Source organism: Streptomyces sp. NPDC054813 (assembly GCF_053611365.1).
This window is the reverse complement of the sequence record NZ_JBSHAF010000003.1, coordinates 449549-505200: the sequence shown is the minus strand read 5'-3', so window position 1 is coordinate 505200 and position 55652 is coordinate 449549. Positions and strand designations below refer to the sequence as shown.

Annotated in this window: 53 protein-coding genes, 4 pseudogenes and 1 riboswitch (2 of these 58 running past the window's edge); of the genes and pseudogenes, 29 read left to right on the top strand and 28 right to left on the bottom strand. The window is 70.8% G+C overall.

The genetic code is table 11. The features are described 5' to 3' along the window. Positions 1-20, top strand: partial view of a polysialyltransferase family glycosyltransferase gene (locus ACWGJB_RS08485; RefSeq protein ID WP_453379432.1) — the final stretch only. The gene continues 1315 nt to the left of window position 1, outside the view; only the last 20 of its 1335 coding nucleotides appear in the window; its start codon lies off the left edge, out of view; its stop codon occupies positions 18-20. A 149-nt stretch (positions 21-169) separates the two neighbouring features. Here the strand turns inward: ACWGJB_RS08485 and ACWGJB_RS08480 are convergent, their stop codons facing one another. Continuing rightward, on the bottom strand, positions 170-2488 hold the full coding sequence (locus tag ACWGJB_RS08480; protein WP_453379431.1) for a glycosyltransferase: 2319 nt from the start codon (positions 2486-2488) through the stop codon (positions 170-172). Continuing rightward, positions 2485-3945, bottom strand: a complete 1461-nt coding sequence (locus ACWGJB_RS08475; protein WP_453379430.1) for a glycosyltransferase family 29 protein — start codon at positions 3943-3945, stop codon at positions 2485-2487. The genes ACWGJB_RS08480 and ACWGJB_RS08475 overlap by 4 nt, the downstream gene beginning before the upstream one ends. A 261-nt stretch (positions 3946-4206) precedes the next feature. On the opposite strand from ACWGJB_RS08475, the gene ACWGJB_RS08470 reads away from it, so the two are divergent. Continuing rightward, positions 4207-5337 (top strand): acyltransferase family protein, encoded by a 1131-nt coding sequence (locus tag ACWGJB_RS08470; protein WP_453379429.1) that lies wholly within the window; start codon positions 4207-4209, stop codon positions 5335-5337. 431 nt (positions 5338-5768) lie between these two features. Next, the gene (locus tag ACWGJB_RS08465) at positions 5769-6176 is read left to right on the top strand and encodes a hypothetical protein (RefSeq protein ID WP_453379428.1); all 408 of its coding nucleotides are present in this window, start codon (positions 5769-5771) and stop codon (positions 6174-6176) included. Positions 6177-6312: 136 nt separating this feature from the next. On the opposite strand, the gene ACWGJB_RS08460 is transcribed toward ACWGJB_RS08465, so the two are convergent. Beyond that, on the bottom strand, positions 6313-6957 hold the full coding sequence (locus ACWGJB_RS08460; RefSeq protein ID WP_453379427.1) for a TetR/AcrR family transcriptional regulator C-terminal domain-containing protein: 645 nt from the start codon (positions 6955-6957) through the stop codon (positions 6313-6315). Positions 6958-7028: 71 nt separating this feature from the next. Between ACWGJB_RS08460 and ACWGJB_RS08455 the strand changes: the two genes are divergently transcribed. After that, positions 7029-8408, top strand: coding sequence for an FAD-dependent monooxygenase (locus tag ACWGJB_RS08455; RefSeq protein WP_453379426.1), 1380 nt, complete (start codon positions 7029-7031; stop codon positions 8406-8408). Positions 8409-8439: 31 nt separating this feature from the next. On the opposite strand, the gene leuE is transcribed toward ACWGJB_RS08455, so the two are convergent. Beyond that, positions 8440-9096, bottom strand: coding sequence for a leucine efflux protein LeuE (gene leuE / locus ACWGJB_RS08450; protein ID WP_453379425.1), 657 nt, complete (start codon positions 9094-9096; stop codon positions 8440-8442). A gap of 68 nt (positions 9097-9164) precedes the next feature. Then, positions 9165-10745: an acyl-CoA mutase large subunit family protein gene (locus ACWGJB_RS08445; protein ID WP_453379424.1), complete on the bottom strand. Its 1581-nt coding sequence runs from the start codon at positions 10743-10745 to the stop codon at positions 9165-9167. Positions 10746-10842: 97 nt separating this feature from the next. On the opposite strand from ACWGJB_RS08445, the gene ACWGJB_RS08440 reads away from it, so the two are divergent. Beyond that, positions 10843-11742 carry a L,D-transpeptidase family protein gene (locus ACWGJB_RS08440; RefSeq protein WP_453379423.1) on the top strand — a complete coding sequence of 300 codons (900 nt, stop codon included), beginning with the start codon at positions 10843-10845 and terminating at the stop codon, positions 11740-11742. Between the two features lie 217 nt (positions 11743-11959). Here the strand turns inward: ACWGJB_RS08440 and ACWGJB_RS08435 are convergent, their stop codons facing one another. Then, positions 11960-12985, bottom strand: a complete 1026-nt coding sequence (locus tag ACWGJB_RS08435) for a hypothetical protein (RefSeq protein ID WP_453379422.1) — start codon at positions 12983-12985, stop codon at positions 11960-11962. Next, the gene (locus ACWGJB_RS08430; RefSeq protein WP_453379421.1) at positions 12985-13650 is read right to left on the bottom strand and encodes an RNA polymerase sigma factor; all 666 of its coding nucleotides are present in this window, start codon (positions 13648-13650) and stop codon (positions 12985-12987) included. Before ACWGJB_RS08430 ends, ACWGJB_RS08435 begins: the two co-directional genes overlap by 1 nt. Before the next feature lie 718 nt (positions 13651-14368). Here ACWGJB_RS08430 and ACWGJB_RS08425 point away from each other — a divergent pair. Continuing rightward, complete coding sequence (locus tag ACWGJB_RS08425) at positions 14369-16639, top strand: peptidoglycan recognition protein family protein (RefSeq protein ID WP_453379420.1); 2271 nt, start codon at positions 14369-14371, stop codon at positions 16637-16639. A gap of 127 nt (positions 16640-16766) precedes the next feature. On the opposite strand, the pseudogene ACWGJB_RS08420 reads toward ACWGJB_RS08425, so the two are convergent. From ACWGJB_RS08420 to ACWGJB_RS08400, 5 genes and pseudogenes are all read right to left on the bottom strand, one after another. Beyond that, positions 16767-17037: pseudogene (locus ACWGJB_RS08420) on the bottom strand (MFS transporter); the annotation flags it as partial. Between the two features lie 99 nt (positions 17038-17136). Beyond that, positions 17137-17517: a hypothetical protein gene (locus tag ACWGJB_RS08415; protein WP_453379419.1), complete on the bottom strand. Its 381-nt coding sequence runs from the start codon at positions 17515-17517 to the stop codon at positions 17137-17139. 156 nt (positions 17518-17673) lie between these two features. Next, positions 17674-18213: a hypothetical protein gene (locus ACWGJB_RS08410; RefSeq protein WP_453379418.1), complete on the bottom strand. Its 540-nt coding sequence runs from the start codon at positions 18211-18213 to the stop codon at positions 17674-17676. A 388-nt stretch (positions 18214-18601) separates the two neighbouring features. Further along, positions 18602-19390: a DUF4328 domain-containing protein gene (locus ACWGJB_RS08405; protein WP_453379417.1), complete on the bottom strand. Its 789-nt coding sequence runs from the start codon at positions 19388-19390 to the stop codon at positions 18602-18604. Positions 19391-19466: 76 nt separating this feature from the next. Next, a complete protein-coding gene (locus ACWGJB_RS08400) occupies positions 19467-21131 on the bottom strand; it encodes a beta-N-acetylhexosaminidase (protein ID WP_453379416.1) in 1665 nt (554 codons plus the stop codon). 155 nt (positions 21132-21286) lie between these two features. Between ACWGJB_RS08400 and ACWGJB_RS08395 the strand changes: the two genes are divergently transcribed. The 5 genes from ACWGJB_RS08395 (at position 21287) to ACWGJB_RS08375 (ending at position 25468) form a co-directional block, all read left to right on the top strand. After that, on the top strand, positions 21287-21859 hold the full coding sequence (locus ACWGJB_RS08395; protein ID WP_453379415.1) for a 2-oxo-4-hydroxy-4-carboxy-5-ureidoimidazoline decarboxylase: 573 nt from the start codon (positions 21287-21289) through the stop codon (positions 21857-21859). Between the two features lie 187 nt (positions 21860-22046). After that, positions 22047-22427 (top strand): succinate dehydrogenase, cytochrome b556 subunit, encoded by a 381-nt coding sequence (gene sdhC / locus ACWGJB_RS08390; protein WP_043406142.1) that lies wholly within the window; start codon positions 22047-22049, stop codon positions 22425-22427. 5 nt (positions 22428-22432) lie between these two features. After that, entirely contained in the window at positions 22433-22915 is a 483-nt protein-coding gene (locus ACWGJB_RS08385) for a succinate dehydrogenase hydrophobic membrane anchor subunit (protein ID WP_453379414.1), read from the top strand. A 19-nt stretch (positions 22916-22934) separates the two neighbouring features. Beyond that, positions 22935-24689, top strand: coding sequence for a succinate dehydrogenase flavoprotein subunit (gene sdhA / locus ACWGJB_RS08380; protein WP_453379413.1), 1755 nt, complete (start codon positions 22935-22937; stop codon positions 24687-24689). Continuing rightward, on the top strand, positions 24689-25468 hold the full coding sequence (locus ACWGJB_RS08375; protein WP_453379412.1) for a succinate dehydrogenase iron-sulfur subunit: 780 nt from the start codon (positions 24689-24691) through the stop codon (positions 25466-25468). Before sdhA ends, ACWGJB_RS08375 begins: the two co-directional genes overlap by 1 nt. 16 nt (positions 25469-25484) lie before the next feature. Here the strand turns inward: ACWGJB_RS08375 and ACWGJB_RS08370 are convergent, their stop codons facing one another. Continuing rightward, the gene (locus ACWGJB_RS08370; RefSeq protein ID WP_453379411.1) at positions 25485-25961 is read right to left on the bottom strand and encodes a hypothetical protein; all 477 of its coding nucleotides are present in this window, start codon (positions 25959-25961) and stop codon (positions 25485-25487) included. Between the two features lie 136 nt (positions 25962-26097). Here ACWGJB_RS08370 and ACWGJB_RS08365 point away from each other — a divergent pair, with 136 nt between their 5' ends. The 5 genes from ACWGJB_RS08365 (at position 26098) to ACWGJB_RS08345 (ending at position 28971) form a co-directional block, all read left to right on the top strand. Continuing rightward, a complete protein-coding gene (locus ACWGJB_RS08365; RefSeq protein ID WP_453379410.1) occupies positions 26098-26508 on the top strand; it encodes a VOC family protein in 411 nt (136 codons plus the stop codon). Between the two features lie 94 nt (positions 26509-26602). After that, positions 26603-27010 carry a hypothetical protein gene (locus tag ACWGJB_RS08360; RefSeq protein ID WP_453379409.1) on the top strand — a complete coding sequence of 136 codons (408 nt, stop codon included), beginning with the start codon at positions 26603-26605 and terminating at the stop codon, positions 27008-27010. Next, entirely contained in the window at positions 27007-27501 is a 495-nt protein-coding gene (locus ACWGJB_RS08355; RefSeq protein WP_453379408.1) for a thiol-disulfide oxidoreductase DCC family protein, read from the top strand. The genes ACWGJB_RS08360 and ACWGJB_RS08355 overlap by 4 nt, the downstream gene beginning before the upstream one ends. A gap of 9 nt (positions 27502-27510) precedes the next feature. Then, on the top strand, positions 27511-28254 hold the full coding sequence (locus ACWGJB_RS08350; RefSeq protein WP_453379407.1) for a TetR family transcriptional regulator: 744 nt from the start codon (positions 27511-27513) through the stop codon (positions 28252-28254). A 90-nt stretch (positions 28255-28344) separates the two neighbouring features. Continuing rightward, the gene (locus ACWGJB_RS08345; protein WP_453379406.1) at positions 28345-28971 is read left to right on the top strand and encodes a Uma2 family endonuclease; all 627 of its coding nucleotides are present in this window, start codon (positions 28345-28347) and stop codon (positions 28969-28971) included. Here the strand turns inward: ACWGJB_RS08345 and ACWGJB_RS08340 are convergent. Beyond that, entirely contained in the window at positions 28964-31372 is a 2409-nt protein-coding gene (locus ACWGJB_RS08340) for an MMPL family transporter (RefSeq protein WP_453379472.1), read from the bottom strand. The genes ACWGJB_RS08345 and ACWGJB_RS08340 overlap by 8 nt on opposite strands. 175 nt (positions 31373-31547) lie before the next feature. Here ACWGJB_RS08340 and ACWGJB_RS08335 point away from each other — a divergent pair, with 175 nt between their 5' ends. Next, positions 31548-32237: a response regulator transcription factor gene (locus tag ACWGJB_RS08335; protein WP_453379405.1), complete on the top strand. Its 690-nt coding sequence runs from the start codon at positions 31548-31550 to the stop codon at positions 32235-32237. Then, positions 32234-33667: a sensor histidine kinase gene (locus tag ACWGJB_RS08330; RefSeq protein ID WP_453379404.1), complete on the top strand. Its 1434-nt coding sequence runs from the start codon at positions 32234-32236 to the stop codon at positions 33665-33667. The genes ACWGJB_RS08335 and ACWGJB_RS08330 overlap by 4 nt, the downstream gene beginning before the upstream one ends. Before the next feature lie 14 nt (positions 33668-33681). On the opposite strand, the gene ACWGJB_RS08325 is transcribed toward ACWGJB_RS08330, so the two are convergent. After that, entirely contained in the window at positions 33682-34104 is a 423-nt protein-coding gene (locus ACWGJB_RS08325; protein ID WP_453379403.1) for an ATP-binding protein, read from the bottom strand. A 61-nt stretch (positions 34105-34165) separates the two neighbouring features. Continuing rightward, on the bottom strand, positions 34166-35722 hold the full coding sequence (locus ACWGJB_RS08320) for an ABC transporter substrate-binding protein (protein ID WP_453379402.1): 1557 nt from the start codon (positions 35720-35722) through the stop codon (positions 34166-34168). A 344-nt stretch (positions 35723-36066) separates the two neighbouring features. Between ACWGJB_RS08320 and ACWGJB_RS08315 the strand changes: the two genes are divergently transcribed. After that, a complete protein-coding gene (locus ACWGJB_RS08315; RefSeq protein WP_453379401.1) occupies positions 36067-36558 on the top strand; it encodes an SDR family NAD(P)-dependent oxidoreductase in 492 nt (163 codons plus the stop codon). Between the two features lie 71 nt (positions 36559-36629). After that, positions 36630-37021, top strand: a pseudogene (locus tag ACWGJB_RS08310) (NAD(P)H-dependent oxidoreductase); the annotation flags it as partial. A 248-nt stretch (positions 37022-37269) separates the two neighbouring features. On the opposite strand, the pseudogene ACWGJB_RS08305 reads toward ACWGJB_RS08310, so the two are convergent. Beyond that, positions 37270-37451, bottom strand: a pseudogene (locus ACWGJB_RS08305) (metallophosphoesterase); the annotation flags it as partial. Positions 37452-37599: 148 nt separating this feature from the next. Continuing rightward, on the bottom strand, positions 37600-37839 hold the full coding sequence (locus ACWGJB_RS08300) for an SCO4848 family membrane protein (RefSeq protein ID WP_360487833.1): 240 nt from the start codon (positions 37837-37839) through the stop codon (positions 37600-37602). A gap of 91 nt (positions 37840-37930) precedes the next feature. Between ACWGJB_RS08300 and ACWGJB_RS08295 the strand changes: the two genes are divergently transcribed. Continuing rightward, a complete protein-coding gene (locus ACWGJB_RS08295; RefSeq protein WP_453379400.1) occupies positions 37931-39223 on the top strand; it encodes a D-alanyl-D-alanine carboxypeptidase family protein in 1293 nt (430 codons plus the stop codon). Here the strand turns inward: ACWGJB_RS08295 and ACWGJB_RS08290 are convergent. The 4 genes from ACWGJB_RS08290 to ACWGJB_RS08275 all read right to left on the bottom strand — a co-directional run bounded on the left by ACWGJB_RS08290 (position 39171) and on the right by ACWGJB_RS08275 (position 42077). Next, positions 39171-40076, bottom strand: a complete 906-nt coding sequence (locus tag ACWGJB_RS08290; protein ID WP_453379399.1) for a YihY/virulence factor BrkB family protein — start codon at positions 40074-40076, stop codon at positions 39171-39173. The genes ACWGJB_RS08295 and ACWGJB_RS08290 overlap by 53 nt on opposite strands. After that, positions 40064-40489 carry a GtrA family protein gene (locus ACWGJB_RS08285; RefSeq protein ID WP_453379398.1) on the bottom strand — a complete coding sequence of 142 codons (426 nt, stop codon included), beginning with the start codon at positions 40487-40489 and terminating at the stop codon, positions 40064-40066. Before ACWGJB_RS08285 ends, ACWGJB_RS08290 begins: the two co-directional genes overlap by 13 nt. Beyond that, positions 40486-41454, bottom strand: coding sequence for a decaprenyl-phosphate phosphoribosyltransferase (locus ACWGJB_RS08280; RefSeq protein WP_453379471.1), 969 nt, complete (start codon positions 41452-41454; stop codon positions 40486-40488). Before ACWGJB_RS08280 ends, ACWGJB_RS08285 begins: the two co-directional genes overlap by 4 nt. 98 nt (positions 41455-41552) lie before the next feature. After that, a complete protein-coding gene (locus ACWGJB_RS08275) occupies positions 41553-42077 on the bottom strand; it encodes a phosphatase PAP2 family protein (RefSeq protein ID WP_453379397.1) in 525 nt (174 codons plus the stop codon). A gap of 150 nt (positions 42078-42227) precedes the next feature. Here ACWGJB_RS08275 and ACWGJB_RS08270 point away from each other — a divergent pair, with 150 nt between their 5' ends. Further along, complete coding sequence (locus tag ACWGJB_RS08270; protein ID WP_453379396.1) at positions 42228-43628, top strand: FAD-binding protein; 1401 nt, start codon at positions 42228-42230, stop codon at positions 43626-43628. A 15-nt stretch (positions 43629-43643) separates the two neighbouring features. Next, the gene (locus tag ACWGJB_RS08265) at positions 43644-44399 is read left to right on the top strand and encodes a decaprenylphospho-beta-D-erythro-pentofuranosid-2-ulose 2-reductase (protein ID WP_453379395.1); all 756 of its coding nucleotides are present in this window, start codon (positions 43644-43646) and stop codon (positions 44397-44399) included. Between the two features lie 52 nt (positions 44400-44451). On the opposite strand, the gene ACWGJB_RS08260 is transcribed toward ACWGJB_RS08265, so the two are convergent. The 3 genes from ACWGJB_RS08260 to ACWGJB_RS08250 all read right to left on the bottom strand — a co-directional run bounded on the left by ACWGJB_RS08260 (position 44452) and on the right by ACWGJB_RS08250 (position 47839). After that, on the bottom strand, positions 44452-45030 hold the full coding sequence (locus tag ACWGJB_RS08260; protein WP_453379394.1) for a 2'-5' RNA ligase family protein: 579 nt from the start codon (positions 45028-45030) through the stop codon (positions 44452-44454). A 200-nt stretch (positions 45031-45230) separates the two neighbouring features. Next, on the bottom strand, positions 45231-46244 hold the full coding sequence (trpS, locus tag ACWGJB_RS08255; protein ID WP_453379393.1) for a tryptophan--tRNA ligase: 1014 nt from the start codon (positions 46242-46244) through the stop codon (positions 45231-45233). Between the two features lie 140 nt (positions 46245-46384). Continuing rightward, positions 46385-47839: a glycine hydroxymethyltransferase gene (locus ACWGJB_RS08250; RefSeq protein WP_453379392.1), complete on the bottom strand. Its 1455-nt coding sequence runs from the start codon at positions 47837-47839 to the stop codon at positions 46385-46387. Positions 47840-47871: 32 nt separating this feature from the next. Further along, positions 47872-47961: riboswitch (ZMP/ZTP riboswitch) on the bottom strand. 103 nt (positions 47962-48064) lie between these two features. On the opposite strand from ACWGJB_RS08250, the gene rocD reads away from it, so the two are divergent. Further along, entirely contained in the window at positions 48065-49270 is a 1206-nt protein-coding gene (gene rocD, locus ACWGJB_RS08245; RefSeq protein ID WP_453379391.1) for an ornithine--oxo-acid transaminase, read from the top strand. 121 nt (positions 49271-49391) lie between these two features. On the opposite strand, the gene ACWGJB_RS08240 is transcribed toward rocD, so the two are convergent. Together ACWGJB_RS08240 and ACWGJB_RS08235 are read right to left on the bottom strand one after the other, a co-directional pair. Further along, complete coding sequence (locus ACWGJB_RS08240) at positions 49392-50600, bottom strand: glutathionylspermidine synthase family protein (RefSeq protein ID WP_453379390.1); 1209 nt, start codon at positions 50598-50600, stop codon at positions 49392-49394. Between the two features lie 7 nt (positions 50601-50607). Then, a complete protein-coding gene (locus ACWGJB_RS08235) occupies positions 50608-50958 on the bottom strand; it encodes a hypothetical protein (RefSeq protein WP_453379389.1) in 351 nt (116 codons plus the stop codon). A 336-nt stretch (positions 50959-51294) separates the two neighbouring features. On the opposite strand from ACWGJB_RS08235, the pseudogene ACWGJB_RS08230 reads away from it, so the two are divergent. From ACWGJB_RS08230 to ACWGJB_RS08215, 4 genes and pseudogenes are all read left to right on the top strand, one after another. Next, a pseudogene (locus ACWGJB_RS08230) lies at positions 51295-52221 on the top strand (hydrolase); the annotation flags it as partial. A gap of 114 nt (positions 52222-52335) precedes the next feature. Next, on the top strand, positions 52336-53163 hold the full coding sequence (locus tag ACWGJB_RS08225) for a DMT family transporter (RefSeq protein ID WP_453379470.1): 828 nt from the start codon (positions 52336-52338) through the stop codon (positions 53161-53163). Between the two features lie 67 nt (positions 53164-53230). Then, positions 53231-53722 (top strand): DUF2975 domain-containing protein, encoded by a 492-nt coding sequence (locus ACWGJB_RS08220; RefSeq protein ID WP_453379388.1) that lies wholly within the window; start codon positions 53231-53233, stop codon positions 53720-53722. Then, positions 53722-53943: a helix-turn-helix domain-containing protein gene (locus ACWGJB_RS08215; RefSeq protein ID WP_453379387.1), complete on the top strand. Its 222-nt coding sequence runs from the start codon at positions 53722-53724 to the stop codon at positions 53941-53943. Before ACWGJB_RS08220 ends, ACWGJB_RS08215 begins: the two co-directional genes overlap by 1 nt. 132 nt (positions 53944-54075) lie before the next feature. On the opposite strand, the gene pdxR is transcribed toward ACWGJB_RS08215, so the two are convergent. Beyond that, positions 54076-55506 (bottom strand): MocR-like pyridoxine biosynthesis transcription factor PdxR, encoded by a 1431-nt coding sequence (gene pdxR / locus ACWGJB_RS08210; protein WP_453379386.1) that lies wholly within the window; start codon positions 55504-55506, stop codon positions 54076-54078. A gap of 46 nt (positions 55507-55552) precedes the next feature. Here pdxR and ACWGJB_RS08205 point away from each other — a divergent pair, with 46 nt between their 5' ends. Then, positions 55553-55652 carry the 5' end (the start) of a carboxymuconolactone decarboxylase family protein gene (locus tag ACWGJB_RS08205; RefSeq protein ID WP_453379385.1) on the top strand. The gene runs 398 nt beyond the window's last position, so 100 of the gene's 498 nt are visible here — the first part of the coding sequence; the start codon lies at positions 55553-55555; the stop codon falls past the right edge of the window.

The window sequence follows — 55652 nt, the reverse complement described above, 5'->3', positions numbered from 1 at the left end:
GGCGGGTCGTGCGCCGGTAGCTCCGCTGGTAGCGCCGAGTCACTTCGTCTGCGGCGCCGTCTTGGCTGGTCGCGCCCGCGCGGCGGTAGCCGCATATTCAACGCAGTCTCGCGCCCCTACGGGGCGCTCCCGAAGGGGCGGGTCCGAAATCGGGCCCGCCCCTTCGGTGTTACCTGCCCAGGATCTTCTTGATCGTGGCGCGGTTCTCCTCGGTGACCTTCCACAGCTGCTGCTGCCGGTCGTGCACGTCGGCGACCGTACGGCTGTGGTTGTCGAGGATGCCGATCGCGCGCTCGGTGAGGATGTCGCCGAGGTCGCGCTCGTGCACCGAGACACCCCACTCGGGCCGCTCGATGTCGTTCAGGAAGTACGCCATCTTCGGGTGCGAGATGAGCGAGATGATGGGCGTGCCGACCCCGAACGGGATCATGCCGGCGTGCCCGCGCATGCCGATGACCAGGCGGGTCTTGGCGTACGTCTCACGGATCTCGTCGTTGGAGAAGTCGTACATCGGGATCACCGGCAGCGAGATGCCGTGTTCACGGCGCAGGTCGAAGGCGATCTTCTCGTCGTCCAGCGAGTGCGCCACACACTTGACCTCGGTGTGCTCGCCGATCTTGCGGACGGCCTTGGCCATCTCGCCCAGGAAGTGCCCGTAGTCGTGGCCGAAGCGCAGCCCCGCGCGGTCGTAGGCCGCGTTGAGCATGACCGTGTCCTCGCGGTACGCCGGGTCGCTCCAGCCGGTCACCAGCTGGCGCATGACCGTGGTGGGGCAGGGCTGGAAGACGACCTTGTCCTGGAGCTCCGGCGGGAGCATGCCGCGGACCTTGGCGATGGAGCCGTGGTTGCGCAGGCCGAAGAAGGACGACTTCTCGACCAGCAGCCGCAGGCTCTCGTTGAACCGGGTGGCCCGGTAGGACTGGCCGTCGAAGGCGTTGAAGCCGACCGCGTAGACCATGATCGGGACGTCGATGGCGCGCAGGTGCTCGTCCGGGACGTTCCACTGCCAGGCGCTGTTGCCGTTGGGCATGGTGTCCGGGATGAACAGACCGCCGCCGCCGATGACCAGACCCCGGCGGGCGTTGACCCGCTCCAGGGCGGCCTGGTCGAAGTAGCGGTGGGCGTGCACCGAGTGCCAGCGCCGGGAGGTCGTGTCCGGGCCGAAGCCGAGCCGGACGGTCTCCGGGAGCAGCTTGTCGCCCGCGTTGCCCTGCCGGTCCATGTAGAACGCGACGTGCGCCAGCTGGTCCTCGGCGCTGCCCTGCTCCTGGGAGGGGACGGCGGCCGCGCGCTGCGCCCACAGGCGGCTGGGGCGGTGTGTGGGGTCTACGGTGAGGCCGGCGGTGGCGTACCGGAGGGCCTCGGTGTTGTCGCCGTGCACCCAGGCCATCTGGGCGAGCCGGGAGAAGGCGGTCGCGGCCCGGTTGGGGGCGGCGCTGGCGAGCAGCAGCTGGGTCTTGGCCTCGTCGTAGCGGGAGACGCTCATCAGGGCGTGGCCGAGCACCTCGTGCGGCCATGCCTCGTCCAGCGGGATGCGGACGCCGCTGAGGGTGTCGACGGCGTCCTGGTAGTCGCCGGCCGCGATGTGCGCGGCGGCCACCTTGCGGGCGATCTCCACGTCACCGGTGCGCTTGACGTGCGGGGTGCCGAAGTGCACGACCAGGTCGTGGTGGAGGCCGCCGGAGGAGGCGAAGTAGGCGGCGTGGAACTCGGCGTCGGTCATCTCGAACTCGCGCCAGCGGTCCTCGGCCTGCGCGTAGCCGGACTCGCCGCCCTGCCAGGGCTTGTGGCGGCCGGTGAAGTGCAGGATCTTCGTCTCCTCCGGGACCGGGAGGTCGCCGGAGAGCCGCCGCTTGACGAAGTTGTACTTGGCGTCGAGGCGGACGAAGTCGCCGTCCAGGACGGCGTTCAGGATGCCCTGGTCGTGCTTGTCCAGCTCGTAGTCGCCGCTGCGGCCGGTCTTGTCGATCTTCGCGCAGAACTCGTCGGACAGGTACTCCTTCTGGATCACCAGAAGACCGGAGTTCAGCTTGTGCTGCCCGTAGAAGAACTGCGGGACGGCGGCGAGTCCCTCGCGGAGCTCCAGCAGCTCGCCGAGACCGCCGAGGACGACCATGTCGGTGTCCAGGGTGATGACGGTGTCGTAGTCGCGCAGCCGGAAGATGTCGAGGATGAAGTACGCCTTGCGGACCAGGTAGTTGTCCTGGTCGCCCTTGACGTACGAGTCGTAGTGCGTGTCGTTGACCCGCTGCAGCACGATGCGCGGGTGCAGGGCGCGGATCTTCGCGATGGAGGCCGGGCGCAGGTCGTCGTAGAGCACGACGAAGTCCTCGCAGACGCCCGGGTTGGACAGGGCGAGGCTGCGCAGCAGGACCAGGAAGCCGGGCAGGTAGTTCTCGTCCACGTAGGACGCGAAGGCGATCCGGCGCTTCTTGGTGAGGGCGCTCGCGTTGGTGTTCGGTATCGCCGGGGTGAAGGTCGTCGTCATCGCAGGGAGATCCTCATGTCGCTCACGCTCTGGGCCCGCTGCATGACCCAATCCTTCTCGCTGGTGTATTCGTGCACGGAGGTGATGGCCAGCTTCATGGCCTCCTGCACGCGGTAGGCGCCGCTCTCGTAGAAGTCGAACCCGATCAGGTCCAGGGTCGGGCTGACGTCCAGGAAGTCCAGCAGCCAGAGCATGTTGAAGCCGGAGGTCGGGATGCCCGACCAGGCGTCGGCGCCGATCTGCCCGATGTTGCGCATCGGCCAGCGCAGCGACTCGTCGGCGAGGTACTTCTGGGCGCCGGGCACCAGCTTGTTGCGCAGCGAGTGCTTCCAGTCACCGGAGACGCCGCCGAAGATCAGCCGGGTGGTCACCGGCTTCTCCCAGTTGAAGGCGTGCTTGTGGATGCTGACGTGGATGTCGGTGCGCTCGCCGGTGTGCTTCGGGTCGATCTTGTACGAGTTGAAGCGCACGACCAGGTCGTAGTCGTCGATCTCCTTGCCCATGCCGCTGGCGCCCACCCGGCCCGAGTTGGCGATCAGGCAGATCGACTTGCCGGCGATCTGGTTGCGGAACTCCCCGAGGGTGATCCACTGCACGCCGTCGAAGGTCGGGTTGCCGACCGGGCCGCGCATCCGGATCCGGCGCTGCTCGGCGTAGAGCGCGACGGCGTCGGTGAGACCGGCGTCACCGCCCTCGGCGAGGCGCAGGTCGAGGTACTGGCTGAGCAGCTCCTGCCGGTCGTTCACCGGCGCCTCGTCCGCGGCCAGGGCGAGCAGGGCGCCCACCAGGCGGGGCTCGGCGGCCTTCCAGTCGCCGATGGCCTGCAGGGCGAGACCCTCGGCCCAGGTGGCCGTGGAGGGCTCGCGGACGTGGTCCGTGGCGGTGGGGACCTGGCGCCCCAGGAGGTCCAGGAGTTCGCGTTCGCGTTCGGCGGCGCGGCGCAGGCCGGAGATCCGGTTGGCGACGCCGAAGCCGTCCTCCTTGGTGAGTTCGAGGTAGCGCTCGTAGGCCTCGACGGCCTCGCTCTCCTCGCCGAGTCCCTCCAGGATGCGGGCGCGCAGCCGCCAGCCGGCGCGGGAGTTCTTGCGCTGGGCGAGCACGGTGTCGCTGATCACCAGGGCGAGGTTCAGCTCGTCGTTGTAGCCGCACTCCAGGGCCTTGTTGGCGACCGCGAGCAGGGCGTCCAGCAGGTCGTTGTTGATACCACCGGAGGGGCTCGCCGCGCCCTTGACCGCGCGCTTGATGAGCGCCGTCGCGCCGCCGGCCGGGGCGGGCGCGGGCGTGGTGGTGCCTTCTGTGGCGACGACCACCAGCAGCTTGCGCAGCTGCTCCGCCAACTCCGCGCGACGGCGGTCGAGGCTGCCGACCACTTTGCCGCTGTGCACAGCGCAGGCGTGCAGGCAGTCGTCCAGCTCCCCTCCGCGCGCAGGTGCCCGCCTGTTCTGGACCCTCGTCATAGCTCTCCTGATTTTGCCAAGCAAAGCTTGTGCAACTGCTGTGTGTGGTGGGGTGCCCCGCACGAGGGGGATGGATGGAGAAACTAGGAAGCCAAAACGACTATATGGTTAACGAATCCCGACGGGTAAGAGAATGGTTAGCAGGTTCACCGCACACTTCCTATGGTTCCCCCAGGTGACGGTATTGGACTTCCACGTCCCGGGGACTCCGTGAACAGATCGGATGATTAACCGCCCGGAACCGGGTAGACGTCTCGGACCATGTCTCTCGCGACCCCCACAAAGGCGCTCCCGCCTGCGAAGATTGCCGTCACCCCGGCCCCACCCGGACGACCGCGCACCCGACTTCTGGCCCTCGACGGACTGCGGCTCCTGGCCGCGCTGATGGTCTGCCTCTACCACTACACAGGGCGCGGCGGAGTCGTCTCCGCGTCCTGGCACCAGAACCCCGCCCACGTCTTCCCGACCCTGTCCCGGGCGGCCGTCTACGGCTGTCTCGGCGTCGAGTTCTTCTTCGTCATCAGCGGCTTCGTGATCTGCATGAGCAGTTGGGGCCGCTCCCTCGGCGACTTCTTCCGCTCCCGCGTCGCCCGCCTCTACCCCGCCTACTGGGTCGCGCTGGTGCTGATCACCGGCGCGTCCCTGGTCCTGCCGGCCGTGGTCCACGCGGTCCGGCTCGACGAGTTCCTGGTCAACCTGACGATGCTGCAACAGCCGATGGGCGCGCCCCGCGTCCTCGGCGTCTGCTGGACGCTCTGGGTGGAGGTGCGCTTCTACGCGCTGTTCGCGCTGCTCGTCGTGCTGCCCGGCGTCACCTACCGCAGGGTGGTGCTGTTCTGCTCGGTGTGGACCCTGGCCGCCGTGCTCAGCACCTCGGCCGGCGGCCCCTGGACCGAGCTGGTCGTCATGCCGCAGTACGCCCCGTACTTCATCGCGGGCCTGGCCCTCTACCTCGTCCACCGCTTCGGCGGCGGGGTGCTGCCCTGGGGCATCGTGGCGCTCTCCTGGATCCTCGGACTGCGCATGGCCACGGAGGGGCTGTGGCACGCCGGCTCACCCCGGAACCCGTACGTGGTGATGCTCGTCGTCACGCTGGCCTACGCCGCGGTGGCGGCGGTGGCGGCGGGCTGGACGCGATGGGCGGCCTGGCCCTGGCTGACCACGGCCGGGGCACTGACGTACCCGTTCTACCTGGTGCACGAGCACCTGGGCTGGTTCGTGATCCGGGTGCTGCACCGGGGCTGGGGGCTGCCGCCGTGGCCCACGCTGGCGGTGACGGTGCTGGTCATGCTGGGCCTGGCCTGGCTGATCCACCGCTATGTGGAACGGCCGTTCGGGCTCCGGCTGAAAACGGCGCTGAAGGGCGATGCCCGCACCCGGCGTCCGGTCTAGCCGACCCGGCCGGCATCGCCGGAGACAGCGAATTCAGCACCTTGCCGGCAAGCCGGCACTCGTCGGCAAGGTGCCGTGCCGGAAAATGATTTGACTTGACGCCCCCCTTGCCTTCCTGCGCCTTCTCGGCCACGCCGAATGCCTCCTTTGCCCGGCATTTCTGGACTCGGCGAACAAACAGGCCGACGCTGTTCGCGGGCGTGCCCCTATCCCGGTTCACTACCCTTTCCTCGCATTGGTCTGCAATGCGCTCCGCGAGCCGGGCACGAGGGACTAATTCGAGCTGAACTCCAATGCCTCTTTCCCTACCTGGAGGCCCTCCGTCCAATTAACGCGAGCGGCCGATAACCATGCTTGTGAGATCGACTCGTGCACTCCTAGCGTGAGCCCGGAACAAGCCCGGCAAGATCGAACCGAACAGAGGAGAGCTCGTGAAGTCTCGTTTCCGCCTGTCGGCCGCTGCCGCTGTGGTGTCCCTGGCGGCGTTCGGCGCGGTGGGGGTCTCCACCTCGCCGGCGTCCGCCGCGACCGCCACCTGTTTCGGGTACACCGGAAACCTCAACGAATACGGCGCGGACTTCGTGGACTGGCAGTACGGGCCGGACGAATGCTTCGGCGTCGCCCCGTCCGGCACCATCTGGCACACCTGGTCGGGCGCGGGCAGCTGGAAGGAAATGCCGGGCGACGGAAAGGCCGCGGCCACCGTCGGCTACTTCGAGTCCTCCGCCGGGAAGGCCATCAAGGTCGTGACGGCGGCCGGCAACTACTACTGCAACTACGACGACTACGCGACCAATACGTGGGGCGGCTGGTACCGGACGAACACCGACCACTGCTGAGCCAGGAAAACCCGTTCCCGGGCGGTTGCACAACCGCCCGGGAACGGGTTTTTTTCTGACTGGGACCGTGTACCACGGCGTCGAGTTCCTGTCATTTTCTTTTTTCAGGGTGCCGCAGACGACACAGATTTCCTCGTTACACGCCGTACCGGGCCTCGACACCCGCGATGATGATCTCCAGGCCGGTTTCGAACTGGCTGTCGTAGTCGGTGAAGATCTCCCGGCCCGCCGCCGCCGACAGGGGGAAGTCGGCCAGCAGGCGGGCCCGTTCCTCCACGTCGTAGCCCTCTCGGCGTTCGCCGGGGAGGGGCTGGACGCCCTGTTCCTCCGTGACGAAGCCGATGGTGTAGGCGTTGACCGTCGCGCCGATCACGGCCGCCTGGGCGACGGTGAAGCCGGCCTCCGCCATGACGTGCAGGTACGCCTCCTGTTCAGGAGCGTGGTCGATGCCCGTGAAGCGTGAGCCGCTGTAGACCTTGGCGCCGTCGCGGTAGCCGAGCAAGGCCGCGCGCAGCCCGCCGCTCATGGTGCGCAGCACGTTCTGCCAGGTGCCGGAGTCGAGTTGCGTGCCCGCGACCATCCGGCGGTACATCTCCGTCGCCATCTCGTCGAGCAGCGCCTGCTTGTCCTTGAAGTGCCAGTACAGAGCAGGCGCCTTGACGTCCAGCTCCTTGGCGATGGCCCGCAGGGTCAGCCCGTCCAGGCCGACCTCGTTCAGCAGGCGCAGGGCCGTGTCGGCGACCCGGCGGCGGTCGAGGGGTGCGCGTCGTTCCGTACTCACGCTTGACAGCTTAACAGCGTTAAGGGCAGCCTTGTCGCCGACGGCACTTAACGACGTTAAGGAGATAGGTGATGGACGTCCTGATCGTGGGCGCGGGCCCCACCGGACTCACCCTCGGTATCGACCTCGCCCGGCGCGGGGTGGACGCGCTGGTCGTGGAGGCGGGCGAGAAGCTGTTCGCCGGCTCGCGCGGCAAGGGGATACAGCCCCGCACCCAGGAGGTCTTCGACGACCTCGGGGTGCGCGAGGCGCTCCGCGCGGCCGGCGGTCCCTACCCGCCCCAGCTGTTCTGGAAGAACGGCGAGCGGCTGGAGACGCAGCCGATCTTCGACGAGGTGGCGTCGGACGAGGGCGCGCCGTACACCGATCCGCTGATGGTCGCGCAGTGGCGGACGCAGGAGGTGCTGTACGCACGGCTGCTGGAGCTGGGCGGCCGGGTCGGATTCGGGCAGACGCTGACGGGTCTGGAGCAGGACGCGGAGGGGGTGACCGCCCACTTCGCCGACGGTACGACCGCCCGGGCGCGCTACGTGGTGGCGGCGGACGGGGGCCGGTCGGCCGTACGGCGTGCGGTGGGCGTCGGGATGACCGGCGAGTCGGTCGACCCGAACCCCTTCCTGGTGGCCGACCTGCGGGTGCGTGACCTCGACCGCGACCACTGGCACGTCTTCGTCGGCGCCGACGGCAACGGCGTGGCACTGTGCCCGCTGGCCGGCACGGACGACTTCCAGCTGAGCGCGAAGCTGCCCGAGGGCACGGAGGCCGACCTGTCCCTGGCGGGCGTACGGCGCCTGGTGTCGGCGTACAGCCACCTCGACGCGGCGGACGTCACCGAGCTGCGCTGGGCCTCCGACTTCCGCCCGCGCGCCGCCCTGGCCGACCGCTTCCGCGTGGGCCGGGTCTTCCTGGCCGGAGACGCCGCCCATGTCCACTCCCCGGCCGGCGGCCAGGGCCTGAACACCAGCGTCCAGGACGCCTACAACCTGGGCTGGAAGCTGACCGCGGTGCTCGCCGGCGACGCCCCGGACGCGCTCCTGGACACCTACGAGGAGGAGCGCCGCGCGAACGCCGCCGCCATGCTGAACCTCTCGACGGGCGTCCACCGCGGCGAGGTACGGCGCGGCGAAGCGACGGTCCAGCTGGGGATCGGCTACCGGGAGTCCTCGCTGACCGCGGAGACCCGGGCGAACCCGGGGCCGGTGCGAGCGGGCGACCGCGCGCCCGACGGACGGAACGCGGACGGGGTGCGGATGTTCGACGCTTTCCGGGGGCCGCACTGGACCCTGCTGACCCCGGAGCCGGTGGACGGCATCGGCGGCCTGCCGGCCCCGGAGTCGTACGGCCCGGGTGTGTTCCTGGTCCGCCCGGACGGCTACGTGGGCTGGGCGGGTGCGACGGCCGAGGGGCTGCGGGAGTACGCGGCGCGCACAGGGGCCTTCGGGGTCGCTTAGGGCGAGGCGCCGAAGGCCCGTGGGGCACGGCTCAGGCGCTCGCCAGCGTCAGCGTCACCGCGAAGCCCAGGAACAGCGCCCCCGCCGCCGAGGTCGCCGTCGCCGCCAGACGCTTGCGGCGTCGGAAGGCGGCGGCCAGCCTGGTGCCGCTGAATATCAGGGCGGTCAGGTACAGGAAGCTGGCCAGCTGGGCGAAGGCGCCGAGCACGACGAAGGACAGCGCCGGGTAGGCGTAACCCGGGTCCACGAACTGCACGAAGAAGGCGACGAAGAACAGGATCGCCTTCGGGTTGAAGAGGCTGATCACCAGGGCGCGGCGGTAGGGCCGCTCCTGCGTGACGGCGGCCGGTGCCGGACCGCTCTCCTCGGCCGCGCGCTCCCGCCGGGTCCGCCACATCGACCGGGCCGACCGCAGCATGCCGACCGCCAGCCAGGTCAGGTAGCCGGCGCCCGCGTACTTCACGATCCCGAACAGCACGGCGTTGGCCTGGAGCAGCGAGGCGACCCCGGCCGCGGACAGCGTCATCAGCACGGTGTCTCCGCACCACACCCCGGCGGCGGCCGTATAGCCCGCCCGAATCCCCTGCCGGGCGGCGACCGAGAGTACGTACAGCGAGTTGGGGCCGGGCAGCAGGACGATCAGGACGAGGCCTGCCAGATAGGTGGGGAGATCGATGACACCGAACATGCGAAGAAGTCTCGCACGGGGGTCTGACACCGCACCCGCCCGTGCGGGCCGCAAGGCATCCGCCGGAATCAGAAGGTGTCCACCGGGGTGTAGCTGCCCCACACCTCCCGCAGCGCGTCGCACACCTCGCCGACCGTCGCGCGGGCCCGCAGGGCCGCCTTCATCGGGTGGAGGACGTTGTCGTCGCCCTCGGCGGCCCTCTTCAGGGCGGTCAGGGCCGAGTCGACGGCCTGCCGGTCCCGTTCGGCGCGCAGGCGTGCGAGCCGTTCCGCCTGCCGGACCTCGATGGCCGGGTCCACGCGCAGCGGCTCGTACGGTTCCTCCGCGTCGAGCCGGAAGCGGTTGACGCCGACCACCACCCGCTCCCCCGCGTCCGTCTCCCGCGCGATGCGGTAGGCGTTGCGTTCGATCTCGCCCTTCTGGAAGCCGGCCTCGATGGCCGCCACCGCGCCGCCCAGTTCCTCGACCCGGCGCATCAGACCGACGGCCGCGCCCTCCACGTCGTCGGTCATCCGCTCCACCGCGTAGGAACCGGCGAAGGGGTCCACCGTCGCCGTGACGTCGGTCTCGTGGGCCAGCACCTGCTGGGTGCGCAGGGCGAGCCGGGCGCTCCTGTCCGTCGGCAGGGCGATCGCCTCGTCGAAGGAGTTGGTGTGCAGCGACTGGGTGCCGCCGAGGACCGCGGCCAGGGCCTGGACGGCCACCCGGACCAGGTTCACCTCCGGCTGCTGGGCGGTCAGCTGGACGCCCGCCGTCTGGGTGTGGAAGCGGAGCATCAGCGACCTGGGGTTCCGTGCCCCGAACTCCTCCCGCATCACCCGCGCCCAGATCCGCCGCGCCGCACGGAACTTGGCGACTTCCTCCAGGAGCGTCGTACGGGCCACGAAGAAGAAGGACAGGCGGGGTGCGAAGTCGTCGACGTCCATGCCGGCCGCGACCGCGGTCCGCACGTAGGCGATGCCGTCGGCGAGGGTGAAGGCGATCTCCTGCGCGGGCGAGGCCCCGGCCTCGGCCATGTGGTAGCCGGAGATCGAGATCGTGTTCCACTTCGGGATCTCGGTACGGCAGTACCGGAAGATGTCCGCGGTGAGCCGCAGGGACGGTGCGGGCGGGTAGATGTACGTGCCACGCGCGATGTACTCCTTGAGGACGTCGTTCTGGATCGTCCCGGTCAGCCGGTCGGCGCTCACCCCCTGTTCCTCGGCCACCAGCTGGTACAGCAGCAACAGCACGGCCGCCGGGGCGTTGATCGTCATCGACGTCGACACCTGGTCCAGGGGGATCCCGCCGAACAGCACCCGCATGTCGTCGACCGAGTCGATCGCCACGCCCACCTTGCCGACCTCGCCGTGCGCCAGGTGGGCGTCGGAGTCGTGGCCCATCTGGGTGGGCAGGTCGAAGGCGACGGACAGGCCCGTGGTGCCGTGGGCGATCAGCCGCCGGTAGCGGGCGTTGGACTCGGCCGCCGTACCGAAGCCGGCGTACTGGCGCATGGTCCAGGGGCGGCCGGTGTACATCGTCGGGTAGACGCCCCTGGTGAAGGGGTACGACCCCGGGTCGCCGAGTTCCTCGGCCGGGTCCCAGCCCGCGAGGGCCGACGGGCCGTAGACCGGCTCGACGGGCAGTCCGGACTCCGACTCACGGACCATGGTGGCTGACCTCCGCGGTGCGCCGGTGCGGCGATGCGTCTCACTTCCCACCATGCTCCCTTGTTCGGCGGCGGTCACGCGGGGAAGCATCCTCGGCATGAAGGTCTCGGGGTACTCAGGGATCGTGGGGCGGCCCGCCGGCACGCTCGCCTCGGCCGCCGTACTCGCGGCACTCACCGCGCTCTGCGCCTGCACCGTGCAGCCGCCGGACGGCACGGACGGCAAGGGGAACTCGCCCGTCCATATCGAGCTCCCGCACAGCCGGACACCCGGCGGAACAGCCGGCCCGGCACCCGGCGGGGCATCGAGCCGGCCGCCCGGTGCGACCCCCGCCCCGACGCCGTCCGTCGTCGAGACCACCCCGCCGCACATCGTCTTCACCCACGGCGACACCGGTACCGGCGTGCGTGAGCTGCAGGCCCGGCTGCGCCAGGTCGCCTGGCTGTTCGACGGGCCGACCGGGACGTACGACGACCTCACCGCCGAGGCCGTCAAAGGCTTCCAGGGCCGGCGCGGGCTGCCGCAGACCGGCGAGACCGACGCCGTGACCTGGCAGCGGCTGCGGCGGATGACGCACACGCCGGGGAAGTGGGAGCTGTACCTGATGGGCGGTCAGCCGGCCGCCGCGCCCGATCCGCGGTGCCTGACCGGACGGGTGCTGTGCATCAGCAAGACCAGCCGGACGCTGCGCTGGATGATCGACGGACGCACGGTGTCGACGATGTCGGTGCGGTTCGGAGCCCAGTACACCCCGACCCGTGAGGGCGTGTTCCACATCTACTGGAAGTCACTCCACCATGTGTCGACGCTCTACCATTCGCCGATGCCGTACGCGATGTTCTTCAGCGGCGGCCAGGCGGTGCACTACTCGTACGACTTCGCGGCCCGGGGTTACGCGGGCGGCTCGCACGGCTGCGTCAACGTCCGGGACGAGGCGGCCGTCTCGGCTCTCTTCGATCAGGTGCGCAACGGCGACAAGGTCGTCGTCTACTGGTGAGTGACGGAGTGTGTTTGGGGCGCGGGCGGGACCGGGGGAACGTGTCCCGCCCGCGCCGATGCACGAGCCACGGGTACGGGGGGAACCCCGGCTCTGTGCGACGGCCGATGACCAGTCGGCTCACTCTGTACTGCGCCACCACCGCTGAAAACGTCACACCCTGCCGGAAAAAAGTTCAGCAGGTTTCAAAATCGCAGGTCACAGCGGTACCTAAAGGTCAAAGCGCTCTGTATGTGGGGTCGGGCGAGGGGTCGGCCCGGTTCGGCGGCAGGGGTGCGAAGGCCGACGGGGCGGGCGCGACCACACCGTTCTGACGGTGGTCGTGGCCCCGGCCGTCGCCGCCGCGTCGGCCGGGACGGCCGTCGTCGTCACCGCCCTGTCCGTTGCCGTTGCCGCCCGAGCCCGTTTTCTGATCGCCCTGGCCGTTGCCGTCGCCCTTGCCGTCGTCGGAGACGCCGTTCTGGCCGGCCGCGCCGATGAGGACCTTGCAGAACCTGTCGACCCGTCGGGAGCCGCCCGCCATCCCCTCCAGGGCACGCCTGCGGTCGGTGCCCAGGGACTTGCCGGCCTGGATGTCACGGCAGAACCTCAGGGCACGGTGCCACCGGTTCCCGGGGGTGCCGGCCGAAGCGGTGCCCTGGTCCTTCGGCTTGCCGGACGCGTCGGGCGAGGGCCGGACGGAGCCGCGGGGGGTGGCCTCCGCGGAGGGCGCGCCGGTCTCGCCGCCGAGCAGGGACTCGGTGGACGGCGAGTCCTGCGGGCGGGCGGGGGTGCCGGCCGCCGAGACGGAGGCTCCCGGCGCAGGGCGGTGACCGTCGAACGGCGACGGCAGCACCCCGGTGCCCGCGGCCACCGCGACCCCGCCGAGCATGCCGACGGTCAGTACGGCGGCCAGGGCGAGCCGCGCGGGGCGGGCCCAGCCCGGGACACGGAGCGGCCGGGGACCTGCGCCGATACGGATGAGACCGGCGTCGGGGCCCCGCCCCGGCCTGCGCGGCTGCCGCGCCACGGACGTCCATTCGTCCTCGGCGGATTCGCGCGCTTTGCGGAAGGCAGCCAGCGCGGCTTCCTCGCCGGGGAGTTCGGCGGTGGCCGGCGCGCTTGGCACGGAGAGCGTGCCGAGCGTCCTGGCGAGGCGTTCTGCCTGGTCACGGACGGAGTCGTCGACGGCTTCCAGCGACTCACCGCGCAGCAGACGTTCCGCCGTCACCCGGTTCAGCCACTTGTCCTGCTCGTCGGCCATCACATGTCCTTCTGCGTCCGCGAACGCGTATGCGTCACAGTGGCGGACGTCACCGCACGATCCTTCGGTTCTCGCTGCGGCGGCAGCGCGTCGAGGACGACGCCCGCCTGCTCCGGGTCGGCGCCGAGCAGTTCCGCGAGTTTCTTCAGACCCCGGTGGGCGGCCGTACGTACCGCGCCGGCGCGTTTGCCGAGCGTCTCGGCCGCCGTCTTGGCGTCGAGGCCCATGACGACCCTGAGGACGACCGCCTCGGCCTGGTCCTGGGGCAGCCGGGCGATGAGGGAGAGGGTGGAGCCGGTGGTCAGCGCCTCGAGGGCCTCCCCCGCGGTGTCCGACTCGGCGGCCCGGCCGGTCAGTTCCGTCTCGTCGCCGCCGATCGCGGGGCGGCGGCCGCGCATCCGTATATGGTCGAGGGCGCGGTTGCGGGCGATCCGGGCGGCCCAGCCGCGGAACCGGTCCGCGTCGCCCTCGAACCGGTCGAGGTCGCGGGCTATCTGCAGCCAGGCCTCGGAAGCGACGTCCTCCGCGTCCGGATCACCGACCAGCGTGCGGACGTATCCGAGCAGGCGAGGCTGCACCGCGCGATAGACGATGCGGAAGGCGGTTTCGTCCCCGTCCTGTGCCGCACGTACCGCGGCGGTCAACTCCGCGTCGTCCCCCAGCACCCGATCCCTCTTTGCGCCTAATCCGGCGCCGCTCTCGCGGACGTGGTCCTCGCCGTCGTGGTTCCTCAATTGATGGTTGCGGTAATCGGGACGCAGATGGTTGCGGTGGTCATGCGTCCTCCGCGGCCCGGCGCGAAAGGCACGTTACGACCTGAAACCGCTCGCCGTCCACGTCCGTACAAAGTGCAACTAACTCGTGACGCCCCGGGGTGTGACAGAAAACGCACTCATGGCGCTGAAGAGAGTACGGGCCGCCGCGCGGTCCGTGCCGCGCGACGACCGGGGCCTCTCCTGTGGGGGGTGGCGGCCCCGGTCGTTGCTTCGGTGCCTCGTGGATGCGCCAACGCCGAGTGACTCAGGGCCGGTTGGCCACCTCGGTTCCCGATACGCGGGATCGGTGGCCCTATTCGAATCACCCGTAGTGTCGGGCTGGTTCGTATTGCCGGACTTGCCCTTCTTCTTTCTATTCATGATCGTCTGCGGCAGCACCTGGGCGCAGTACACGGTTACGTTCGTCTCACCCCGCCCCGGCCCGCATCGACCGCTGCCAGGCTGTGTTCACATCGGCGGCCATCGGCGAGTGACGTTTGGTCAGGACCGGACGCTGTCTCTAAGGGTCACCTGTGCGACAGGTGTGCCAGGTGCGACAGCCGTGGTCTTTTTCTAGGGGTGGGGACGAGTGAGTTCACGCGGAAAGCGTGCGTACAGACCGTTGAGCATGAAGCGACGGGCGTGGCTGACGCTCGGCGCGGTGGTCCTGGGCGGCGGGGGTGTGGTGACGTACGCCGTCGCCAGCCCGTCCGCCGGGCACGGCGCCCAGGGGCGGGCCAAGCGGCCGGTGAAGGTCTACGAACTGGCCCTGAAGGGCAGCGCGAGCGGCGAGCGGGAGCTGCCGCGTACGAACACCGAGCAGTTCTCGATGCTCGGCGTGTCCTGGACGGGGGCGACGAAGCGGCTGCACGGCACGGCCCAGGTACGCACCCGGAGCGTCGCCACCGGGGAGTGGACCGCCTGGCAGGACCTGGAGGCGGCCGACCCGCTGGAGGACCCGAAGGCCGAGCCCGACGCGCGCGGCGCGTCCGAGCCGCTGTGGGTCGGTCCCTCCGACGGTGTCCAGGCCCAGGTCGTCCACCAGGACGGCTCCACCAGCTCCGGTCTGCCCAAGGGGCTCCAGGTGAACCTGGTCGACCCCGGGGTGGCGACCACCGCGGAGACGAAGGCCGAACCGGCCGCGTACGTGGCGGAGGGCACCCCGAGCGACAGCGCGTCGCCCGCCGACACCGACAGCGCCTCGCCCGCCGACTCCGTCTCGCCCAGCGAGTCCGTGACGGCCTCCGACCCGGCTTCCCCGAGCGACAGCGCGTCGGCGTCACCGAGCCACTCGGCCTCCGCGTCGGCGTCCCCCTCGGCGTCGGCTTCGCAGAGCGCGTCCGCGAGCCCGTCGGCCACCACGCCCCCCGCACCGCCGTCCACCGTCCCCGAGCCGCCGATCGTCTCGCGCGCCGGCTGGGGCGCCGACGAGTCGCTGAGCCCCGACCCGTCCGAGTACAACGCCGACGTGAAGGCCGTCTTCGTCCACCACACCGACGGGGCGAACGACTACTCCTGCTCCGACTCCGCGGCGATCGTGCGGGGCATCTACGCGTACCACACACAGACCGAGCTCTGGAACGACATCGGCTACAACTTCCTCGTCGACAAGTGCGGCACGATCTTCGAGGGCCGCAAGGGCGGTGTCGACCGGCCCGTGCTCGGCGCGCACACCTACGGCTGGAACCGGGAGTCGGCCGGTATCGCGGTGCTCGGTGACTACACCTCCACCGGCGCCACCGACGCGGCCCTCACGTCGGTCGCCCGTATCGCGGCCTGGAAGCTCGGCCAGTACGGCGCCGACCCCGCCGGCACCGTCAAGCTCACGGCAGGCGCGACCCAGACGAACTTCTTCGGCACCAGCTTCACCGCGGGTACCTCGTACACCTTCAACCGGATCTCCGGTCACCGCGACGGCTACAACACCGAGTGCCCCGGCAACTCCCTCTACCCCCAGCTGCCGACGATCCGCGCCTGGGCGGCCGGCCCGGTGCAGGGCCTGAAGCTCACCTCGCTGTCCGGCGCGAGCCTGTCCGGCTCGACGTACTACAGCAAGGGCGCGATCACGGCGAAGTGGTCGACCACCACCCCCGGTTCGCTGATCTCGAAGTTCGAGCTGCTGGTGGACGGCAAGGTCGCCGCCACCGCCTCCGGCACGGCCACCTCGGTGGGCGCCACGCTCGGCGCGGGCAGCCACGCCGTCGCCGTACGGGCCGTGCACCAGTCGGGCAAGACCACGACCACGGCCGCGGTGACCGTCGTCACCGACACCACCGCGCCGACGTTCACCACCGCGCCGAAGCTCTCCCTGCGCACCGGCACCGTCAGCACCACGGCGGTCCCGGTCACCCTCGGCTGGAAGGCCACCGACAACGCCGCGCTGAAGTCGGTGAGCCTGCTGACCCCGACGACGGCCACCTTCGGACCGACCACGACCGGTTCCAGCCGCACGGCCAAGTCCGGTACCGCGAGCACCTGGTCGATGAAGGCGTACGACTACGCGGGCAACACCCGGACCTCGTCGCCGTCCTTCACCCCGGTGATCCTGCAGGAGACCTCGGCCACCAAGTCCGGTACCTGGACGGCCCGTTCGTCCACCAACTACCTGGGCGGCAAGTCGTACTCCAGCGGTTCCAAGGGCGCGAGCCTGACCTGGACCTTCACCGGACGGTCCGCGTCCTGGGTGGTCTCGCGGGCGTCCACCTCGGGCCAGGCGTACGTCTACGTCGACGGCACCAAGGTCGCGACCGTCGACCTGAAGTCCTCGACGACCTCCTACCGCCAGGCGATCTGGACGAAGACCTGGTCGTCCAGCGCCAAGCACACCGTGAAGATCGTCGTGGTCGGCACCAGCGGCCGTCCGACGATCACGACGGACGGCCTGGTCTACCTCAAGTAGCCGGGCTCAAGTAGCCGAGTCGACCGGTTCGGGCGTCCGCTCCCGCGCAGTCTGCGGGGTGGGCGCCCGGTCCGCGTTCACGACCACTCCGGCGACGAGCGCGGCCAGCAGCAGCGCGCCCGTCGCCCAGGCGGGCGTCGGGGTCGCGCTCCCCCGGCGCGAGCAGGGCCAGCGCGCCGAAGAAGGCGATGAAGAAGGCGATGAGGGCGATGGGCACGTTGACGTAAAGGCACCAGCGCCAGCTCAGGTACTGGGTGAGGAAGCCGCCGGCGAGCAGCCCGACCGCGGCGCCCGCGCCGATGATCGCGCAGAGCGGCCTGGGCGGAGGGGAGTGCGATATCGACGACGGTCATGTCCTGCACGACCATCAGCTGGGCCGGCGCGATGACGACAAGGGCCTCCAGCGTCGGTTGTCGGCCCTGGCCCAGTCGTGCTCCCGCCCCGACCAGTTGGGAACGGCTGCGTCTCTTGTTGCGGTGTTTTTGCCAAGCCCTTCGCTATCCCATGGCGTCCCGGCACAGCAGCCGCAACGAACCATGGCCGCCGTAACACCGCCGGGCCTCGTCGACGGGGTCCCAGAGCCGGCCGTCGGGGGTGCGGACCCAGTGGTCGCCGCCGGACGACCACCACTCGGCGCCGGTGTGACGGGCGATCACCTCGCCCGCGTAGCACCCGAGACCGCGCAGCATCTCCCGTACCGCGTCGTACGGCGGGCCCTCCCGGCGTATCTCCTCGATCATCCGGTCGACCCGCCACAGACTCTGTGCGGAGTAGTCGAGCCGGACCCGCGCGCCCTCGCGCATCATGGCCACCGCGTCCGCCGCCCAGCGGGCAGGTTTCGTGGCGGCGTGCGGCCTGGTCTGCTGCTGTGCTGTCACGTAGTGAACTGTCACATAGGGAAAAGCGAGGTCAGCAACGGTTTCGTCACTCCGGTTCGGGGTGTTCCGGCAACCGGTGCAGGACCCCCGCAAGTCCGCCGCAGCTCCGTCGCAGGGCGCTCACAGGAACCTCTCAGGCGGGCCTTCGTGGCCGGTTCAGCCGCGCCCGCGGGCCCGGCGTGACACCACCGCGCGCAGCACCCGGCGCCCCTCGGTGGAGATGTCCAGAGCGCGGCGCAGCCCGGCCGCGCCGTGGCCGGCGAGCAGTTCGAGGACGGTGACCTGGCGGCGCAGTTCGGCGGCCACCAACGGGGACATGTCCTCGGTGCCGCCCTCGCGGCGGGTGTCGACGGAGGGTGCCGGGTCCTCGGCGGGGTCGAGGAGCCGGTGGATGCGCAGCGAGGCGACGGAACAGGCGTCGGCCCATAGCCGCACCTCGTCGGGGGCGCGGTGCACGGGCGCGGCGTCGAGCATGCGACGGGCGAGCAGCTCGGCCTCGGCCTCGCCGGTGTCGAGCGCGTCCCGGGCCTGCTCCAGGCCCGCACCCCATCCGGAGCCGTCGGCGAGGCTCGTCCACAGCGGTCGCAGCACCAGGTCGTCCCCGCCGAGCAGCGGCACACACCGATCCAAACAAGCCAGTCCGCTGGCAGCCAGCCCGTGTTCATCGGCCTGTGCGATCAGCTCCACCAGGCTCATCCCACGCCCCCAATCGGTATGTACCAAGGCGCCGACCTGTACGGAGCCCGCACTTCCCCTTACTGCGTGCAAGGGCCCCGGAGTGTCACAGCGGTACGACACCCAGCCGATCGAGCAGCCGGAAGAAAGGGTTTCCGGCCAACGGCGCCGACGGATCGGGGTCGGCGGTCAGTACGGCGAGGAGCGCGTCGGGGTCCGCGGGGTGCCCGGCCTCCGCCGCCCGGGCGACCGCGTGGCCGGCGGCGTCTTGGGGTTGCCGGCTGTCGTCGGCAGGCGTACATGCGGGCGGTTGACTCGACCGTGTGATGGTCGGCTTCCGGGATTTCGGCGTCCCGGGCCGAATCCAGCACAGGGGCAAGAGGGTTCGCCAGACGCGTGCGGCCGTGAATCAGAGCGCGGCCGGGGCGGCGCCCGCCAGCGCCTTCTCGTGCTGCATCCGGGTCAGCCGTACCACGACGAGGATCGCGAGGACGGCGGCGGCGATGTCGAGGGCGTCCGAGACCAGCATCCCCAGCGCGTCGTCACGGGCCTGGGCCGCGCCCTCGCTGTCACCGTTGCCGCCGGTCACGGCACGACCGGCGAACAGCGAGGCCAGCCAGAGCGTCCACCAGGCGTTGACCAGCGCGTGCGAACGGGTTGTCCCCCACGGGCTGCTGGCGTCCCAGATGTCGAGGGTGATCCGGTGCGGGAACCAGAGGTTCGCGACCGGCACGAACCAGCCGCCGATCGCCCAGCCCGGCGATTTGCGGTGCCCGAACGGGTTGAAGACCTGGGCGTTGGCCCGCACCCGCTGGAACCAGCACAGGTACACCACCGCGCAGCTGACCAGCGACACGGCCTGGGCACCGGCGGCGAGCCCGGAGAGCGCGTCGGCGCGGTCGGCCCGGCGAAACGCGGCGGCGCCGGTCTCCCCGTCGGCCAGGGCGCCCGTGGCGTCGTACTGGAGCAGGTCCGCCCAGACGGCGAACAGGTCGGCGGCGACGACCGCGCCGAGCAGTACGGCGGCGGCCCAGCCGAGGCCCACGGGCGAGCGCAGCCACAGCCCCGGCGTGCTGCCGAAGACCGGGACGGGCTCGGGCGTGGCACCCAGACACCGTTGGCACAGGGCGGCGCCGGGCGCGGCGGCGAAGTGGTGGCAGCGGGCGCAGATCAAGACGGTTCCCCCGGGGTAGGGCACGGGACCCTCCCCTGGTCCGCGCGCGGAAGCGGAACATACGGCCCGTCACGGCCGTACGTCCACCTCTCGTCGCGTATCAGCCCAGCTTGCCCGCCAGGGTCTTGAAGTCGGTCCAGGACATGGCCGGGGTGCCCGGGTCCCAGAGCTTCTGGATGGTCGCCCGCAGCGGCATCCGGATGCCGGCGGCGACCTGGTCCTGCGTCTGGGAGTTGGCCAGGTCGCACCAGACGGCGAAGGAGCCGCCGAGGATCTGGGGGTCGTACCGCGTGGCCACGGCGCCGGTGCCGCGCAGCACGCGCGGGGTCCACTGCTGGTAGATCCGCTGCCCGGTCGGATAGACGAAGGTGTTGGGCTCCCCGAGGACGTAGTAGAGGAACTCGTCGTTGTAGTTGAGGACCTTCCGGCCCGCGCGAAGGTACTCCACCGGCTGCCGGGCGCCGATCTCCTTTCCGGTCCAGTAGGCGACCTGGAGGTCCTTGGCGGGCTGCACGGAGGTGCCCCGGAAGAAGCCGTCGTTCCAGACCCGCATGGTGCGGTCGTGGGCGCGGACGGTGTCGGCGCGGTCGTTGAGCCAGCCGGTGGTGAGGTCGGCGACGGTGCCCGAGGCGCCGTACGCCTGCTGGGCGGCGTCCGCCAGCTGCGGGTAGGAGGCCTGCGGGTCGGCGACGGTGAGCGCCTGGTACTCGTCGCCGCCGAGGTTCCAGTAGGAGCCCGGGAACAGGTCGGCGTACTCGTCGAGCAGGTCGTCGACGATCTTCGCCGAGTCGTCCTGGGAGATGTCGATGGCGCCCTTGGTGGCGACGCCCTGCGCGTTGCGCAGCTGCAGATCCGGGTGGGCGGCGAGGACGGCACCGAGGTGACCGGGCGAGTCGATCTCGGGCACCACCTGGATGTGCCGGCTGGCGGCGAGGGCGACGATCTCCTTGACCTGCGCCTTGGTCAGATGGTCCGAAGAGACGATCTCGGGGTGCGTGCTGGACTCGATCCGGAACCCCTGGTCGTCGGAGAAGTGCAGCCCGAACTGGTTGAACTTCAGATCGCCCAGTTCCTTTATCCGGCTTTCGATCCAGCCCGCCGTGAACGGCTTGCGCGCGATGTCCAGCATGAACCCGCGCTGCGGCTTGGCCGGCTGGTCCTTCACGACCCCCTCCGGGGCGCTGCCGCCGCCCTGCACCTCCTGCTTGAGCGTCCGGGTGCCGTAGAAGACACCCGCGTCACCGGGCCCGCTGATCCGCACCGATCCGCCGCGCACGGTCATCGTGTACGACTCCGGGTCCCCCGTCCCGCCGAGGTCGAGCCGCAGGTCGCCCGCCTTGACGTCCTCGTTCGCCGCCTTCTGCCCGGCGTACGACAGCCCCAGCTCACCCGCTGTCAGCCGCCCCTCGTCGACCAGTGCCGCGTCGCTCACCACGACTCGCTCGCCCTTCCGGGGGCGCCAGCCGGGTCCGCGGGCGGCCGTGTGGGAGCGCACGGCGGGGATGGTGCGCGGGGCCTGGGACAGGGGGTAGTTGCGGGTCGGCGTGGGGGTCGGGGTCACGGCCCGATCGGCGGACGAGGCGGCCGTCCCGCTGCCGGACGGTTGCCGGGCGGCCGATCCGGGCGGGGTCCCGCCGTCGCCCGAGGTGGCGGCCCACACACCGATGCCGGTGCCGAGCGCGACGGTCCCCACGAAGGCCGCGGCGATCACCGCCCGTCTCCGTGTCACCTGCCGTGCCGAGGGCCTGCGCTTGTGCTGGCTCACCGGTCCAACCTATGACGCATCCACCGCTCAGGCGTCATCCAACCGCTCCGAAACTCTCCCCTTCGGGTGAAATTGAGGCAACCAACCGACACACCGTGAACGTCCTCGATAACGTCGACGACACATCTCTCACAGCATCCCCTGCCACACCGCACGTGACGCGAGGACCCACGCTGCCCGCCCACCGCCCGCCCCACCTCCCCACTCCGCTGGACGCGTTCAACGCCGCCCCGGACGACGAGGTCGGCGCCCTGCTCCTGCACTGCCTGCGCAGCCTGCGCTGGTCCCGACGACTCGCCGACCACCGCCCCTACCCGGACGTGGAGTCCCTGCTGGCGGCGGCGGACGAGGCGGCCTACGACCTGTCCCCGGCAGACCTCGCCGAGGCCCTGACGAGCGAGTGCCTGCCCGAGCTGCCCGAGGACACCTACTCGGCGGCCCACACGGCCCTGACCGCGGCCCACGCGGCCTACGAGGCCAAGTTCGGACACGTGTTCGTGATCTACCTGGGCGACACGCCCCCGGGCGAGTCCCTGGACCGCGTCCTGGAAGGCATCCGATCACGTTTGGCAAACGATCCGGAGGAAGAACGGGTACTGGCCGCGGAGGAACTGCGGCGACTGGCAAGCGAGCGGCTCGCGCAACTCCTCAGGGGCGCGGGGCAGTGCTCGTCAGCGGCTCCACCGCGGGGCGCGACCAGCCACAGAGAACCCGCACCCGGCGCATGACAGCACCCCCCACCCCGGATGCCCCCGGCTAACCCATACGCGTGCCACTTTGATCACACCGGTAGGCCCGGCGTAAGCCCAGCGGCAGCGCATCGCTACGATGCTGGGGGCCGGTGGACCGTACCCGGCCGGGCCCGACCGACACCAAGCCGGCGCGGCCCCAATCCCCGCTCCCGGAGGGACTTCCGTGCCGGCTGGAACGCTGTACCGCGGCCGGGAAGGAATGTGGTCCTGGGTGGCTCACCGAGTCACCGGCGTCCTCATTTTCTTCTTCCTGTTCGTTCACGTGCTGGACACCGCTCTCGTCCGTGTCTCCCCCGAGGACTACGACAAGGTCGTAGCCACGTACAAGACGCCGATCGTCGCGCTGCTGGAGTACGGCCTCGTGGCCGCCATCCTCTTCCACGCGCTCAACGGCCTGCGCGTCATCGCCGTCGACTTCTGGTCGAAGGGCCCGCGCTACCAGAAGCAGATGCTCTGGACGGTCGTCGGTGTCTGGGTCGTCCTGATGGCCGGGGCCATTTACCCCGTTCTCGGCCACGCCGCTCGTGTCCTGTTCGGGAGCTGACGCAGATGTCGACCACTGAATCCACCGCAGCCGGCGTCGGCCCCGTCGAGGGCGCCCCCCTCTTCAACGTCGACAACCCGGCCCCCCTCATCGAGGCCCCGCGCCAACGCACCAAGAAGTCCCCGAAATCCACCCGGGGCAACTTCGAGATGGCCGCCTGGCTGTTCATGCGGCTGTCCGGCGTCGTGCTGGTCGTCCTGGTCCTCGGCCACCTGCTGATCCAGCTGGTGCTCGACGGCGGCGTGTCGAAGATCGGCTTCGCGTTCGTGGCCGGCCGCTGGGCCTCGCCGTTCTGGCAGGTCTGGGACCTGTTGATGCTGTGGCTTGCGATGCTGCACGGCGCCAACGGCCTGCGCACGGTCATCAACGACTACGCGGAGCGCGCGAACACCCGGCTGTGGCTGAAGGGCCTGCTCTACACCGCCACGGTGTTCACCATCCTGCTGGGCACGCTGGTGATCTTCACCTTCGACCCGAACATCCGCTAGGCACGGGGCTGCGAGAATCATGAAGATCCACAAGTACGACACCGTCATCGTCGGCGCCGGCGGCGCGGGCATGCGCGCGGCCATCGAGTCGACGAAGCGCAGCCGCACCGCGGTCCTGACCAAGCTCTACCCCACCCGCTCCCACACGGGCGCCGCGCAGGGCGGTATGGCCGCCGCGCTGGCCAACGTGGAGGAGGACAACTGGGAGTGGCACACCTTCGACACGATCAAGGGCGGTGACTACCTGGTCGACCAGGACGCCGCCGAGATCCTGGCGAAGGAGGCCATCGACGCCGTCCTCGACCTGGAGAAGATGGGCCTGCCGTTCAACCGGACGCCCAACGGCACGATCGACCAGCGCCGGTTCGGCGGTCACTCCCGCAACCACGGCGAGGCGCCGGTCCGCCGGTCCTGCTATGCGGCCGACCGCACCGGCCACATGATCCTCCAGACGCTGTACCAGAACTGCGTGAAGGAGGGCGTGGAGTTCTTCAACGAGTTCTACGTCCTGGACCAGCTGATCACCGAGGTCGACGGCGTCAAGAAGTCGGCCGGTGTCGTCGCGTACGAGCTGGCCACCGGTGAGATCCACGTCTTCCAGGCGAAGGCCGTCATCTACGCCTCCGGCGGCACCGGCAAGTTCTTCAAGGTGACGTCGAACGCGCACACGCTGACGGGCGACGGCCAGGCCGCCGTGTACCGCCGCGGTCTGCCGCTGGAGGACATGGAGTTCTTCCAGTTCCACCCGACCGGCATCTGGCGCATGGGCATCCTGCTGACGGAGGGCGCCCGTGGTGAGGGCGGCATCCTCCGCAACAAGGACGGCGAGCGCTTCATGGAGAAGTACGCGCCGGTCATGAAGGACCTCGCCTCCCGTGACGTCGTCTCCCGGTCCATCTACACGGAGATCCGGGAGGGCCGCGGCTGCGGTCCCGAGGGCGACCACGTCTACCTCGACCTCACCCACCTCCCGCCGGAGCAGCTGGACGCCAAGCTCCCGGACATCACCGAGTTCGCGCGCACCTACCTCGGTATCGAGCCGTACACGGACCCGATCCCGATCCAGCCCACCGCGCACTACGCGATGGGCGGCATCCCGACGAACGTCGAGGGTGAGGTGCTGATCGACAACACCACGGTGGTGCCGGGCCTGTACGCGGCCGGCGAGGTCGCCTGTGTGTCGGTGCACGGCGCCAACCGGCTGGGCACGAACTCCCTGCTGGACATCAACGTGTTCGGCCGGCGGGCCGGCATCGCGGCGGCCGACTACAGCCACACCGCGGACTACGTGGAGCTGCCGGAGAACCCGGCCGAGTTCGTCGTCTCGCAGATCGAGCGGCTGCGCACCTCGACGGGCAACGAGCGGGTCGCCACGCTCCGCAGGGAGCTGCAGGAGACCATGGACGCCAACGTCATGGTGTTCCGCACCGAGCAGACGATCAAGACGGCCGTGGAGAAGATCGCGGAGCTCCGCGAGCGCTACCGGAACGTCTCGATCCAGGACAAGGGCAGGCGGTTCAACACCGACCTGCTGGAGGCCATCGAGCTCGGCAACCTGCTGGACCTGGCCGAGGTCATGGCGGTCTCCGCCCTGGCCCGCAAGGAGTCGCGCGGCGGTCACTACCGCGAGGACTACCCCAACCGCGACGACGTCAACTTCATGCGCCACACCATGGCGTACCGCGAGGTGGGCGACGACGGCGCCGAGTCCATCCGTCTCGATTACAAGCCGGTCGTCCAGACCCGCTACCAGCCGATGGAGCGTAAGTACTGATGGCAACCCCCGTTCTGGACAAGGCGGACGCGGCCGGCCAGCCCGAGCCCGGCTTCGCCGACTCCCCGTACATCACGGTCACCTTCCGGATCCGCCGCTTCAACCCGGAGGTCTCCGCGGACGCCGTCTGGGAAGACTTCCAGCTGGAGATCGACCCGAAGGAGCGCGTCCTCGACGGCCTCCACAAGATCAAGTGGGACGTCGACGGCACGCTGACCTTCCGCCGCTCCTGTGCGCACGGCATCTGCGGCTCGGACGCGATGCGGATCAACGGCAAGAACCGCCTCGCCTGCAAGACGCTGATCAAGGACATCAACCCCGAGAAGCCGATCACGGTCGAGCCCATCAAGGGCCTGACGGTCCTGAAGGACCTGGTCGTCGACATGGAGCCGTTCTTCCAGGCGTACCGGGACGTGATGCCGTTCCTCATCACGAACGACACCAACGAGCCGACGCGTGAGCGTCTGCAGTCCGCCGAGGACCGCCAGCGCTTCGACGACACCACGAAGTGCATCCTGTGCGCCGCGTGCACCTCGTCCTGCCCGGTCTTCTGGAACGACGGCCAGTACTTCGGCCCGGCGGCGATCGTCAACGCGCACCGCTTCATCTTCGACTCGCGCGATGAGGCGGGCGAGCAGCGCCTGGAGATCCTGAACGACCGCGACGGCGTGTGGCGCTGCCGCACGACCTTCAACTGCACGGACGCCTGCCCGCGCGGCATCGAGGTCACCAAGGCGATCCAGGAGGTGAAGCGAGCGCTGATCACGCGCCGCTTCTGATCCCCACGCCCCTGCCTCAGGGCCCGGTTTCCGCTCGGGAAACCGGGCCCTGTGGTGTTTCGGCAGGTCTGCGCCACTCCCTGGCGCCCGCCGCGCGCATCAGGGCCAGGGCCAGGTCCGGGGCGCCGGAGACCAGGGGGTGGACGAGTTCGACGTAACGGATCTGGCCGGTGAGGGATCTGCGCAGTTGCCTCAGGCTGCGAGCGCCGAAGGAGACACCGCGCCGGCGGTCCACGACACCCGCCGCGAGGGCCAGTCCCTCGATGCCGACCTTGCACACGGTCGACGCGGTCTCACGGCAGGCGTGGATCTCGATGTCGCCCTGCCACAGGCCGAGGACCACCTGGTAGGTCACTCCGGACCCGGTGTACGTGGCCACCGCGAGATGCCGGTCCGGCTCGCCCGCGCCCGGCCCGTCCAGCCCCAGTCGCTCCGCGACCTCGGCGAAGGCCGCCCGCACCTCGCCGAAGAAGGCCTCTGTCCCCGGAATCATCTCCGCCCCCCTACGCAGCAGCCGCCGTGCCGACGGCGGCCCAGCGTAGCGAGGCGGCGGGCGCCGTCTCGGCCCAATGAGTGACCCCGCGGTCAGCCCGCACCGCAAGTGTCATCTCCGCACCTAATCTGATCGCATGTCAGATGACGAGTCGTACGAACTGCTCGGGTTCGACAACGCGCTGTTCCCCGTCGGGGATCTCGCGGATGCCGTCGGCTTCTACGAGCGGGCCGGGTTCACGGTCGGGTTCCGGTTCGACGAGGGCGGGATCGCCCTGCTGAAGGTCGGTGGCGAGACGCCCGGGATCCTGCTGCGGGCCGAGGCCGGGCTGGGGCGGCGGACGCCGGTATGGGCCGCGCCGCGGCTGTGGCTGGAGGTGCCGGACGCGCGGGCGGCGGCGCGGCGGCTGGCCGAGGCCGGCATCGCCGTGCTCGACGCGCCGTTCTCCGTCGCCACCGGATGGACCGTCGAGATCGCCGACCCCTGGGGGAACGTCCTCGGGTTCACCGACTACAGCAAGCGGCCGGAGTTGGCGCGGCGGGCGTGAACGGGGTCACTCCGCCATTGAGTTGAACACGTTCAAAAGCAGGTCTACAGTCATCCCTGTCAGCGTTTTGAACGCGTTCAAGAAGGGGTGGGGCATGGACCGCACGGTCATCGCCTACGTCATCTACCTGCTCGTCAGCATCGGACTGACCATCTGGGTGGCCCGCACGCTCAGCCGCAACGGGCGGATCTTCCTCTCCGACGTACTGCACGGGAACGAACAGCTCGCCGACGCCGTCAACCACCTTCTGGTCGTCGGCTTCTACCTCGTCAACCTCGGCTTCGTCGCGCTGTACCTGCACACCAGCGACACCGTCGACGACACCCGGGGGATCTTCGAGACCCTGTCGGCCAAGCTCGGCGTCGTGCTGCTGGTGCTCGGCGTGATGCACCTCGGCAACGTGTACGTCCTCAACCGGATACGGCGGCGCGGGGTCATGGAGAAGGAACAGCTCCCGCCCGTCCCGCCGCAGGGCTGGACCGCGCCGGCGGCCGGGGCGTGAGCACCGTGCCGGCCACCGACGACCGGGGCGCCTCGCGCGTCCCGGTCCGCGGGCTCACCGTTCTCTACGACGCCGAGTGCACCCTCTGCACCCACCTGCGCGACTGGCTGGCACGGCAGCCGCAGCTGGTGCCGCTCACCCTGGTCCCGGCGGCGTCGGACGAGGCCCGTGCCCGCTTCCCCGGGCTCGACCACTCCGCCACCCTGGACGAGGTCACCGTCGTCGGCGACTCCGGGCAGGTCTACCGGGACACCGCGGCGTGGATCGTCGTCCTGTGGGCGCTCCGGGAGCACCGGCCGCTCGCCCACAGGCTGAGCACCCCGGCCGGAGCCCGGCTGGCCCGGGGCGCGGTGCTCGCCGCCGCCCGGTGGCGGGGCGCCCAGTGGGGCGGCAAGGTCTACCGGCGCGAGGACGGGTGGACGTACGACCCCGGACTCGGGTGGGTGTACGACCCTCCGGGCTGTGCCGGCGGCGTCTGCGCCACTCGTTAGGCTCTGTCCGTGTCCGCGAAGAACGACGGTCCCGTCGAGGCCGATACGCCGAGCAAGTCCGAGCAGACCCGCGCGCTGATCCTGGAGACGGCGATGCGGCTGTTCCGGGAGCGCGGCTACGAGAAGACCACCATGCGGGCCATCGCCACGGAGGCCGGGGTCTCCGTGGGCAACGCGTACTACTACTTCGCCGGCAAGGAACACCTGATCCAGGGCTTCTACGACCAGCTCGCCGCCGAGCACCGGGTGGCGGTCCGCGAGGTCCTGGACCGGGAGACCGACCTGGAGGCGCGGCTCGCGGGAGTCCTCAAGGTGTGGCTGGACATCGCCCTGCCGTACCACGAGTTCGCGGTCCACTTCTTCAAGAACGCCGCCGACCCCGACAGCCCGCTCAGCCCGTTCTCCCCGGAGAGCGAGCACGCGCGCGTGGAGGCGATCAGCGTGCACCGGGAGGTGCTGGCCGGGGCGAAGACCAAGGTCGCACCCGAACTGCGGCACGTCCTGCCGGAGTTGATGTGGCTCTCGCAGATGGGGCTCGTCCTGTACTGGATCTTCGACCGCACCGAGGGGCGCGAACGCAGCTACCGGCTCGCCGAGCGGGGGGCCCGGCTGACCGCGCGAGGCGTCTCCCTCGCACGGTTCCGGGTGCTGCGGCCGCTCGTGCTGGAGGTGCACGAACTCTTCACGGACTTCCTGCCGGGGATGACCCGGGTGCTGCCGGATCCGGCGGTCAAAGGGCGCCGGGGCGAGTGATCACTTTCGGGTGAAGCGGTTCGAAGGGGACAGTGGGGGGCTCGGCTGCCTACGATGATTTCCTCGACACCAGCCTTTGGGAGGCACCTGATGTCCGCAGCAGCCGTCGAGTATCCCGAACGTCCGGCGAGCAAGAGCCGCCCCATGACGCTCACCGAAGCTGCTGACCTGTTCGGGGACCGGATGCCGGGCTACCGCGTCGAGATCATCGGAGGCCAGCTCCTCGTGACCCCACCGCCAGACGGCCCCCACGGGGATGTCCTCACTGACCTCATGGTTCCGTTCCTCGCAGCGGGCCTGCACGGTAAGCAGTCCAGGCTGATTCAGGGCATCGGGCTGTCGCTCCCGGAGGGGCCGGAGGATTACGCGATCCCGGATCTCTCGCTGGTCGACTCTGACTACGCTGAGCACCGTACCGAGAACGGCTGCTACGACCCCGCGTGCTTCCGGCTGGTGCTGGAGGTCACCTCCAACAACCACCAACAAGATCTGCGGACCAAGGTGGCTACCTATGCCCGGGCGATGATCCCCGTCTATGTAATCGTCGACCGGAAACACAAGCGCCTCCACGTCCTCACCGACCTCACCGAGGACGCCTACGCAACCCATCGCGTCCACGCCCCCGGCGAGGTCGTTACCCTGCCCGACCTCATCGGCGCCAAGGTCCACCTGGACGTCGGACAGATCTTGGAGGTGGGGAACCCGACGCCTAACTGATGGCGTCCACCTCCCCCTCCGCCAGCTCCACGTCGTACACCAGCGCCCCCTCCGCCACCGTCACATGCCGGGCCCTCGAGCCGTACGGCGATGACGTCACCGCCAGCAGATACGCACCCGGCGCCGGAACCGACACGATGTAGGAGCCGTCCGCCAGCGACGTCACGCGGTCCAGCTGGCGCCCGCCCTTGGACATCAGGGTCACCGACGCGTCCTCCACCGGGTCGCCGTCCGCCGTGCGGACGAAGCCGTGGATCGCCGTGGCCGGGCCGGTCGGCTCGGCGGGCTCCGGGGCGGCCTCCTCCGACGGCTCCACCGCCAGGTGCGGCAGCCGCTTCTCCAGCCAGTCCGGCAGCCACCAGTTGGACGTGCCGAGCAGATGCATCGCCGCCGGGACCAGTGCCGTACGGAGAATGAACGCGTCGAGCGCCACCGCCGCCGCCAGGCCGACGCCCGCCATCGCCGCGCCCGAGTCGCCGCTCAGGACGAAGGCCAGGAAGACGCAGACCATGATCAGGGCCGCTGAATTGATGACCCGGCTGGTCTCCGCGAGGCCGACCCGGACCGCCCGCGCGTTGTCCCTCGTGTGCACCCACTCCTCGTGCATCCGGCTCACCAGGAACACCTGGTAGTCCATCGAGAGGCCGAAGAGGAGGGACAGCATGATGACGGGGAGGAACGCGTTGATCGGGCCCTCCTTGCCGAGGCCCAGCAGGTCCAGGCCCCAGCCCCACTGGAAGACCGCGACCAGGACGCCGAAGGACGCGGCCGCCGCGATCAGGTTCATCACCGCCGCCGTCAGCGGGACCACCAGCGAGCGGAAGGCGACCAGGAGGAGCAGGAAGCCCAGGCCGATGATCGTGGCGATGAAGAGCGGCAGCCGGTCGCCGGTGACCGAGGCGAAGTCCTTGGACACCGCCGTCACGCCGCCCACGTGGGCCTCCGCGCCCGCCTTCGGGATCACCTGGTCGCGGAGGGTGTCGATGAGGTCGTCGGTCTCTTTGGACTGGGGGGAGGTGGTCGGGATCACCTGGATGACGGTGACGCCCCGCGCGGGCGGCAGCGCGGCGGCCCGGGCGACTCCGGAGGTCGCCTCGATGCCCTGGACCAGCTTCGCCGTGTCACCACCCGCGCTGACCACCTGGAGCGGGCCGTTGAAGCCGGGGCCGAAGCCCTCGGCGAGCAGGTCGTAGGCCTTCCTGGTGGTCGTGGACGCGTCGTCGTTGCCCTGGTCGGTGGCGCCGAGTCGCAGGGACAGGACCGGGATGGCGAGGACCGCCATGACGACCACCGCGAGCGCGGCGATGCGCCTCGGGCGCTTCTCGACGTTCACCGACCAGCGGGCCGCCAGACCGCTCGCCCTCTCCGGTTCGGGGCCCTCGGCGGCCAGCCGGCGGCGCTGGCGGCGGCTGAGGACGCGTGGGCCGAGGAAGCCGAGCAGGGCGGGCAGCAGGGTGGTGGCGGCCAGGACGCTGAGCACCACCGTCAGGGAGGTGCCGATGACCACGCCGTCCAGGAACCGCAGCCGGGTGACCAGCATGCCGGCCAGCGCGATGCAGACCGTGCCGCCCGCGAACAGCACCGCCCGGCCGGAGGTGTTGAGGGCGGTGACCGCCGACTCCTCCGGGTCCATGCCGCGCAGGATGCCCCGGCGGTGCCGGGTGACGATGAACAGGGCGTAGTCGATGCCGACGCCGAGGCCGATCAGGGAGGCGAGCAGCGGGGCGATGTCGGGGATGTTCGTGGTGTGGCTGAGGAGCTGGGTGGAGAACAGGCCCATGCCCACGCCGAAGACCGCGATCGCGATCGGAAGGGTCATCGCGAAGAACGAACCGAACGCCAGGAAGAGGACGACCGCGGCCGCGATGATGCCGACCATCTCGGAGAGGCCCTGCGGCGGCTCCTGGACGCGCTGGATGGCCTGGCCGCCCAGCTCGACCTGCAGACCGCCGCGTTCGGCGTCCTGGGCGGTGTCGACGACCTTCTGGACGACGTCCTTGGGGATCTCGTTCGCCCGCTGGACGAAGGTGAGCTGGGCGTAGGCGATCTTGCCGTCCTGGCTGATCTGCGCGGCTCCCCGGGCACCTTCGTAGGGGCTGGTGACCGCGCCGACGCCCGTCAGTTTCGCGATCGTGTCGAGGGCCGGCTGGATGCGGCTCCGGACCGCCTGGTCCTTGACGGAGCCGTCGGTGACCTTCCAGACCACGGTGTCCGTGTCGCCCGAGGTGTTCGGGAAGGCCTTCTGCATCAGGTCGTACGCGCTCTTGGAGTCCGTGTCGGGGAGGGAGAAGACGTTCGCGTAGTCCGTACCCGCCGTCGAGGCCGAGAAGCCCACGCCGAACAGTGCCCCCACCCACAGCAACAGGACCACCAGCCGGTGCCGATAGCACCACCGTGCCAATGCCGTCACGCTCAACAGCTCCTTGAATCAATTCGGTTCGGTCGGTTGGTCCCCCAGGTCCTGGGCACCAGGATTGGCGGCGACGGGCGCGCCCGGACACGGGGCGCGCATGACTCTCAAGGAACTCCAAAGCTGTGCGCCCCCGGCTGTCGGCGGTCGCGCCGATACTGGGGGCATGACGGCTCCAGGCAGCACCGTGCTGATCGTGGAGGACGAGCCGAGCATCGCGGACGTCCTCGCCATCGCCCTGCGCTACCACCGGTTCGAGGTGATGACGGCCGGTACGGTCCGGGACGCCCTCGCACTGGCCGAGCGCACCCGCCCCGACGCGGCCCTGCTGGACGTGATGCTGCCGGACGGGGACGGCCGGGCCCTGGCACGTGAACTGCGGGCCCGGCAGCCGGACCTGGCGCTGGTCTTCCTGACCGCGCGGGACGCCCCCGCCGAGATAGTCGGCGCGCTCGGCTACGGCGACGACTACATCACCAAGCCGTTCAACATCGACGAGGTCGTCGCCCGGATCGGGGCGGTGCTGCGCCGCACCCGCCCGGCCGACGTCATCCAGCAGCGCCCGCCGCTGCGCTACGGCGACCTGGAACTGGACGAGACGACGTACTCGGTGCACCGGGCCGGCCGCACGGTCGAGCTGACCCCGACCGAGTACGCCCTGCTGCGCTTCCTGGTGCGCAACGGCGGCCGGATCGTCCCCAAGGAGCAACTGCTCAAGCACGTCTGGCAGTACGAGCACGTGCCGTCCGAGTCGACCGTCGTGGAGACCTACATCAGCTACCTGCGGCGCAAGCTGGACACCCTGGGAGCGCCGGTGATCACCACCCGGCGGGGCGTCGGATACGGCCTGGCATGAACGTCGGGAAACGCCGGCACCGGCACGGCATGCACTCGCTGCGCGGCAAGCTGACCCTCGCCAACGTCGGCCTGCTCGCCGTCGGCATCGTGGCGGCGACCACGATCAGCATCATGGGCATGCGGCTGTACCTGCTCGACCAGGTGGACTCCTCGCTGCTTAAGATGCGTGCCTCGCTGGGGAGTTCGGGGCTCACCCTGCGGCAGGTCGACTCGCTGGGCACGCTCGGCGTCATCCGCGACCGGATGGTGCCGGCGGAGTCCGACCCGGCACCGGGCTCGATCTTCGCCGTGGTCGACGCCAAGGGCAGCGCCGTCGAGGTGTTCGACATCGCGCCGACCGAGGCCCAGCGCGGACTGGCGGCCGCCGTGCACGACCCGCGCGCGCTCGCCGCCGCCCCCGACCCGGGCGACGTCACCGTGCACGGCGCGATGTACCGGGTGACGGCGACCCGGCTCGCCGACGGCCCCTACATCCTGCTGGCCACCTCGACCGAGCTGCTGCACGAGGGCATAGCCAAGGCGCTCCGGCTGGACTTCGCCGTCGGCGCGCTGCTGCTGGCGCTGCTGGCCTGCTGGACCATGTTCAGCGTGCGACGCCGGATGCTGCCGCTGGAGGACATGGTGGAGACGTCGTCCGCGATCGCCGAGGGCGACCTGACCCGCCGGGTGCCGTCCAGCCAGCATCCGACGGAGGAGGTCGAGCAGTTGCGGCTGGCCCTCAACTCCATGCTGCACCAGGTGGAGACGGCGTACCGGACCCGCGAGCGCAGCGCGGCCCAGCTGCGCCGGTTCGTCGCCGACGCCTCGCACGAGCTGCGGACGCCGCTCGCCGCCATCCGCGGCTACCTCCAGCTGTACGACAAGGGGATGCTGCGCGAGCCCGGGGAGCGGCGGCGGGCCTGGGACCGGATGCACGGCGAGGTGGACCGGATGGGCCGGCTCGTCGACGAACTGCTGCTGCTGGCGCGGCTCGACCAGCGGCCCGAGATCCGGTTCCGGAACGTCGACGTGAGCCGGCTGGTGCGGGACGCGGCGGAGGATCTGCGGGCCCAGCAGCCGGCGCGGCGGGTGGCGGTGAGCGCCGAGGGGGCGGTGCTGGTGCGGGCCGACGAGTCGGGGCTGCGGCAGGTACTGGGGAACCTGGTGGCCAACGTCCGTACCCATACGCCGGTCGAGGCGGCGGTACGGCTGGGGGTGGAGCGGTCGGACGGGGTGGTGCGGGTCTGTGTCGCCGACGAGGGGCCCGGGCTGGCGGAGGAGGACGCGGCACGGATCTTCGACCGGTTCTTCCGGGTGGGGAGTGCGGAGGGGAGCGGGCTGGGGATGGCGATCGTGCAGGGGGTGGTGGACGCGCATGGCGGGGAGGTGGCGGTGAGTACCTCGCCCGGAGAGGGGCTGGCCGTGACGGTGACGTTGAGGTGCGGGTGAGCCGCGGGTGAGGTTCAGGTGCCGGGGCACTGGTGCTGGGAACCAGCCAGAACCAGCGCCCACACCGTCTTCCCGTGGGAGCCCCTGCTCCATACCCCCCACGCCGCCGCGACCGTCTCCACCAGGTGCAGACCCCGGCCTGCCTCGTCGTCCTCCCGGACGATCCGGAGCCGCGGCTCCACCCGGCCCTCGTCGGAGACCTCGATCAGGCACGAGCCGTCCGCCAGCGCCGTCACCGCGACCTCGAACTCCCGCTCGAGCAGCGGGCCGTGGCGTACGACGTTGGTGGCCAGCTCGGACACCAGGAGCACGGCGTCACCGACCGCCGGGTCGTCCGGGCCGTGGCCCCAGTCGGCCAGATGGTCCCGGACCCGGTGCCGGGCCAGGCCCACGGACGCCGGATGCCGGGGCAGCCGGAAGGAGTTGCGTCTCAGCACGTCTGCTCCTCACCCCACGCACACCTTCGTCACATGGTGCCGCGCCGGGTGTCCGCCCCCGTCAGATCCAGTCCAGACTCCACAGGCGGAACAGGCCCGTGCTGTCCGTGAGGTACTGGGTGCCGCCCACGTCCTCGCTGCTGACGACGTAGTCCGTGCGCTGCCAGAGCGGGATCAGCGGCACGTCGTTCGCGACGTCCGTCTGGATGTTGCGGAAGTCCGCGTCGACGCGGGCACGGTCGGCGTACTGCTGGCTGTTCTGGATGAGGTGGTCGACGGCCTTGTTGCTGTAGCCGGTGCTCATCACCGAGTCGCTGCCGACCAGGGAGGCGCCGAAGGTGTCCGGGTCGGGGTAGTCGGCGACCCAGCCGACCGCCCAGGCGTCCATCTTGCCCGTGGCCCACGACTTCTGGAAGTCGGTCCACTCGTATCCCTTGACGTCGACCTTGAACAGGCCGCCCACCTCCAGCTGCTTCTTCAGCGCGGCGGCCTCCTCGGCTCCCGCGCCGTGGCCGATGCCGTAGCCGAAGGTGAACTCGACCGGGATGCTGACGCCGGCCTGCTCCAGCAGCGCCTTCGCCTTGGCGACGCTCTGCGTGGGGTACTCGTCGAAGAAGGACGTGGTGTGGCCGGTGAGACCGGTCGGGATCAGCGAGTACAGCGGCTCCACCGTCCCGTCGTACACGGTGGCGGCCAGCTCCTCGCGGTTGACCAGCCAGGCCAGCGCACGGCGGACCAGGACGTCGTGCAGGGCGGAGTTCTTACGGGTGTCGAAGTACAGGTTGCGGGTCTCGGCGCTGTCGGACTCCGTGACGCGCTGGTCGGGGTCGCTCGGCGAGAGCTTGGACACCATGGCCGGCGGCAGCGTGCGGGTGGCGACGTCGATCTCCTTCGCCTTGTACGCACTGCTGAGCTTGGCCGAGTCGGCGTAGTAGTCCAGCTTGATGGGACGGCCGGGCCCGCCGAGGTCGCCCTTGTAGTCGCCGTTGGGCTGCAGGGTCGCCTGCTTGCCCTTCGTGTACGACGTCAGGCGGTACGGGCCGGTTCCGTCCACCGAGTTGTCGGTACGCAGGCTGTTCGCCGAGTACTTGTCCCTGTCGACGATCGAACCGGCGCCGGTGGCCACCTTGAACGGGAACGTCGCGTCCGCGGACGACAGATGGAAGGTCACGGTCTTGCCGGAGGCGGTGACCGACGAGAGCGTCGAGAACAGCGAGGCCGGACCGACGTCCGAGTTGATCTTCTTGACCCGGTCGAAGGAGAACTTCACGTCCTCGGCCGTCATCGCCCTGCCGCTCGGGAAGGTGATCCCGTCCCGGATGACGCAGCGGTACGTCTGCAGACCGCTGTCCGTGAAGTCACAGCTCTGGGCCGCGTCCGGGACCGGCTGGACACCGCCCGGCTCGAAGCTGAGCAGCGACTGGAAGACGTTGTTGAACAACGCCCACGAACCGGCGTCGTAGGCGCCTGCCGGATCGAGCGCGGTGACGGCGTCGGTCGTGCCGACGGTGATCGTCTTGTTCTTGTTCTCCTGCGACGGCAGCAGCTGCCAGCCGCCGATCCCCACGATCGCCAGTACCACAAGCGTCACGAGAATCCGCATGCGAACAGATCGCATGGTTGGTGCCCTCCCCAGGGCCCTCACGGACCCGTTCCAGGCCCTACCCAGGCCCTCCACAAGTGCCACTCCCCTAAGTGACGCGGCTCACCTAACCACAGGTGTTTCATGTGGGGGAAGAGTGATCTGGCTAGATGAGGAAGAACTTACCGAGCGCTTGTTTCCCCCGGATTTCACAGCCCCTCCACAGGTGCCCGGAGTTCAGGCCTGCTTCGACGCCGGTTCGACGACCGTGATGCCGGAGGGCGCCATCGTGGAAGCCGGACATCGCCGCCAAAACGAGAGGTCAATGGCGGATTCGGCGGACCTGGCGCGACTCCCTCGAAGGGGCCACGGTTACTTCGATGTTCCTAATCCTCATGACCCGCGACCAGGGCGTCGACACCATGGACCCCGAGGTGTGGGCCGAGATGATGCGGATCAACGTCACCGGCACCGGTCTCGTGATCCGCGAGAGCCTGCCCGCGCTGGTCGCCGCGGGCGGCGGGTCGATCGTCAACGTCTCCTCCCTGGCGGCTTGGCAGCGCGAGGAGTGGCTGGCCGCGTACGCCTCGTCCAAGATCGCCCTGCACGCGCTCACCCGCCACACCGCGCATACGTGGGGCCGGAAGAACATCCGGGTCAACGCCGTCGCCCCCGGGGTCGTCCTCACCGAGAACGTCCGCACCGGCACACCTCCCGAGATCCGCGAGGCCCTGCTGGAGAAGACCGCGCTCCCGCGGCTCGGCGAGCCCGAGGACCTCGCCTCCATGATCGTCTTCCTGCTGTCCGCGGAGGCCGGTTGGATCACCGGCCAGATCCTGTCGGTGGACGGCGGCGTGACCATGCGCGAGTAGCACGGCCCGCTGCCGTGCCACGAGTCCGCACCTTTCGCGATACCTGTCCGCCCCCTCGGCATTCCCACGGCCCCGCCACTGCTACCCGCCTGCGCGAGGCCGCCGCGCGCGCGCCGACGCCTTCCTGCTCGTCACCCCCGAGTACAACGGCACCATGCCCGCCGTACTGAAGAACGCCATCGACTGGCTGTCCCGCCCGTTCGGCGCCGGCGCCCTCGCGGGTTCGCCGACCGCCGTCGTCGGCACCGCCTTCGGCCAGTACGGCGGCGTATGGGCCCAGGACGACGCCCGCAAGTCCGCCGGTATCGCCGGCGCCACCATCCTGGAGGACGCCAAACTCGCGATACCCGGATCGGTGACCCGCTTCGCCGAGACCCACCCCGCCGACGACTCCGAAGCCGTCGCACAGCTCAGGCAGGTGCTGAGCGCCCTCGCCGCCACCGTCGAGACCCCCTCGTCCTGAGCCCCTTGTCCCCGGCACGCTCCGAGCGGAGGCGTTCCGGTGCCGGGTGGAAGGCAGGGACGGCCTTCCACCCGGCGTGACACGTACACGGGGCACACGGGCGGCGCGGGAACGCGTACGACCGCTGGGGGCTCGCAGTCCCTCAGCAGCCCCCTCTCCGCACCGATGGCCGAACACCGCACCGATCAGCCAACTCCCCAGCCCTGCCCCCTAGTTGAGGGTGGGGCTGCACAGTATTCTCAAGCTTGGTTCCCAGTGTCGAAGAAGGCACCGTGCCGTGCCGACAGTCGGGCGAGGGGGGCGGCGGCGGGGCCGAGGTCCTTGACGCTGCCGTCGACGAGGTCGCCGACGACCGCGATCAGTCGGGCTGGGTGGCGTTGATCGTGTCCATGACCCGCTGCGCGAAGCCGCGGCCGGGGATGGGGCCGATGACGAACGCGGCCGAGCCGAGCCGGCGGGACCGGCCCCAGCCCGTCGTCGTGTCCCGCACCAGGCGACGCCACAGGTACCAGTACGGGCCCGCCACCGCGGCCAGGGCGAGGAGCGCGACGGCGGTGATCACCCTGCCGTGCCTCTTCCTATGACGTTCGGCGCAGTGCGCGTACTCCGCGCAACCCGATGCCCCCGATGACCGTCCCCAATACGAAGGAAACGACGGCCAGAGTCAGGTGGACCCAGAAGTACGCCGTGGGGTGGCCGTCGTCGAAGGCGAGCCCGCTGCCGTCCTTGACCAAGTTCTTGATGAAAGTGATCCAGATGAACCAAGACCACACTCCGAACGCGAGCAGGAACCAGGACACCGGGCGGCTGAGCTTCATGGGTCCAGTATCGCCGTCGGCTGTCCGGTTCCGTGTCCGGGGTGGGGTCGGTGGCGGGACTTCGCCCTCCGTGCCGGGTACGTTCTCGTCCGTGTCCGCACCGAAGTCCCCTGCCGGCCGGTCTCTGCTGGTCGCCTCCGCCGCCCTGCTGTCCCTGTCGCTCACCGCGCCGGCCGCGCTCGCCGCGCCCACGCCCTCGACCAGTCCGTCGGCCACTCCCCCGGCGCGCATGTCGTCGGTCGGCGGCACCCGGCTCGGGCAGCCCGGTACCCAGGTCGATCTGGCCGCCGGGGTGCCGGTGCTGCCGAAGGACGTCACGGCCCGTTCCTGGATCGTCTCCGACGCAGAGTCGGGTGAGGTGCTCGCCGCGCACAACGCGCACTGGCGGCTGCCCCCGGCGAGCACCCTGAAGATGCTGTTCGCGGACACCGTGCTGCCGCGGTTCCCGAAGTCGACCCCGCACAAGGTGGTGCCGACCGACCTCGCGGGCATGGGCGCCGGTTCCAGCCTGGTGGGGATAAAGGAGGGCCAGACCTACACGGTCCACGACCTCTGGCTCGGTGTCTTCCTTCGCTCCGGCAACGACGCCGTGCATGTGCTGTCCGCGATGAACGGCGGTGTCGAGCAGACCGTCAAGGACATGCAGTCCCACGCCGACGACCTCCAGGCGCTGGACACGCATGTGGTGAGCCCGGACGGGTACGACGCGGCCGGCCAGGTGTCGTCGGCGTACGACCTGTCGCTGTTCGCCCGGTCCGGACTGCAGAAGAAGGACTTCCGGGAGTACTGCTCGACCGTGCGGGCCGCGTTCCCGGGTGACACGACGAAGAACACCAAGGGCAAGTCGGTGCGTGAGTCCTTCGAGATCCAGAACACCAACCGGCTGCTGAGCGGCGACACCGACGTACCGGTCTACCAGGGCATCGCGGGTGTGAAGAACGGCAACACCACCAACGCGGGCGCCACCTTCACCGGGGTCGCGGAGCGGGGCGGCAGGGTGCTGCTGGTCACCGTGATGAACCCGGAGAAGAAGGAGCACAACGAGGTCTACAAGGAGACCGCCCAGCTGTTCGACTGGGGTTTCCAGGCGGCCGGCAAGGTGACTCCGGTGGGCGAGCTGGTCCCGCCGAAGGGAGCGGTGGACTCCAGTACGCAGCCGGGGGCGACCGCCTCGTCCTCCGGTTCCGGTTCCGACTCCGGGTCCGGTTCCGGGAAGAACTCCGGGTCGAAGCCGGTGGCCGCCGCCTCCGCCGACGGCTCCAGCGGGATCGGGGTCGCGCTGGGGATCGCGGGCGGGGCACTGGTGCTGCTCGTGGGCGCGGCGTTCCTGGTCAACCGCCGTTGGCCGCTGCCGGATCTGGTACGTCGGCGGCCTCGTCCGTGATCTCGGTGCCGCTCTCGGTCGCCGTCCACGCGGCACAGAACAGGACGAGTTTCGAGGTGAAGTTGATCCACAGCAGCAGGGCGACCGGCACGCCGAACGCGCCGTACATGCTCTTCGTGGCGACGCCCTGGATGTAGCCGCTGAGCAGCAGCTTGAGGAGTTCGAAGCCGACCGCGCCGATCAGCGCCGCGACCAGCAGGCGGCGGCGCGGCGGTTCGACCCCGGGCAGCAGGGTGAGGAGGTAGAGCAGCACCAGGAAGTCGGCGACCACCGCGACGACGAACGCGATGATCCGCAGGAGCAGGCTGCCCCAGCTGTGCTGGTCGATGCCGAGCTGTCCCGCCGTCCAGCCGACGGCCGCCGTCGCGATCGTGGACACGGCGAGGGTGACCATCAGCGCTCCGCCGAGACCGATCAGGATGCCGGCGTCCTTGGCCTTGGCGACGATCGGGTTCTGGTCCTTGTCGGGCAGTTCCCACACCGTGCGCAGACAGTCCCGCACCTGGCCGACCCAGCCGATGCCGGTGAACAGCAGGACGGCACCGGCGATGAGACCGACCGTGCCGGCGTTCTGCACCAGCGAGTTGATGTCCAGCTGGTCGGAGATCCCCGGGAACTGGTCCGCGATCTTGCCTTCCAGAGTGTGCTGCCGTGACTCGCTCAGGGTGGCGGCGGCGATCGCGGCGGCCACGGTCAGCAGCGGGAAGAGCGAGATGAAGCTGATGAAGGTCATGGCGGCGGCCAGCCGGGCCCACTTCACCCGGTCGAGCCGCTCGTACGATCGCCACGCGTGCGTGTGCATCAGCCAGCCGACGAGCGGGCCGACGACGGGAAGTTTTCTCAGCCAGTCCATGATCCGACTCTGCCCTCCGCGCGGAAGACAAATGTACGGGTACCCCAGAAGCGCAGAACCGTGGCAAGCGCCATTCCGATGACCGCGCCGGAGACGGTGTCGGCGCGCTGTGAGGTGAGACCGAGGCCGTAGTGGCTGACGGCGAGGCAGAGCAGCTGGACCAGGGCGCCGGCGAGGTTCACCGCGACGAAGACGGCATAGGGGCGCATCCCCGGCAGGCGCGCGTTGCGGTAGGTGCCGCGCGCGTTGCCGACGTAGGCGACCGTGCAGCCCGCCAGGAAGGACAGGGACTTGGCGGTGAGCGGGTCGAGGGCGGCCGGGCCGCGCAGACAGCTGAAGAGGGTGAGGTCGGCGGTGTAGGCGAGCAGGCCGACGGCCGCGAAGCCGATCAGCTCGCGCTGGTGCGCGGTCACCAGTGGGCCACCGCGAGCCCGTACATCGCGAGCCAGGCCAGGCCGATCAGGGCGAGGGCGCGGTCGCGCAGGACGACGTCCTCGGGTTCGCCGGCGGTGCCCCGGTCGGCGAAGACGGCGTAGCGCAGGATCGCCAGGATGAAGGCGACCATGGACAGCTGACGCCACGGCAGCAGGCCCGCGGCGGGAGTGCGGTGGCCCTCCAGGGCCCACAGACAGTAGGCGAGGACGGCGACCCCCGCGGCGAGCTGCCAGACGAAGCGGAGGTAGCCGGTGGTGTATTCGGTGAGCAACGCGCGCGTGGCGCCCGCTTTGCCTGCCAGTTGCACGGCCTCGGAGTAGCGCTTGGCCGACACCATGAAGAGCGCGCCGAAGCCGGTGGTGATCAGGAACCAGCGGGACAGCGGGATGCCGAGCGCGATCCCGCCGATCACCGCCCGCATCAGGAAGCCGGTGGTGACGACGACGAGGTCGACCACCAGGACGTGCTTCAGGGCGACGCAGTACGCCAGTTGCATGCCCAGGTAGGCGATCAGGAGGGCCGGGACGAGGGGCGGGGCCAGCCAGGCCGCGAGCAGCGGTCCCAGGACGGCCAGGACGCCTCCTGCCACGTAGGCGACGGGGACCGGGACCTGACCCGCGGCGACCGGGCGGCGGCACTTGGTGGGGTGGGCGCGGTCGGCGTCCGCGTCCCGGGCGTCGTTGATCAGGTAGACCGCGGCGGCGCAGGCCGTGAAGAGGACGAAGGTGAGGGTGAGGGTGAGGAGCGCGTGCGTGGAGAAGAGCCGGCCGGCGGCGGCCGGGGCGGCGATGACGAGGCTGTTCTTGACCCACTGCTTGGGGCGGGTGGTCTTCAGCAGGCCCTTGAGCAGACCGCCGGGGGTGACCCGCGCGCGGGCCGGTCCGTGTGCCGGTTCGTGCGCCGGTTCGTGCGGCCGGGTGGGGTGGCCGCGCTGCTCGTGCAGATTCGTTTCACCTGCGCCGTCGGCCGTCGCTTCGGTGGCGGCCGCCGTCGCTTCGATGGAGTCGGCGGTCGCTTCGGTGGCGGCGTGCGCGGTCTCGGTCACCCACGCCTCCCCGCGCACGCGGAACCCGGCACTCCCCCGCGCATCCACCGCGCCCCGGCGCGCGCCGTGAGCGCCCCCAGGGCCGCGCCCGCGGCGACGTCCGACGGGTAGTGCACACCGACGACGAGCCGGGAGAGGCACATGGCGGCCGCCAGGGGCGCGAGGGCGGGCGCGCCGAGCGCCCCGAAGGCGACGGCGGCGGCCGCGGCGGAGGTGGCGTGCGAGCTGGGGAAGGAGTGCCGGCCCGCGGTACGCACCCGAGGCCGCACATGCGCGGGGCGCGCACGGCGCACGAGCCGTTTGACGCCCATGCTGCCGAGGTGCGCGCCCGCGACGAGCGCCGTGCCGCGCAACCAGGCGCCGCGTCGCACGCCGTCCACGGCGGCCCCGGCGAGGCCGGCCGCGAGCCAGAGCGTGCCGTGCTCACCGGCGACGGAGAGACCGCGCGCGGCGGACGCGACGCGTGGATCGGCACCGCAGGCGTGCAGTGCGGAGAGGATCCGGTGGTCCATGTCGTCCATTGGACTCACTGTTCACCTTGATCCCGCCAAAGCTACGACCATATTGAGCGACATTCCGATAATCACCCGTTTCGGGGAGTCAGGTGATCTTCCGTAACCAATCACCAATAGCACCCATAACACCCATACGGCAGCGATACGGTCGTCCTCATGCCTGGAAAGCCTGGCGGGCCCGCAGGTCCCGCCGAGTCCGCACCCCCCGGAACCACCGTCTCGGTCACCGGCTGGGGCCGCACCGCCCCCACCGCCGCCCGCCTGATCCGTCCCCGGACCTACCAGGAGGCGGCGAACGCGATCCGGAACTGCGGGGTACGCGGCGGCATCGCGCGGGGCCTGGGGCGCGCGTACGGGGACGCGGCGCAGAACGCCGGCGGCGCCGTGCTCGACATGACGGGCCTCGACCGCATCCACGCCATCGACGCCGACGGCGGCACCCTCCTGTGCGACGCGGGGGTCTCCCTGCACCGCCTGACGGAGGTGCTGCTGCCGCTCGGCTGGTTCGTCCCGGTGACCCCGGGGACCCGCCAGGTGACGGTGGGCGGCGCGATCGGCGCCGACATCCACGGCAAGAACCACCATGTCTCGGGATCCTTCTCCCGTCACGTGCTGTCCTTCGAACTCCTCACCGCAGACGGCCAGGTCCGCACGGTGAGCCGCGGCACCCCGCTGTTCGACGCGACGGCCGGCGGCATGGGTCTGACCGGAGTGATCCTCACGGCGACCGTCCGCCTCCTCCCGGTCGAGACGTCGTACATGACGGTCGACACCGAACGTGCCACCGACCTCGACGACCTGATGCACCGCCTGACCACCACGGACCACCGCTACCGCTACTCGGTCGCCTGGATCGACCTGCTGGCGCGCGGGGCGGCGACCGGGCGCGCGGTGCTCACGCGGGGCGACCACGCGCCCCCGGAGGCGCTCGGCGAGGACTCGCGCGCCGGGCGTGCACCACTCGCCTTCCACCCCCGTCAGCTCCCGGCCGCCCCCGCGTTCGTCCCCGAGGGCCTCCTGGGCCGCACCACCGTCGGTCTCTTCAACGAACTCTGGTACCGCAAGGCGCCACGCGCGCGTACCGGCCAACTCCAGCGCATCTCCGCGTTCTTCCACCCCCTGGACGGCGTCCCGCACTGGAACCGCGTCTACGGCCGCGGCGGCTTCGTGCAGTACCAGTTCGTCGTCGGCTACGGCCAGGAGGACGCCCTGCGCCGGATCGTGGCCCGTATCTCCGAGCGGCGCTGCCCGTCCTTCCTGGCCGTCCTCAAGCGCTTCGGCGACGCCGACCCCGGCTGGCTCTCCTTCCCCGTGCCCGGCTGGACCCTCGCGCTCGACATCCCGGCCGCGCTGCCCGGCCTCGGCGCGTTCCTCGACGACCTGGACGAGGAGGTCGCGGGCGCCGGCGGCCGCGTCTACCTCGCCAAGGACGCCCGGCTCCGCCCTGACCTGCTCGCCGCGATGTATCCACGGCTCGCCGACTTCCGCGCCCTGCGTGCGGAGTTGGACCCGCGCGGGGTGTTCGTCTCCGACCTGTCCCGCCGTCTCGGCCTCTAGGAGCTGATCGCTGTCATGAAGGACGCCTTCGGAATGCCCCAGTCCCTGCTCGTGCTCGGCGGTACGTCCGAGATCGCGCTGGCCACCGCGCGCCGGCTGATCGCCCGCCGCACCCGCACGGTCTGGCTGGCCGGCCGGCCCTCCCCCGCCCTCGACCACGCCGCCGGACATCTGCGCACGCTGGGCGCCGACGTCCGCACCGTCCCCTTCGACGCGCTCGACCCCGAGTCCCACGAGGCCGCCCTCGGGAAGGTCTTCGCCGAAGGCGACATCGACATGGTGCTGCTCGCCTTCGGCGTCCTGGGCGACCAGGCGACCGACGAGCGGGAGCCGGTGCAGGCCGTGCGGGTGGCGCAGACCAACTACACGGGCGCCGTCTCGGCGGGCCTGGTCTGCGCGCGGGCCCTGCAGACGCAGGGCCACGGCTCACTGGTGGTGCTGTCCTCGGTGGCCGGGGAGCGGGCGAGGCGCTCCAACTTCATCTACGGCTCCAGCAAGGCGGGCCTGGACGCGTTCGCCCAGGGCCTGGGCGACGCGCTGCACGGGACGGGCGTGCACGTGATGGTCGTACGGCCGGGGTTCGTGCGGTCGAGGATGACGGCGGGGCTGGCGGAGACGCCCCTGGCCACCACCCCGGAGGCGGTGGCGACGGCGATCGAGACGGGGCTGCGCAGGCGCTCGGAGGTGGTGTGGGTGCCGGGGGCGCTGCGGGTGGTGATGTCGGCACTGCGGCACGCACCACGGTCGGTGTTCCGACGGCTGCCGATCTAGTTCCGGCCGGCTGTGACGCTCCTTCGGGGGTGCGGGGCCGGCCGATGCGCGGCTACCGACTGGCGATGGTCCCCCGCTCCGCGTGCCCCACCTGAGGCGGCACGACGGAGCCCCCGAACACGTACTCGTGCAGCTTCCGCCACACGCCGTCGGAACCCTGCTCGTACAGCGCGAACCCCATGCAGGGCCACTCGGCCTCGTACCCCGCCAGCTCGGCGAAGGCCCGGTCCATCGCCGCCTCGTCGATCCCGTGCGCGACGGTGACATGCGGGTGGTACGGGAACTGCAGCTCGCGGTCGAGCGGCCCGGACGCGGCGCGGACCCGCTGCTGGAGCCAGGCACAGTCGTCCGCCCCCTGGACCACCCGGACGTACACGACCGGCGAAAGGGGTCGGAAGGTGCCCGTGCCGCACAGCCGCATCGGGAACGGCCGGCCCACCGCGGCGACCTCGCCCAGGTGGGCCTGGACGGCGGCCAGCTCGCCCTCGGCGATCTCCGTGGGCGGCAGCAGCGTGACGTGCGTGGGGATGCCGTGGGCCGCGGCGTCGCCGAAGCCCGCGCGCCGCTCCTGGAGCAGGCTGCCATGAGGCTCCGGGACCGCGATCGAGACGCCGATCGTTACGGTCCCCACGTCATCTCCTGTCGGTCGTGATGGCCGGACGGGTGTCGGGTTCGTACCCGGCCGTCCGGCTATCGACTGTACGGCCACGGCCACCTTCCGGGCAGCCGTGGCCGAAGTGATGTGCAGCGCTCCCGTGCGCTCCCCGGAGCGCCCGAGCGCCCCCGGCGCCCCGCTCGGTACCGGCGGCGCTCCGCCCAGTGCTTGGCGGGTCAGTGCTTGGCGGGCAGGAAGCCGACCCGGTCGTAGGCCTGGGCCAGGGTCTCCGCGGCGACGGCGCGGGCCTTCTCCGCGCCCTTGGCGAGGATCGAGTCGAGCGTCTCCGAGTCGTCCAGGTACTGCTGGGTGCGCTCCCGGAACGGGGTCACGAAGTCGACCATGACGTCGGCGAGGTCCGTCTTGAGCGCGCCGTACATCTTGCCCTCGTACTCCTGCTCCAGCTCGGCGACCGACTTGCCGGTGAGGGTGGAGTAGATGGTGAGGAGGTTGCTGACGCCCGGCTTGTCCGCCACGTCGTAGCGGATGACCGTGTCGGTGTCGGTGACCGCGCTCTTGACCTTCTTGGCCGTCGTCTTCGGCTCGTCGAGGAGGTTGATGAGGCCCTTCGGCGTGGACGCCGACTTGCTCATCTTGATCGACGGGTCCTGGAGGTCGTAGATCTTCGCCGTCTCCTTGAGGATGTACGGCTTCGGGATCACGAAGGTCTCGCCGAAGCGGCCGTTGAAGCGCTCGGCGAGGTCGCGGGTGAGCTCGACGTGCTGGCGCTGGTCCTCGCCGACGGGCACCTCGTTGGCCTGGTAGAGCAGGATGTCGGCGACCTGGAGGATCGGGTACGTGAACAGGCCGACGCTGGCGCGGTCCGCGCCCTGCCTGGCCGCCTTGTCCTTGAACTGGGTCATCCGGCTGGCCTCGCCGAAGCCGGTGAGGCAGTTCATGACCCAGGCGAGCTGCGCGTGCTCGGGGACGTGGCTCTGCACGAAGAGGGTGCAGCGGTCCGGGTCCAGACCGGCGCCGAGCAGCTGGGCCGCGGCGAGGCGGGTGTTGGCGCGCAGGTCGGCGGGGTCCTGCGGGATCGTGATCGCGTGCAGGTCGACGACCATGTAGAAGGCGTCGTGGGATTCCTGGAGGGCCACCCACTGGCGGACGGCGCCGAGGTAGTTGCCGAGGTGGAACGAGCCGGCGGTGGGCTGGATGCCGGAGAGCACGCGGGGTCGATCAGAGGCCATGCCCCCATTCTCTCAGAGGGTGAGGGCGGGATTGGTCTCCGAGGCGGAGGGTTGTTCGGTGCGCGGGGGCTGCGGCGCCGTTGTGGCTGGTCGCGCAGTCCCCCGCGCCCCTCAGGGGGCGCTGCCCCTGACGGCGTCGATCAGCCCAGGTCGATCTCGGGGTACAGCGGGAAGCCCGCGACCAGGTCCGTCGCGCGCTGGGCGATCTCCGTCGACACCTTCTCGTCCAGGACGTGGGAGGCCTTGCTCGGGGCGCCCGACTTCGTCGTGCCCGGCTCGGTCGCCGTCAGGACGCGGTCGATCAGGGCCGCCACCTCGTCCATCTCGGCCGTGCCCAGGCCGCGCGTGGTCAGGGCCGGGGTGCCGATGCGGATGCCGGAGGTGTACCAGGCTCCGTTCGGGTCGGCCGGGATCGCGTTGCGGTTGGTGACGATGCCGGAGTCGAGGAGGGCCGTCTCGGCCTGGCGGCCGGTGAGGCCGTAGGACGACTCGACGTCGATCAGGTTGAGGTGGTTGTCCGTGCCGCCGGTGACCAGGGTGGCGCCGCGGCGCGTCAGGCCCTCGGCCAGTGCGCGGGAGTTGTCGACGATCCGCTGGGCGTAGTCCTGGAAGGCGGGCTGCCGGGCCTCGGCGAGGGCGACGGCCTTGGCGGCCATGACGTGCGGGAGCGGGCCGCCGAGGACCATCGGGCAGCCGCGGTCGACCTGGTCCTTCAGGGAGTCGTCGCACAGGACCATGCCGCCGCGCGGGCCGCGCAGCGACTTGTGGGTGGTGGTGGTCACGATCTGGGCGTGCGGGACCGGGTCGAAGTCACCGGTCAGGACCTTGCCTGCGACCAGGCCCGCGAAGTGCGCCATGTCGACCATCAGGGTCGCGCCGACCTCGTCGGCGATCTCCCGCATGATCCGGAAGTTCACCAGCCGGGGGTACGCGGAGTAGCCGGCCACGAGGATCAGCGGCTTGAACTCACGGGCCTGGGCGCGCAGCGCCTCGTAGTCGATCAGGCCGGTCGCCGGGTCGGTGCCGTAGGAGCGCTGGTCGAACATCTTGCCGGAGATGTTCGGGCGGAAGCCGTGGGTGAGGTGACCGCCGGCGTCCAGGGACATGCCGAGCATCCGCTGGTTGCCGAAGGCCTGCCGCAGCTCGGCCCAGTCGGCCTCGGAGAGGTCGTTGACCTGGCGGGCGCCCGCCTTCTCCAGGAAGGGGACCTCGACGCGGTCGGCGAGGACGGCCCAGAAGGCGACCAGGTTGGCGTCGATGCCGGAGTGCGGCTGGACGTAGGCGTGCTGGGCGCCGAACAGCTCGCGGGCGTGCTCGGCGGCGAGCGCCTCGACGGTGTCGACGTTGCGGCAGCCGGCGTAGAAGCGGCGGCCGACGGTGCCCTCGGCGTACTTGTCGCTGAACCAGTTGCCCATCGCGAGCAGGGTCGCCGGGGAGGCGTAGTTCTCGGAGGCGATCAGCTTGAGCATCTCGCGCTGGTCGTGGACCTCCTGGCCGATGGCGTCGGCGACCCGCGGCTCGACCGCGCGGATCACGTCGAGGGCAGCGCGGTACGCGGTGGACTCGGTGGAGAGGGGCGCGGACTTGTCTGACATTCGGGACCTCCGGACATGGCGTTCGGCGTTCACGGTTCGGCCCAGGCGCACGGCACTCGATCAGACGCGGGCCGCTCCCCGATGGTCGGTCCCATCCCAGCGCGCCAGTCACGGCCCGCTGGTCAGACTACCCGGCACGCCGGGCCCAGGGGCCGTGGCGTCCACCAGTCGGGCAGCGGCAGAGGGTAGTAAGGGGGACACCTCGCCGCGTTCTCTGGAGTCGCCGTGACCACTACGGAAGCCCTCATCGCCGCCGCCGACGCGCACAGCGCGCACACCTACCACCCGCTGCCGGTGGTGATCGCCACTGCCGAGGGGGCGTGGATGACGGACGTGGAGGGGCGCAGGTACCTGGACTTCCTGGCGGGCTACTCGGCGCTGAACTTCGGGCACGGCCACCCCCGGCTGGTGGCGGCGGCGAAGGCGCAACTGGAGCGGGTGACGCTGACGTCCCGCGCCTTCCACCACGACCGGTTCGCCGCCTTCTGCACGGAACTGGCGGAGCTGTGCGGGATGGAGATGGTGCTGCCGATGAACACGGGGGCGGAGGCGGTGGAGACCGCCGTGAAGACCGCCCGGAAGTGGGGGTACCGGGTCAAGGGGGTGCCGTCGGAGCGGGCGAAGGTGGTGGTCGCCGGCGGCAACTTCCACGGCCGTACGACGACGTTGATCAGCTTCTCGACCGATCCCGAGGCACGGGCCGACTTCGGGCCGTACACCCCGGGCTTCGAGATCGTGCCGTACGGCGACCTGACGGCCATGCGGGCCGCGCTGACCGAGAACACGGTCGCGGTGCTGCTGGAGCCGATCCAGGGCGAGTCCGGGGTGATCGTGCCGCCGGAGGGCTACCTGGCGGGGGTGCGGGAGCTGACGCGCGAGCGGGACGTGCTGTTCGTCGCGGACGAGATCCAGTCCGGGCTCGGGCGGACCGGGCGGACCTTCGCGTGCGAGCACGAGGGGGTCGTACCGGATGTGTACGTCCTCGGGAAGGCGCTGGGGGGCGGGGTGCTGCCGGTGTCGGCGGTGGTGGCGCAGGCCGAGGTGCTGGGAGTTTTCCGGCCCGGCGAGCACGGGTCCACCTTCGGCGGGAACCCGCTGGCCTGTGCGGTGGCGCTGGAGGTGATCGCGATGCTGCGCAGCGGTGAGTACCAGGAGCGGGCCGCCGAGTTGGGGGAGGTCCTGCATCGGCGGCTGGCGGAGATCGCGAGCAGTGGGCGGGTGACCGCCGTGCGGGGGCGGGGGCTGTGGGCGGGCGTGGACGTGGATCCGGGGGTGGGGTCGGGGCGGTCGGTGTCGGAGCGGTTGTTGGAGCGGGGGGTGCTGGTGAAGGACACCCACGGGTCGACCGTGCGGGTGGCTCCGCCATTGGTGGTGGCGGAGGAGGATCTGGAGTGGGGGGTCGAGCAGCTGTGGGAGGTTTTGAGCGCCTGAGGGGGCGCCACCGCGAGACGAGCGCGCGTGCCGGTGCGTCGTGGCTTGCCGCGCCCACGCGGCGGTAGCCGCAGATCCGATACAGCCCCGCGCCCCTACGGGGTGCTCCTGTGCGGGGCGTTCAAAGAATCACGTGCGGCAGGAAGCGCGCGTAGTCGTCCGTCACCAGGCCCGCCGACTCCCTTATGCCCAGGCCCGCCGGCTCCTCCCCCACCACCCACGCGCCCAGCACCACGTGGTTGCCGTCGAAGGCCGGCAGGGGCGCCAGCTCCTGGTAGCAGCAGGCCTCGTCGCGCGTGCCTGACGGCATCACCTCGTCGACGACGGCCGCCGCGCCCGGCGTGTGCACCCGCACGCCGGCTCCCTCCCGGCCGAGCAGCGGCTTGCTGACGTACCCCTTGCCGGCCGCCAGCTCCCTCGGGCCGTCGACGTAGGCCGGCAGCAGGTTCGGGTGCCCCGGGTACAGCTCCCAGAGGATCGCCAGCAGGGCCTTGTTGCTCAGGAGCATCTTCCAGGCCGGCTCTATCCACATCGTGGTGCCCGTGCCGCCGCCGTTGTCCAGGGTGTCGAGGACGTGGCCGGCGAAGGCGTCGGTCGTGAGCCATTCCCAGGGGTAGAGCTTGAAGCAGCTGCGGATGAACCGGAGCCGGTTGTCGACGAAGCGGCCGGAGAGGGTGTCCCAGCCGATCTCCTCCATGGAGATCCACTCGGTCTCCAGGCCCGCCTGCTCGGCGGTCTCCTTCAGGTACGCGACCGTCATCAGGTCCTCGCCGAGTTCGTCGGCGGAGGAGTGGGCGAAGTGGAGGGGCATGCCGGGCGGGAGCAGCCGGGCCTGCCGCTGCCAGGCGGCGACGAGGCGTTCGTGGAGGCTGTTCCACTGGTCGGCGCCCGGGAAGCGGTCCTCCATCCAGAACCACTGGGCCGAGGCGGCCTCCACCAGGGAGGTGGGGGTGTCGGCGTTGTACTCCAGGAGTTTCGCCGGGCCGGTGCCGTCGTGGCGGAGGTCGAAGCGGCCGTAGAGGGAGGGGAGTTCGGAGCGGCGGTGCCAGGATTCGGTGACGGCGGCGCGTATCCGGGGGTCGGTGATGCCCAGATCGGCGAAACGATCCTGCGCCACGATGTGGCCGGCCGCGGCCAGACACATGGCGTGCAGCTCCTCGACCACCTCCTCCAGCGCCTCCACTTCCTCCAGGGTGAAGACGTAGTACGCGCTCTCGTCCCAGTACGGGCGCAGGACGCCGTCGGGATGGCGGGTGAGGGGGTAGATCAGGCCCTGTTCCTCGACGGTCCGCTGCCAGCCGGGGCGGGGTGTGACGGTACGGCGCTCCATCGCGGGGTCAGCCGCCGGAGCTGCCGTGGCCGCTGCCGTGCCCGAACCCGCCGCGGTGGACGCTGTGGCCGCCGCTGGACGAGCCGCCGGAGCCCTTGCCCGGCTTGGTGAACGAGCCGCCGCTGACCCAGCCGCTCTTCTTCCTGCCGCCGTAGTAGTAGACGCCGTTGACGGCGGCCTTGGTGGAGCCGCAGTTCTTGTCGGAGACGACCTGGTAGCCCTTGGTGGCGGTGTAGCTGTCGCGGTCGACGCAGCGCTTGTCGGGGTCGGAGGAGCAGGCGGTGAGAGCGGCGGCCAGAAGGCCCATGCCGCCGAGGATCACCGTGCCCGAGCGGAGTTGTCGGCGTGCGTCAGCCATGTTCGTGTTCCCCCGTGTGGCGTGCGGTGGGCCGACGGCAGTCGAGTGGTCGTCGGCCGGGTGTCCGGCGACAGCTTAGACGAACGGACCCAGCCACCCCGGCTTGTCATGTCCTGGTAAGAAATTCATGTGAAGCCGCCGGGAGTCCTGCCGCCGCACCGGGCGCCACGGGTACCGTCCAGCTGTTCGTAGGTGAACGATCAACTTCGAACTCTACGCGCGCAGAACCACGGACCACCCCACAGAACCACATCCGTGTCCACGCGCGCAGAGACAACCGCCGCAGCACCCGCACCGCCATCCCTCTCGCACCCCCCACCGATGGAGGAATGACAGATGCCCGGCTTCGCCACCTCGCGCCGCACGCTCACCGCGGCCCTGACCGTGCTCGGCCTGCTCACCGCAGGAGCCGCGCTCCAGGCCGCCCCCGCCCATGCCGCCGCCACCTACCGCGTCCTGTTCGACGACGGCCACGCCGAGGAGGCCGGCAACGCGGACTGGATCATCTCCACCAGCAAGCCCGACCCGCTCTCCGAGGACTCCTCCCCGTCCGACGAGACGGACTGGACCGGCGCGCTGTCCTCGTGGGGCGTCGCCCTGCAGCAGACCGGCGACTACAGCCTGAAGACGGCCACCAGTGCGCTGACGTACGGCGGCTCGTCCTCGACCGACCTGTCGAAGTTCGACGCACTGGTGCTGCCCGAGCCCAACACCAAGTTCACCACCGCCGAGAAGACGGCGATCATGAACTTCGTGAAGGCCGGCGGCGGACTGTTCATGATCTCCGATCACACCGGCGCCGACCGCAACAACGACGGCTACGACGCGGTCGAGATCCTCAACGACCTGATGACGAACAACAGCGTCGACTCGACCGACCCGTTCGGCTTCTCGATCGACTCCCTCGACATCGGCTCGGGCTACCTGAAGGCCGTCAGCGACAGCGGCGACGCCGTCCTGCACGGCGGCTTCGGCACGGTCACCAAGAGCCTGATCGCCGACGGGACCACGGCGACCCTCAAGCCCGCCGACAACGCGAACGTCAAGGGGCTGGTGTACCGCAGCGGTTACTCCGGCAACACGGGCGCCTTCTTCCTGACGTCCGCCTACGGCAGCGGGCGGGTCGCCTTCTGGGGTGACAGCTCGCCCGTCGACGACGGCACCGGCCAGTCCGGCAACACGCTGTACGACGGCTGGAACGACAGCGGCGCCACCAACGCCGCGCTCGCCCTCAACGCCACCGCCTGGCTGGCCGGCGCCAGCTGACGCACCGGGTGCGGCGGCGGGTCCGGGTACCGCCCCGGGCCCGCCGCCCGCCTTCCCCCCGATCACTTCGCTCCTCACCCCCTCCCCTACAGTCCCTTTGTGCTCTTTGGAATGGTGTGCGCGCTCGCCGCGGCGCTCTGCTTCGGTACCGCGACGGTTCTGCAGGCGATGGCCGCCCGGGCGGCCGGTGACGGTACGGGCGGTGAGGCCGCGCTGCTGTTGCGGGCGGTCCGGCAGTGGCGGTACCTCGTCGGGCTGGGGCTGGACGGGCTGGGGTTCGTGTTCCAGATCCTGGCGCTGCGGTCGCTCCCCATCTACGCGGTGAGCGCGGCGCTGGCGTCCAGCCTCGCGGTGACCGCGGTGGTCGCCGCCCGGCTGCTGCGGGTGCGGCTGAGCGGGCTGGAGTGGGGCGCGGTGGGGGTGGTGTGCGCGGGACTCGCGATGCTGGGGCTGGCGTCGGGGCCGGAGGGCGACCGGGCCGGGTCCGACGCCCTGAAGTACGCGATGCTCGCGACCGCGGTGGGCGTGCTGCTGCTCGGGCTCGTCGGCGGTCGGCTGTCCGGGCGGTGGCGGGCGCTGCTGCTGGGCCTCGGAGCGGGGTTCGGTTTCGGGGTGGTGGAGGTGTCGGTGCGGCTCATCGACACCCTGTGGCCGGGCGGGCTGCTCACGAACCCGGCCGCCTACGCACTGCTCGTCGGCGGTGGCGGCGCCTTCCTGCTGCTGACCTCGGCGCTGCAGCGCGGCTCGGTGACCACGGCGACGGCCGGGATGGTGATCGGCGAGACGATCGGTCCGGCGGCCATCGGCGTGGTGTGGCTCGGGGACCGCACCCGCGAGGGGCTCGCCTGGCTCGGAGTGCTCGGCTTCACCGTGGCCGTCGCGGGGGCGCTGGCACTGGCCCGGTTCGGGGAGGCACCGGAGAGGGTCGAGGAGGACTGAGCCCCACCCTTGTCACGTCTATCGAGAAACGATAGATTCCCATCGCAAGTCGATGGAAGGATGGGTCGTGGGGAAGCTGACAGTGCGCGCGTTGCGCGCCGTGCTCGCGGTGGTGCTCACCGGCACCGTGCTCGTACAGGCGGGATTGGTGTGGACGCTGGCCAGTGGGAACGATCCTGAGGACGGGTCGCTCCCGCTGACCGCATTCCGCGTGATCACGATCCTGGGCATGGTGTCGGCCCAGGTGGCCCTGGTCTGCGTGTGGCGGCTGGTGACGATGGTGCGACGCGGAACCGTGTTCTCCGACGCGGCCTTCCGGTACGTCGACAGGGTGATCGGCGCGATCGTGGCGATCGCCCTGCTGTGGTTCACGGTCACCGCCCTCAACGCGCCCGGCCAGCGGGACGACCCGGGCGTCACGATCATCATGGGCGGAGTGGGCCTGGCCATCCTCGGGGTCGCGCTCATCGTGCTCGTCCTGCGGATGCTGCTCGCCCAGGCCGTCGCGCGCGACGTCGAAGCCGCGCAGATGCAGGCCGAGCTGGACGAGGTGATCTGATGCCGATCGCCGTCGACATCGACGTGATGCTGGCCAAGCGGAAGATGTCCGTGGGCGAGCTCGCGGACCGGGTGGGGATCACGCCCGCCAACCTGGCGGTACTCAAGAACGGCCGCGCCAAGGCGGTGCGCTTCGCGACGCTCGCCGCCCTCTGCGAGGTGCTCGAATGCCAGCCGGGCGACCTGCTGCGCTGGGAGGCCGGGGACGCCGCCGGCGGATGACGTCGGCGGCCCGCCGGGCCCAGCGCGCCACCGACCTGGAGGAGAGGTTCCGGGCCCCGGGCGGGGTGCCGGCCTCGACGGGCGGCACACCCGGGGACCTTCGGGAGGAACGCGGGAATTCGGTCCGGGAATTCATTCGACGCCGGTCACGGCCGGGTCCGACAGCACCGTGCACAGGACGTCCAGCGCCCCCGACCAGGCATGGTCGGCGGGGGTGCCGTAGCCGAGGACGAGGGCGTCCAGGGGCGCGGTGACCGCGTCGGGGTGGCGGTGGCGCGGGGTGAGGCCGTCGAGGGCGAGGCCTTGTGCGGCGGCGGCCCGGATCACCCGGTGCTGGGTGCCGGGCGGGAGCCGCAGCAGCATGTGCAGGCCGGCCGCGATGCCGGTGACCCGGATCTCCGGGGCGCGCTCGGCGAGGGCCGCGACCAGGGCGTCCCGGCGGCGCCGGTAGCGGGAGCGGGACGCGCGGACGTGCCGGTCGTAGGCGCCGGAGGTGATGAACTCGGCGAGCGTCAGCTGGTCCGGCGCCCCGCAGGTGTCCACGCCGCCCTTGACCGCGGTCACCTCCCGGGCCACACCCGGCGGCAGCACCATCCAGGCCAGCCGCAGTCCGGGCGCCAGGGACTTGCTGGCCGTGCCCAGGTAGACGACCTCGTCGGGGGCGAGGCCCTGGAGGGCGCCGACGGGACGGCGGTCGTAGCGGAACTCGCCGTCGTAGTCGTCCTCCAGGACCAGGCCGCCGGTGCGCCGCGCCCAGTCCACGACGGCCGCCCGCCGGTCGTGGTGCAGCGGCGCGCCCATCGGGAACTGGTGGGCGGGGGTCAGCAGCACGGCCGCCGGTCCCTGCGCCAACTCCCTCGTGTCCGTGCCGCGTGAGTCGAAGGGCATTGGGCGGGTACGGAGTCCGGCCGCCGTCAGCAGCTGCCAGTGCTCGTCGAGGCCGTACGACTCCACGGCGACCGCGTCCGCCCCGCGGGCCCGCAGCAGCCGGCCGAGCAGGCCGAGGCCGTGCGCGAACCCGGCGCAGATCACGATGCGTTCGGGATCGGCGCGCACCCCCCGGGCGCGGGCGAGGTAGGCGGCGAGCGCGGTGCGCAGTTCGACCCGGCCGCGCGGATCGCCGTAGCCGAAGGCTTCGTTGGGGGCGGCGGTGAGGGCGCGGCGGGCCGCCCTGAGCCATTCGGTGCGCGGGAAGGCGGAGACGTCGGGGTGGCCGGCGCGCAGGTCGTAGGCGGGGTGGTGGGCGGTCGTGCCGGTGGCGGGCACCGTTCCGTGCCGCCCGGACGGCGGCGCCGTCGGCTCCCTGGTCGCGACCCGGGTGCCGGAGCCCTGGCGGGCGGTGAGCCAGCCCTCGGCGACCAGGTCGGCGTAGGCGTCGGCGACGGTGTTGCGGGCGATGCCCAGGTCGGCGGCGAGGGACCGGGAGGAGGGCAGCCGGGTGCCGGGAACCAGCCGGCCGCCGCGGACGGCTTCGCGCAGGGCGTCGGTCAGGCCCCGGCGCAGCCCCGGACCGGCCGGTTCCAGATGGAGGTCGAAGCCCAGAGTGGCCCATGTTTTCCCCATGGAAATGGACCATACTCCTGGGCTGCCTGGCTCCTAGGGTCGAGATATGACCACAGAACACCCGACTGAGTACGCACCGGAACACACTCCCCGTCTGGCCTGGTCGGAGCTGGTGCCCGACGTCTTCCGGGCGATGGTCCGGCTGG

What these genes read in the sequence shown, in the direction of transcription:
- ACWGJB_RS08480 (WP_453379431.1), bottom strand. Translation starts at nt 2,488, where the DNA reads ATGACGACGACCTTCACCCCGGCGATACCGAACACCAACGCGAGCGCC.
- ACWGJB_RS08475 (WP_453379430.1), bottom strand. Translation starts at nt 3,945, where the DNA reads ATGACGAGGGTCCAGAACAGGCGGGCACCTGCGCGCGGAGGGGAGCTG.
- ACWGJB_RS08470 (WP_453379429.1), top strand. Translation starts at nt 4,207, where the DNA reads ATGTCTCTCGCGACCCCCACAAAGGCGCTCCCGCCTGCGAAGATTGCC.
- ACWGJB_RS08455 (WP_453379426.1), top strand. Translation starts at nt 7,029, where the DNA reads ATGGACGTCCTGATCGTGGGCGCGGGCCCCACCGGACTCACCCTCGGT.
- leuE (WP_453379425.1), bottom strand. Translation starts at nt 9,096, where the DNA reads ATGTTCGGTGTCATCGATCTCCCCACCTATCTGGCAGGCCTCGTCCTG.
- ACWGJB_RS08445 (WP_453379424.1), bottom strand. Translation starts at nt 10,745, where the DNA reads ATGGTCCGTGAGTCGGAGTCCGGACTGCCCGTCGAGCCGGTCTACGGC.
- ACWGJB_RS08440 (WP_453379423.1), top strand. Translation starts at nt 10,843, where the DNA reads ATGAAGGTCTCGGGGTACTCAGGGATCGTGGGGCGGCCCGCCGGCACG.
- ACWGJB_RS08435 (WP_453379422.1), bottom strand. Translation starts at nt 12,985, where the DNA reads ATGGCCGACGAGCAGGACAAGTGGCTGAACCGGGTGACGGCGGAACGT.
- ACWGJB_RS08425 (WP_453379420.1), top strand. Translation starts at nt 14,369, where the DNA reads ATGAAGCGACGGGCGTGGCTGACGCTCGGCGCGGTGGTCCTGGGCGGC.
- ACWGJB_RS08410 (WP_453379418.1), bottom strand. Translation starts at nt 18,213, where the DNA reads ATGAGCCTGGTGGAGCTGATCGCACAGGCCGATGAACACGGGCTGGCT.
- ACWGJB_RS08385 (WP_453379414.1), top strand. Translation starts at nt 22,433, where the DNA reads ATGTCGACCACTGAATCCACCGCAGCCGGCGTCGGCCCCGTCGAGGGC.
- sdhA (WP_453379413.1), top strand. Translation starts at nt 22,935, where the DNA reads ATGAAGATCCACAAGTACGACACCGTCATCGTCGGCGCCGGCGGCGCG.
- ACWGJB_RS08375 (WP_453379412.1), top strand. Translation starts at nt 24,689, where the DNA reads ATGGCAACCCCCGTTCTGGACAAGGCGGACGCGGCCGGCCAGCCCGAG.
- ACWGJB_RS08370 (WP_453379411.1), bottom strand. Translation starts at nt 25,961, where the DNA reads ATGATTCCGGGGACAGAGGCCTTCTTCGGCGAGGTGCGGGCGGCCTTC.
- ACWGJB_RS08365 (WP_453379410.1), top strand. Translation starts at nt 26,098, where the DNA reads ATGTCAGATGACGAGTCGTACGAACTGCTCGGGTTCGACAACGCGCTG.
- ACWGJB_RS08360 (WP_453379409.1), top strand. Translation starts at nt 26,603, where the DNA reads ATGGACCGCACGGTCATCGCCTACGTCATCTACCTGCTCGTCAGCATC.
- ACWGJB_RS08345 (WP_453379406.1), top strand. Translation starts at nt 28,345, where the DNA reads ATGTCCGCAGCAGCCGTCGAGTATCCCGAACGTCCGGCGAGCAAGAGC.
- ACWGJB_RS08335 (WP_453379405.1), top strand. Translation starts at nt 31,548, where the DNA reads ATGACGGCTCCAGGCAGCACCGTGCTGATCGTGGAGGACGAGCCGAGC.
- ACWGJB_RS08330 (WP_453379404.1), top strand. Translation starts at nt 32,234, where the DNA reads ATGAACGTCGGGAAACGCCGGCACCGGCACGGCATGCACTCGCTGCGC.
- ACWGJB_RS08320 (WP_453379402.1), bottom strand. Translation starts at nt 35,722, where the DNA reads ATGCGATCTGTTCGCATGCGGATTCTCGTGACGCTTGTGGTACTGGCG.
- ACWGJB_RS08315 (WP_453379401.1), top strand. Translation starts at nt 36,067, where the DNA reads ATGTTCCTAATCCTCATGACCCGCGACCAGGGCGTCGACACCATGGAC.
- ACWGJB_RS08300 (WP_360487833.1), bottom strand. Translation starts at nt 37,839, where the DNA reads ATGAAGCTCAGCCGCCCGGTGTCCTGGTTCCTGCTCGCGTTCGGAGTG.
- ACWGJB_RS08290 (WP_453379399.1), bottom strand. Translation starts at nt 40,076, where the DNA reads ATGGACTGGCTGAGAAAACTTCCCGTCGTCGGCCCGCTCGTCGGCTGG.
- ACWGJB_RS08275 (WP_453379397.1), bottom strand. Translation starts at nt 42,077, where the DNA reads ATGGACGACATGGACCACCGGATCCTCTCCGCACTGCACGCCTGCGGT.
- ACWGJB_RS08270 (WP_453379396.1), top strand. Translation starts at nt 42,228, where the DNA reads ATGCCTGGAAAGCCTGGCGGGCCCGCAGGTCCCGCCGAGTCCGCACCC.
- ACWGJB_RS08265 (WP_453379395.1), top strand. Translation starts at nt 43,644, where the DNA reads ATGAAGGACGCCTTCGGAATGCCCCAGTCCCTGCTCGTGCTCGGCGGT.
- trpS (WP_453379393.1), bottom strand. Translation starts at nt 46,244, where the DNA reads ATGGCCTCTGATCGACCCCGCGTGCTCTCCGGCATCCAGCCCACCGCC.
- ACWGJB_RS08250 (WP_453379392.1), bottom strand. Translation starts at nt 47,839, where the DNA reads ATGTCAGACAAGTCCGCGCCCCTCTCCACCGAGTCCACCGCGTACCGC.
- ACWGJB_RS08240 (WP_453379390.1), bottom strand. Translation starts at nt 50,600, where the DNA reads ATGGAGCGCCGTACCGTCACACCCCGCCCCGGCTGGCAGCGGACCGTC.
- ACWGJB_RS08235 (WP_453379389.1), bottom strand. Translation starts at nt 50,958, where the DNA reads ATGGCTGACGCACGCCGACAACTCCGCTCGGGCACGGTGATCCTCGGC.
- ACWGJB_RS08225 (WP_453379470.1), top strand. Translation starts at nt 52,336, where the DNA reads ATGGTGTGCGCGCTCGCCGCGGCGCTCTGCTTCGGTACCGCGACGGTT.
- ACWGJB_RS08215 (WP_453379387.1), top strand. Translation starts at nt 53,722, where the DNA reads ATGCCGATCGCCGTCGACATCGACGTGATGCTGGCCAAGCGGAAGATG.
- pdxR (WP_453379386.1), bottom strand. Translation starts at nt 55,506, where the DNA reads ATGGGGAAAACATGGGCCACTCTGGGCTTCGACCTCCATCTGGAACCG.